The following is a 56296-nucleotide window of genomic DNA, read 5'->3' on the forward strand; positions in this document are numbered from 1 at the left end:
CATAGTTGAGGAAACAGAAGCTGATGAACAAGTTATTATTAGTCCAAACTTAAATACACCTGAAAACTATTATAGGACCGTTTTACATGAAGGGGATTACCGACATAGTGAAGCAAGGGGATTAGTACCGCATGCGATTAATAACCGTATCGATATTAATCAGTTAGAAATTGGGTTGATGGAGCTAGCTCAAACAAGATTTCCGCAAGACCAGTATTTTTTTCAAGAGGGACAGTATTTAGAAGGGGCCTTAATCAATCGTTGGTTGCGTAGGTATGACCCAGACAGTGAAAGTCATCGTGAGGGATTAAACCCACCTTTAGGTGAGGGAGACACGGCAAGAGAGAAACATGAGAACCAACCATCCTACTTGTCTCATATCATGGAGCATAACTATTTACGAGAAGTCGATGCGGGGACCATTGAATTAGGGGGCTTAGTTCTAGGGATATCCTTGAATTCAGTTTATTACTATCAAACAGAAGCCTACGGAACTGTCTTTGACTATGCTTTAGATGAAGAAGAGATTTTTGAAGAGGGAAAACGGATTGCTATTGAGGTCTTAAATCGTGTTCGTGAGCGCGATAATTTAGCCAACGTCCCTATTATGATTGCTCTCTACAAGGAGGAACGAAGACAGTCAATTGTCCCAGGGACCTTTATGGCACTTACAGTAATTGAACCAGGGAAACGGATTGAGAAATGGGAAACAGTGAGTGATGCCCATTATTTCTTTCCTTCGAGACAAGCTACGACTGATTTCCGAGAGGAAGCGACTCGATTTGATAACTTTAAGCAAGATATTGATGGCTTTTTCGACAATTATGTAGGGATTGTTGGAAGAGGAAGATATAAGAACAATCAGATCCAAGAGTTAACAATTGATATAAATCTGCAAACGAATGGTAAAGCAGAAATTATCGCAATGACTCAATATGTTACAGACCGAATGAAAAAGCATTTTCCATCAACCTTAACTATTCAAATTTATCTAACCTCTTTGGAAGGCCCCGAAAGCATCATTGTCCGTCATGCTGATGAGGAGCCATTCGTTCATATTTTTAGGTAGAGCAATAAGCATATCGATTTCGGTATGCTTTTTTCATGTGTAAAAAATTGAAATTTCTGTAAACTAACGAAACTTTTGCAGAACTAATTCGTATATATGTTATGTAGCGCACTTTCACGATCTCGAAAATCAATATAAGAGAGGATGATTGGATGCAAGAACGGTGGGTAAATAAGCTCCTTGATGAAAAGTACTATGCTGGTTTTGGGACGCGAATGATTGGGATGTTTTATGACCTAATCACATTGTCTGTTGCCATAATCGTGGTCGGAACAATCACTACAAGGTGGATGTTTGGCCAAACCAATGCTCCGGATGTAAATAATATAGAATTGGTTCGTCAGTATATGTGGGAGCATGAGATGCATTTGTTTGTCATTAACTGGCTTGTATTAGCAACAGTTGCGATACTGATTCAATATGTCCTTCCGACCTTTTCAAGACAAACAGTTGGAATGAAGATGCTGGGCCTTTATTTACGTGATGAGCATGCCAAAGAAATTAGCAAAAAGCAATATCTAAAACGTGAGTTGATGAAGTTATACTTGTTTCCGACAATTCTATTTTCCATAGGGAACCGGAAACGACCATTATATGATGAAAAATCAAAAACGTATTTATTAAAATAGAGAGGGGGAAAGCAATGTCTATCATCAAAAAAAGTGTTCTATATGGCGTCGCATTTCTCTTTTCACTATTCTTATATTTCATGTTTGTTTTTCCACACGTTCTCTCGGGATTCCTTGAAAATCACCAGGTCATTCAAGGGTTAATTTTTTTGCTTATATTACTGTTCCCAATGTTTATTGCTTGGCTATTTGTAACAAGGGGCAAAGTCGCTTTCTTCATTTCACTCCCTTTTTATTTACTTGGGTTATTTCTCTTATATCGAGGCTTCTATCTAACGGGGCAATTCTCAATGATAGATTACCTTTTTCAAAGAATACAAAGTGTGGGTGGAAATGAAACTTCAAGTAGTGTATCGGGATCATTTATAGGTTTGGAAAGTTTTCTCCTCTATATTTTTGTCAGCGAGTTTGGGATTTTGTTAGGATATTTTTTATGTAAACCAATCAAAAGACACGGGTAAATTTTCATGGAAGCAATCTAATTTAGATATGCTTCTTTTTTTCGCCTATTTAGACAAGATTGCGTCTATTATTTTTTAAGAAGTAATATATATAATGTGGAGCTGTTTTCCAATAGTCAATGATTTTTTCTGCTTTTTTTAAAAAAATTCAAACTTATTTAAATTTATCTGTCTGAATATATATTCCTATATAACTATGAAAACGCTTTAATAAGCGTAAAATTTGTATAAAAATACGTTTAAATTTTTCTGGAATAATATTTAGAATGTTCTTTCTTTTATTTTATGTTATATTTTCAACTATCCTCTTATAAGGATTAGTTATCAGTAAAAAAAGAATTTTCGATCAAATGTATAAAGGTGAATAAAAAAATATGTCGAATATTAGACATAGGAGAAAATGGAGGTGAAAAAGATGGAGCATGCATTAACAGCCGCAACCTGGTTTTGGTTGTTTATCCCAATGCCACTATTGATTGTCTTATCGATTGTCACTTATTTCACTGAAGGGAGAGAGTAGAATTGGAAACTGCAACTTTAGTAACATTTATAGTTTATCTTGTCGGGATGTTAGCCATTGGTATTGTCGCATATCGAATGACTAGTAATTTATCAGACTACGTATTAGGAGGAAGAAGATTAGGTGGCGGTGTGGCTGCTCTTAGTGCTGGTGCTTCAGACATGAGTAGTTGGCTTTTATTAGGTTTACCGGGCTACGCTTACGTAGCTGGGATGGAAGCAATTTGGATTTCAGTAGGTTTAGCGGTAGGGGCCTATTTAAACTGGCAGTTTATTGCATCGCGTTTACGTAAGTACACAGAAATTGCTGGTGATTCAATTACTGTTCCTGACTTTCTAGAAAATCGTTTTCGAGATAATTCAAAAATACTTCGTGTTATTTCTGCTTTTGTTATTTTAATTTTCTTTGCTTTCTACACTTCGTCAGGACTTGTTGGTGGAGCACTATTATTTGAAGCATCATTTGGTCTAACCTACACTCAAGCATTATGGATTGGTGCGATTGTAATTATTTCATATACTTTCTTAGGTGGCTTTTTAGCAGTAAGCTGGACGGACTTCTTCCAAGGAATTTTAATGTTCTTGGCGTTAATCATTGTACCAATTGTGGCGATCTCAGAAATGGGTGGTTGGAGTGAAACAGTATCTGCAGTTGGTAATGTTAATCCAGAATATCTAGATGTATTTGCAGGTGTGTCAACTATGGGGATCATTTCTCTAGCAGCCTGGGGCCTAGGTTATTTTGGTCAACCTCACATCATTACACGTTTTATGGCGGTTAAATCATCGAAGGAAATTCCAAAAGCAAGATTAGTAGGGATGACATGGATGGTTCTTGCTTTAATGGGAGCAATCTTCACTGGGTTTGTCGGGATTGCTTATTTCTCAGCGAATGGCCCTGCAGATGCGTTAGCAGATGGTGCTCATGAAACTGTGTTCATCTTATTTACGCAATTGCTATTTAACCCGTGGGTTTCAGGGTTCTTACTTGCAGCTATCTTAGCAGCAATCATGAGCACAATTGATTCTCAATTACTTGTATCTTCAAGTGCGATTACAGAAGATTTCTATAAGGCTATTTTTAGAAAGAATGCCAGTCAAACAGAATTAGTTTGGATCGGTCGATCTGGAGTTATCCTAATTGCACTTATCGCAATTATTTTAGCCTACAACCCAGAAAGCTCAGTGCTTGATCTTGTTTCATATGCCTGGGGTGGATTTGGAGCAGCGTTTGGTCCTGTAATTATCCTAGCCTTGTTCTGGAGACGTATGACTCGTAATGGTGCCTTAGCTGGTATGCTCGTTGGTGCGCTTACAGTCTTTATCTGGAGTGAGTTAAGCGGTGGTTTATTTGACCTTTATGAAATTGTACCAGGATTTATCTTTGCTTGGATTGCAATTATGGTCGTGAGTTACATTGATAAAGAGCCAGCACAAGAAATTCTTGAAGAATTTGATAGTGTAAAAACAAGTAAAATCTAATAGGTACCTTAATCAAGTTATAACAACCTATATGCAGTTACGTAGTTTTTACGCAACTGCATATAGACTTTATTAGCAATAATAATAAATTAAATTTGATGAATTTCATAATCCATTTTTCTCACACTAGGTAATTTGGTGCGACTATTTAATAAAATTTATTGGATTAAGAAAAAAATCAGTGGTTTTCGTCGCCAGTGATTTTTTTTTGAAACTATTTAAGTTAAAATACGTAAGTAATAGATGAATAAGACATAATTAACTTATATTAGTAAAAATAGGAGGGATTTCCTTGTTTGAATTTTTTAAACGAATTAAAACAGTTGTAAGCTCTGAGCTTTATACCATGATTGAAAAAGCAGAAGATCCAGAGAAAATGTTAGATCAGTATGTTAGGGAAATGGCTAGTGAAATTCGGGAGGTAGAAACGGCGACAGCAAAGATGATTGCCGAAGAAAAGTTATTTAATAAAAAGGTAAATGATGCTAGAGAATTGGTAGAAAAACGTGAACAACAAGCGTTAGCTGCTTTAGGAGCAGGAAATGAGGATTTAGCGAGACGTGCTCTTGAGGATAAAGCGAGAGTGGCATCAGAGCTAGCACAGCTAGAGCAATTGCATCGTGATACGGCCCTTCAAGCAGAGGACCTTAAAGAGAAGTTAAAACGAATGAAATCTGAATTCAGAGAAATGGAATTAAAGCGTGATACCTTAAAAAGCAAGGCCGGTGCAGCAAAAGCAAAAGCTCAAATGAACCGCTCGTTGTCTTCCTTAAATCAAGGAGGGTCAAAACAAGGCTTCGAACGAATGGAAAAGAAAGTTATGCAGTATGAGGCGGAAGCTGAAGCAAGTGAAGACTTAAGAGTCGCAAATCAAAGCTTAGATAAAGAGCTTGAAGGTCTTGAAAAACAAAGTGGTATTGACCTAGAGTTGGCAAGGTTAAAAGAAAAACTTAAAAGTGAATGAGGGTAAACCATGGAGCTTTTCGGCTATTCCTTAGAAACAATCTATTTGTTCAGTCTTATTTTAGGTGGAAGCTTAACATTACTCTATATTTTATTCGGTGATTTATTGGAAGGGATCTTCGAGTCAATATCTGAAGGTCCCGTAAATCCAACAGTCGTTCTGGCGTTTATAACCATTTTTAGTGCGATGGCTTATTTGATGGAGAAGTTAACTTCCGTTCATAGTTTCATAGTCTTTTTAGCATCTCTTGTCACTGCACTCATTTTAGTGACGTTGTTAAATGTGTTCATTTTAATTCCACTTTCTCAAGCCGAGGCGACGATGGCCTATTCTGATGAAGACTTAAAAGGTCGGATTGGTAAGGTGATTACCTCAGTACCTGTCGATGGTTTTGGAGAAGTAATGATTCAAGGGTACGGTGGCAACATCGCCAAGTCTGCGGTTAGCTTCGAAAATGAAGCGATTCCTTATGATACAGATGTATTAGTAATTGAAGTGAAAAACGGGGTATTACATGTGGTGCCTCATGAAAAATTCGATTAATTGGAGGTTATTATGGATTTAATTTATATTGTTGTAGGTATTGTAGCATTTTAATTTTAGCTCTTATTGGTGTATTTGTAACAAAATATCGTACAGTTGGCCCAGATGAGGCTCTAATTGTAACTGGTAGTTATTTAGGTGGAAAAAATGTTAACATTGACGAATCTGGCAATAAAATAAAAATTGTTCGTGGTGGCGGTACATTTGTTTTTCCAGTATTCCATCAATCAGCATCTTTAAGTCTATTATCTAGTAAAATTGATGTTTCTACTCCAGAGGTTTACACAGAACAAGGTGTACCTGTTATGGCTGACGGAACAGCGATCATTAAAATTGGTGGCTCAATTGGTGAAATAGCCACTGCTGCCGAGCAATTTCTAGGGAAAACAAAAGCAGATCGTGAAAATGAAGCAAAAGAAGTGTTAGAAGGTCATTTACGTTCAATCTTAGGTTCGTTAACGGTTGAAGAAATTTATAAAAATCGGGAGAAGTTCTCGCAAGAAGTACAACGAGTTGCATCACAAGATTTAGCGAAAATGGGTCTTGTCATTGTTTCATTTACAATTAAAGATGTTCGTGACAAAAACGGTTACTTAGAATCACTTGGGAAGGCACGGATTTCTCAAGTAAAGCGTGATGCTGACATCGCAACAGCGGAAGCAGATAAAGAAACAAGAATTAAGCGTGCTGAAGCTGACAAAGAAGCGAAACGTGCTGAATTAGAAAGAGCAACGGAAATTGCTGAAGCTGAAAAGGTTAATAAATTAAAAGTTGCTGAGTTCCGTAGAGAACAAGATGTAGCAAAGGCACGAGCTGACCAAGCGTACCATTTAGAAGAAGCTCGTTCGAAACAAGAAGTAATGGAACAGCAAATGCAAATTCAAATTATCGAGCGTCAAAAGCAAATTGAATTAGAAGAAAAAGAGATTCTTAGACGTGAAAAGCAATATGACTCAGAAGTGAAGAAAAAGGCTGATGCTGATCGTTATGCAGTTGAGCAAGCAGCTGAAGCTGATAAAACAAAACAATTTACTGAAGCGGATGCTCACAAATACCGTATTGAAGCAATGGCGAAAGCCGAAGCTGAAAAAATTCGTCTTGACGGTACTGCGAAAGCTGCAGCTGAAAGAGCGAAGGGTGAAACAGAAGCGGAAGTTATTCGCTTGAAAGGTCTTGCTGAAGCAGAGGCTAAAGAAAAAATTGCTGAAGCTTATGAGAAGTACGGTCAAGCAGCAATGCTAGATATGATTTTAGAAATGCTTCCTACTTATGCGAGAGAAGTTGCAAGTCCGTTATCAAATATTGATAAGATTACAATTGTTGATACAGGTTCAAGTGGTGAAAACGGTGGTGCTAATAAAGTAACTGGTTATGCAACAAACCTTATGTCAACGTTGCAAGAATCTTTAAAGGCATCTTCAGGAATTGATGTAAAAGAATTAATTGAGAACTTCTCTGGCAAAGCGAATGTGAGAGCGAGTATTGATCAACTTTCGAATGAATTAGCTGCTTCTAAAAGTGCTCCAGTTGAAAAAATACAGAAGAGTAAGTGTCAAAGCCAGAACCTTTTCCGGGTTCTGGTTTTTTATGTGTTTGTTTTATAAATTTGAAACATTTACCAATATGAATACGTCAAATATAATAAAGGGGGTGATAATCATGACTATTAGAATGATAGTACTGGCCATACTTGCTTCGTTTCTTCTCGTGGGCTGTGGCAAAATTGAGGGTAATAACATTGATTTGAAGACAGAAAGATCTATGAACGAAGGCTTTCCACCAACCATCACAGGCTTTGTTGAAGCAAATGGTACCCAATATGAAATGGAGCAAGGCGGTTTTAAATGGGAAACCAAAGAACAAACAGTGATGACCGATGCAGCTTCTCCAAATCAAATTGCAGAAAGATATGAAGCAATTCTTTTAGCTCCAAAAACAGAACTGACCTTTCAGATAGACGGTGAACCATATGTACTCGTTTATTTATGGGAGAGTGACGAGAGAGGTAAGGAAGTTGCTTTAAGTAATAATCAATTTATCCTACCAGAAAAGAAAGGCAGATACGTTTATGAATTAGTCGCGAATTGGTCTAGCTATGGTAGTGAAAAGGCTCGTGGCGAAGTTTCTTATACGTTTGTGGTTGAAGTGGAGTGAGGAATAGAAAGGTAGATGAGTAACGTATGAAAATTCATATCATTTTTTTAGCGTTAGCATTTATTCTGTTCGGTTGTTCAACAGGTGGGGTGACGGGAAGTTCACCTCCTAAAGTTTTTCTTGAGATTGATAACCAAAACTATGAAACCACTCTTGGTACGTATTGCTGGAATAATGGCTGTGTTGATACAATTGGTCCGGTGGAACTATTGGAAGGGAAAGAGCCGATTGTGGTCATGCCAGGGGAGACAATTCGCATCGGGATGAACTATAACCCGAAACCTAGCGTAGTAAGTTTACAGCAGTTCAAAGATATCCAACAAACTGACATTGAAATTAAGAATAATCAAATCACAGCACCGCTTGAAAAAGGGGTTTATTATTATTCTTACGGAGTCTGGTGGCTCGATCAGAAGACGAATGTGTCACATGGTGATGCGTTCTATGCATTCGCAATTGAAATCAAGTAGGGATGTGAACGATGAAAAAGCATGTGGAAGAAACGTTTAATAAGCTTGCGGTGATCTATGAACATCATGTCGATGAGACGAGCCTATATAATAGTGAATATGAACGACCGGCAATGCTTCAAGAACTTCCTCAGGATTTACGAACAAAGACAGTGCTTGATGCAGGTTGCGCAGCTGGTTGGTATACAGAGCAACTAGTGAACAGAGGTGCAAAGGTAATTGCTACTGATCTGAGTCCGCAAATGGTAGCAGCAGCTAAGAGACGCGTCGGGTCAAAGGCTGAGGTGATCTGTCTGGATTTGGAAGCCGATCTACCATTTGAAGATCAATCGTTTGATGTGATTGTCAGTTCATTAACGTTACATTATATAAAAAACTGGCGCTCAACCTTTCGAGAGTTCCGTAGAATTTTAAAACCAACGGGTGTGCTATTGTTTTCCATTCATCATCCTTTTATGGATCTAAAACTTTCGGAGAATGGCGATTATTTTTCAATAGAGTTACTTCTTGATAAATGGAAGAAGCAAGGGGAAATATTCACAGTTCCTTTTTATCGTCGGCCGCTTCACTATGTCATTAACGAAACAGCAGCCTTATTTCAAATCGAAAAAATAGTTGAACCACAACCGACGAGCAAGTACAAAGTTAAATCTCCAGAAAGTTATGAAAAGCTAATGAAAAATCCACATTTTATGATTGTAAGGGCACGTAAGGGGGAGATAAGATGAGGTTGAAGCTATTGTTTTTTGTCCTATTATTTCTATTAGTCGGGTGTAGCGTTGAAGAAGAAACAATCATTGATAGTGAAGATAAAGTAACTGAAAGCGTTCTGAAATCTCCACCTAAGTTGTTTGTTACAAGTGGAGAAAATTCAATAAGAGCGCGTCATGGAGTTTACAGTTGGAGCTATGCACTCAAGGATGGAACCCATACAGGCATCGAGGCGAGTGCGGATGCACCACCGGGGATCGTTCAAAAGGTCCCGTTAAATGTCGATCGGAATGATGAGCTTAGCTTAGATTTTGAGATCGAACCTTATAGATATCTCATCCGAACCTGGGATGAAGACAATACTATTACTGGTGAGTTCAAAAGCATAGACCTGACCGAGCATGAAGGAACAGTGATTTTTGAGGTGCTTGCCTACTTTGAACAAGGTACCGTTAGCTATGCGTTTTTGGTCAATGTTGAATAGGGTGTAATCAGAAGTTTAGGGTAAAATAAATTCTAAAAGACGCATCCTCTAATATAGGAAGGCGTCTTTTCTATCAGAGTTAGGTATTTATAGCAAGGAAGGGAAGTATAAAAAACATGATTATACTAGAAACTGAAAGGTTAGTCTTGCGGAAGTTTAGGGCAGATGATGTACCGTTTCTATATGAGATCTTTTCTGATCAAGAGACAATGGCCTATTACCCAGCCCCGTTTAGCCAAGAGAAAACGGAGAATTGGGTGAAAAGAAGTCAAGAACGATACCGGGCTGATGGCTATGGTCTCTGGGCTGTTTGCAGAAAGGATACTTTAGCGTGCATCGGCGATTGCGGTTTGGTCAAACAAGAAGTAGACGGCAAGGCAGAAGTTGAAATTGGTTACCACATCAATAAACGGTATTGGTCGAAGGGATATGCAACAGAGGCAGCATTGGCTTGTAAGGAATATGGCTTTGATAAATTAAACTTGGATAAGGTAATCAGCATCATCGACCCAAATAATAAGCCATCCATCCGGGTGGCCGAAAAGATTGGCTTCACCAAGGAAAAGGAATCTTTTATCTTTGGGAAAAATCATGAGATCTATTCGGGGGTAAAGTAAGCCTAATTATTATAGTTTATTAATAATGAAAGGCTGTTTTCAAAAAGTTTGTTGCTTTCGTAAAAATCCCAAAAGCCGGATTTTTACACAAAATACTAAGAATTCGCCACTAATTTAGTAAGTACTGCTCTTTTCATACTTAATTTATTGGGTGATATCTTCATCTAAGGTATTTTTCCAATTAATTTAGAGTGAAAAAGCAACAAGTTTTTTTGTGCGACGAGTATCCGCAGGAGCAATGTTTACGAAAAGAGCCTAATGAAAAAAGGGTGCCTGATGAGAGTTCTGCAAAAAACGAGATCTTTAAGTATAAGCTTTTTTTTCACCATTTTTTACATTTGCAGACTCTCCTTATGGGACCCTTCATAATTTAATTTATCCCTAGAGCTGCTTTAGTTACCTTAAAGTCGTTTAAGTACTGCTTTTCCGAAAATTCGTCTTGCTGCTCAATTAACAAAGCAAAAGTCTTCGTAAGTTTAATCGTATCGACAAAGACACTCTCGATTTCTCTAATTCTTTCAAATTCATTAGCGGTAAGAGTTCTGTCACCTTCTTTAAAGGCTCTTCTTTTAATACTGTTAATCTCACCCATCCATTTCTTTTCATATAACATAATTGCTACTTTCTCATCATGAGTTAAATTTCTCTCAGTCTTTTTCGCTTTCTCAATAGTTTTAAAAACTTCGAATGACTCATTAAATAGTTCTTTGTCAATTTTAAGTGGATTGTCCTTATTTATATAGATAAATAGAGCGATACAAGCAAAAAGAGTTGCGAAAAGTCCGATAAGATTTTTATTTTTAATAGTAACCACCTCCTTGTACTAAAATTTTATGTACAAGGCTACGGCGTTATGATACAGGCCAACAAATACTAAACGTTCTTTTTAAAGGCTGTTTTCGTAAACTTTGTTGCTTTTAAAACCAAGCATTCGCTTGGTTACGACCTAAAAGCTGATAGCAACAATCTTTAAGAAAAGCGTTTTTAATGCTCTTTCGTATAGTTCAAATCATTTGTAATAATTGTAAAAATAGATACCTTGTATGCATAAGTATTAGCAAAGGGGTGTTTATCCATGAGAGGGTTTAGGTCTAACAAAAGGGGAACGTTTCGATTTCCAATAAAAAAACGAAGAGGGCCAATGTCCTTTCGAACGATACTTTTAGTATCTGCTTTCATCTTTATTTTTCTGACAATCCAAGCCCTGATCATTGTTGAAAAAGGAATTCGTCCCACTCTGGTTACAATTGCAAGTACTGAAACCCAAAAGATTGGGACACTAGCAATTAACCAAGCTGTAAGTAAGAAGACCTTAGAAGATAGCTTTAATCGAGAGATGATCGAATATATTAGCACTGAAAACGGGAAGTTCTTAGGGGTAGAGTTTAATGCGGCAGTCGCTCATCGATTTTTACATGATGTAACTCATAGTGTTCAAGTATATCTAAATGATCTAGAGCGTGGTCGAATTAGAGAACTTTCAATCCCAGAAGACGTTGACCTAGACCGAGATGGAATTTCGATTTCTGAGCGTGGAATTATCTACATGATGCCGCTAGGACAAATAACGAATAATGCGTTACTAGCTCATTTAGGGCCGAAAGTTCCCGTCCGTTTTTCAGTGATTGGAAATGTGAAATCTAATTTTAGTCATAAAGCTGAGGAACTGGGAATTAACAACACATTACTGACCATAAGCGTTGATATCGAGGTCGATGTAAAAGTAATCATCCCATTTGCAACTGAAACAAATGTAGTACGTACTTCATTTCCACTAGCGTGGGTGTATTTACATGGGGATGTTCCTGAGTTTTATAGTACAGGTGGGGAAAGAGGGAGTGTTCCGGCTGTTATAGACCGTACAAAAAGTTCCGGAGAATAATATAAATCGGATGAAAAAAAAGCCACTTGTGGCTTTTTTTAACGCTTAAAAATTTAATGAAACCTCAGTGATTTTGTGTTTCATCTCATTAATATTTTTTTCTAATTCGCTAGTCTCAGATTGTACTCTACTAACACTCCTTGCGATCTCGTTTAGTTTTTCGTAGGTGTCGGTTGTGGCAACTGCCTGTTTTTCAATGATTGAAGATATGTCGATCATATCGTCATTCATTGAGGTGATTTGATCTAAAAGGTTCGTTAATGTAACAGTTGCTTCATCTGCAGATAAGACGGTTTTCTCAATCTGACCAGTTGTTTCAAGAGACTTTAGTTGAAAGTTCTCAATCTCAGATTCGATAAGATGAAGTGCTTCGTTAATGTCACCTACGGAAGTCGCTGTCTGTTCTGCTAGTTTACGAACTTCATTAGCAACCACACTAAAACCACGCCCTGCATCACCAGCCCTTGCTGCTTCGATGGATGCATTCAAAGCTAGTAAGTTTGTTTGCGTAGCGATTGATTTGATTAATTCAACTATTTGCTTCATATTTTTCATTTGTTCGAGTAAATTTTTAACCCTTGAATTTGTCGCAACTGCTTCTTTGGAAACATCTAAAAAGTTTTGAATGATTTGCTCAATCTTTATTTTTCCATCTTGTGTTGCTTTTGTCATTGTCTCGGCTTTGGTAGCGACATTTGAGACATTTAAGGATATAGATTGAATGGACTGCGCCATTTCATTACTAACGACTTTAATATCCTCACTTGTTTGAAGCGCGGACTCGGTTGCATCTAGAACTTCATTAATTTGTTGTTCTTGCGATACAGCTGAAACAATAGATGAGATTGTTTCCTTCATTTCTGTATCAGCTTTTTCGTGAAAACCATCCAAAGCGCATTGAGCATCAATAGAGAATATCTTTTGTAGTGCTAAAATCATCCTTGCTAGCTTTTGGGGTTTGGCACGATATTTATCAATAAGTACCGGAGTAACATACTCTGTCACTCGAATTTCACTACCTGTACACCAATCGGGTGTTGCATTAATTGACTTAAAAAAACGGCCTCGATCTTTACGGATTTCTAAGTAGTTAGAATGAAAGGGTACCTCTTTAAAACTGCGAATATATGACCGGAAATGATCAACAAGATTGTGCTGAGACAAAAAAAGATCGACACCTGGAAACGTTAATAGAACTGCTTCGTATTTGTTAACAATCTCATCTTCATATTGAAGAAACCACTCACTAGCTTCTACAATTAGTTGAACATCTTCTTCAGTTAATTGATAAAATTTAAGCCTACCATTTAAAGCTTCATTGTCACTTATGTAATTGTCTGTGTTGATTTGCGTAAATGATGAAAAGTCAATTTTTCTATTAAACATCTCATCTCTCCTTCTTATCATCCTATATTCAAGTCTACTTTATCACATCTAATTAGTAGCGAATACCTTAATATGCCAATATTCGACGAAATCTTCAAGAATCGTTATTACAGTGTAAAGTCTAACGCTTGCAAGAGTGTATCAATTTCACTTGGAAAGGTGAAAAAATAGGAGTTATTTTCGTCGTTAAAGATAAGGAGATAAGGTTTTCTTCCTTCTGGAATAATAATAATCGTTTCATCGATAAGTGCGCTCATCCATTTGTTTTCTACTTGGATAGAAGGTTCTAAAGGAATTCGAAACATGAAACCGTCTTTTGGGAGCGGATCAAACTTTTTATATACACCATCAATCTCCTTAATGTATTTCTCAACTTCTGTCTGTATTGTATCGTTTGGTTGAACGATTTTTATGACTTGTGCTTTTTTAACATCAAAAATTTCAACTGCTTTGTTACTTTGCGAGCTAACTGACGTTGAACCTAAAAGTAGTATGAAAAAAAACAGCATGGTCATTTTATAAGCCATATTAAGAATCACCTCGGTCCTAGGATTTCCTTTGGTTTGTAATATTATTTTTTGGGGCCTATATTTGTAGGTTCCTTTCTAGAGTGAATACAATTACCTTTTGTTGGAATATTAAAAGTGGTAGATAGGAGGTTTCACCATGCATGACCCAAACAAAAATGAAGATCTATATAAACAAGTTAGTGAAATAACTTATGATAAATTTGAAGTATGGATGGATAGTGTCGTATTCGGTTGGCAATGGTGGATTGGAGTAGGACTTTCAATACTACCATGGCTCTTATGGTTGAAATATCGTAAAAAAGAAAGTACGTTACGCTTGCTGACAGTTGGTTTTTTCGTAATGTTCCTTTCAACATTTTTAGATTCGATTGGTGCTCAATTAGGTTTTTGGTATTATCTACATGCTCCGCTACCACTAATTCCAGCATTCTTTCCATGGGATACAACGTTAATGCCGGTTGTTATAATGGGCTTAATACAATTCAAGCCACATGTGAATTCGTATCTTAAGGGACTAATATTTGCAGGTTTAACTACATATGTAGGGGAACCCTTTTTTATTTGGATCGATTTATATAAACCGACTACTTGGAAACATATCTATTCGTTACCCATTTATTTTGCAATCTATGTAATCGCGAACAAAATTTATCAGGGAAATTCTTATCATAGATAATGTAAAACTGTTGACAAAACATTAATTTCGGTTTACTATTATCTTTAGTTCAAGATAATTAATTTTAAGGTATATTTTATAGTGATGTCTTGAATTGAAGATAAAAAGGAGGAATAAAGATGGTTGATGTAGGCTTGTTAGTGATTCGAGTAATAGTTGGGGTGTTATTTATTGGTCATGGAGCGCAAAAGCTGTTTGGTTGGTTTGGAGGATATGGTTTAAAGGGTACTGGTGATTGGATGGCATCGCTTGGATTAAAACCAGGTGTCACAATGGCGCTTATCGCAGGCTTAGCAGAATTTGTTGGGGGAATTCTTTTTGCGCTAGGACTATTCACACCAGTAGCAGCTATTTTACTAGCAGGAACGATGGCGATGGCAATTGTGAAGGTCCACGGTGCAAATGGTTTATGGGCTACGCAAAATGGGTATGAATATAACCTAACTATCATCGCTGTTGCTATTGGGGTAGGATTAATCGGACCTGGTCAGTTTGCGCTTGATGCTTTTATTTTGTAGGATATCTTGAATTCAAGATATGGTAAACGTTAAAAGGGAAAGGATCTGATATAGATGAAGAAAGAGTCACTTGGTATTCACCACATTACGGCAATCGTTGGTCACCCACAGGATAATATAGATTTTTATGCAGGAGTCTTGGGGCTGCGTTTAGTCAAACAAACTGTCAACTTTGACGATCCTGGTACCTACCATCTTTATTTCGGGAATGAAGGTGGGGAGCCAGGAACCATCATTACCTTTTTCCCATGGGCAGGCGCTCATAAAGGGAAAATTGGTGATGGGCAAGTCGGTGTTACTTCATATGTTGTTCCGAAAGGTTCCATCGATTTCTGGAAAAAGCGTTTAGAAAAGTTTCAAGTCGAATACAACGAAGCAGTTCGTTTTGGAGAAACATATCTAGAATTCGAGGATCCTGATGGCCTTCATTTGGAGATTGTCGAAAGAGAAGCGGGAGACCTGAATACATGGCAGTTTGGTGAGGTAACAGCGAACGTTGCCATCAAAGGCTTTGGTGGTGCAACGTTATTTTCCAAGCAACCAGAAGAAACTGCTGAGTTGTTAGAGCAGGGGATGGGGTTAAAAAAGGTCGGTCAAGAAGGCAATTATCTGCGCTTTCAAGCAGCGAGTCATATTGGCAATATCATCGACGTAAAATTAACACGAACAGGAAATGGACAAATGGGGGTAGGGACCGTTCACCATATTGCTTGGCGGGCAACTGATGATAAAGATCAGTTGGCTTGGAAAAAGCATGTTGAGAGTCATGGCTTTGGGGTAACCTCTGTTCAAGATAGAAACTATTTTAATGCGATCTATTTTAAAGAGCGTGGCGATATCTTATTTGAAATTGCTACAGATCCCCCGGGCTTTGCTCATGACGAATCCCATGCAACAATGGGCAAAAACTTAATGCTACCTGCACAATATGAACCACATCGGGAAAAAATTGAACAAGTACTGATACCATTTGAAGTAAGACAATTAGATTAATCAAAGGACTGATCATTTTTGTTGAAAATTGACCCTTTAAATAGCACTGAAAGAGACAACTATAAACTTTTGATAGGTACGATTGTTCCACGACCGATTGCGTTTATTACGACGCTTTCCGAGGAAGATGTTTTAAATGCTGCACCGTTTAGTTATTTTAACATTGTTGCGGCTAATCCTCCGTTGATTTCCGTCTCAATTCAGCGTTCTAGTGGGAGACAAAAGGATACAGCTAGAAATATCCTTGCGAAAAAAGAGTTTGTTGTACACGTTGTTGATCAAGAGAATGTTGAACAGGTAAACCAAACATCAGCTAATCTTCCGCCTGATGAGAGTGAAACTGAGCTAGCGAATTTGACCCCAGTAGCAAGTACGAAATACTAGTTCCGGGAGTAAAGAAGCTAAGGTCAGGTTGGAGTGCCGCTTAGAGCAAGTCCTTGAATTAGGAGAAAGTAACGATGTTAGCTGTGATTTTATCATTGGTCGAGTTGTGCAATTTCACATTAACGAGGAGATTTACCAGAACGGGATGATTGATACGAACAGCTTAGGTGCAGTTAGTCGCTTAGCTGGTAATGATTATGCAAAAAATGGTGAGATTTTTAGCCTGAAAAGACCTGGAGGGAGCTAAATAAATGAAACATATTTTTCAAAAAGGTACAGATGAAACAAAACCAACCTTACTCTTACTTCACGGGACAGGGGGGAATGAGCAAGATTTGTTGCCACTAGCACCGATGATCGACAAAGAATGTTCGGTCTTAAGTGTTCGAGGGCAACGTGCTTGAAAATGGGATGCCTCGATTTTTTCGTCGTTTGGCAGAAGGTGTCTTCGATGAGGAGGATTTGATCTTCCGTACGAAGGAATTACATGAGTTTCTTGATGAAGCAGCTGGAAAATATGGATTTGACCGCAATAATATACTTGCGATTGGTTATTCAAATGGTGCAAATATTGCTGCGAGCTTATTATTCCATTTTCAGCACTCGCTGAAAGCGGCGATCCTGCACCATCCGATGGTTCCACGTAGAGGGATAAATCTACCTGATCTATCAGGAAAGTCAATTTTATTGGTGCTGGGACAAATGATCCGATTTGTACCCCAGAGGAATCGGTGGAATTACAGTCATTACTTGAAAAAGCAAACGCAAATGTCGAACTACATTGGGAAAATCGCGGACATCAACTGACGAGAGAAGAAGTCGATGCGGCTGCCCAGTGGTATCGCAGAATTTAACTATAATGGAGGAACATATGAAAAACGATATTGGAGCACTTATTTTACGAGTAACATTAGGAATTATTTTTTTAAGCCATGGGTTAGTGAAGTTTCAAGGTGGGATTGAGAATATCGCTGGTTGGTTTGAGAGCATTGGCTTACCTGGCTTTATGGCCTACGGTGTTGGGCTTCTTGAAGTCATTGGCGGAATAGCTTTAATTGTTGGACTTGGGACGAGGGTGATTTCAGGACTATTTGCACTATTATTACTAGGAGCGATTATTAAAGTGAAATTTGCCGCGGGCTTCCTTGACGGCTATGCCTATGACGTTGTATTACTAGCGATTGCTATTCACCTATCACTAAATGGAGCGAGGTTTTTCTCTTTATATCAATCGTTCTTTGCGAAAAATAATGATATCAATATTAATAGCTAAACCTGAGGCTGACGCTTCCTGTCAGCCTTATTCCCATTTTACATGGAACTGATCACTGTCTTCTAATATGAAATCAATTTTTTGACCAAAGATCTTGATTAAACCTTTCTCAATTTGTTTTCTCGTTTGTTCATTTGGGTCAGCTACGTAAAAAATAATTGTATTATTTTTGTCTCTACCAATTCCTTCAATGCCATACATAATTAACTGCTCATATTCAAAAAACAATCGGTTTTTTTTTATATCCTCTTCTTTTTCCTTTTCATAGAAGCTGTGTTCACAACCGCAAAGTAAAAGGATAGGGAGTAAAAAAATAATTAGAGTCCGCATCATGATTCACCATCCAATTGTAGTATGCTTAGAAAATAGGGTATTATGAATTTACCAAAATTATGGTTGGGTGGAAACTATGAAAAGCATTGTTGGTAGACGAATTATTAAAACAGGGATTTCAGTTTTTATAACGGCGGTCATTTGTAACAAGTTAGAGTTACCAGTTGAGTTTGCTGTTATTGCAGCAATAGTAACAATTGAACCAACAGCTTCTGACTCAATTCGAAAGGGGCTAATCCGTTTTCCAGCCTCAGCGATTGGCGCAGGTTTAGCGGTAATTTTTGTTTACTTATGGGGACCGACTGCATTAACGTTCACATTAGCAGCACTTTTAACCATTTTTTTATGCCAAAAATTGAAGCTGCATGACGGGATCCTAGTAGCCACACTCACAGCAGTTGCTATGGTACCGGATATCCATGACCACCATTTCCTGACGTTTGCCTCAAGATTGGGTACGACGTTTATTGGTTTAACTGTTTCGTCGTTAATTAACTTTTTTATCCTACCACCTAAATTTACACCTTTAATTAGGGAGAAGCTCGGACCAAATTTCACACTGGCAAGTAAGGTTTTAGCTGAAACAATTGAATTCATTTTTTCTATCCAACAGCGGCAAGCGATTACTCCATCAAGTAATTACTTGAAGTTACGGCAATCAACAGAGAAAATAAGCGAGCTATTAACGTTTCAAGAGCGTGAATGGAAATACCATAAAATTAAATTAAGTGAATTTCGCCAATTTAATAAATTGAAAAAAACGAACATTATCATGCAAAAAATCCTGCTTCACTTAGGTAATTTACATTATGTCAATGAGCCTGCGAACTTTACAACCGAGGAAAGAAAGCTAGTTAGTGACGTGGTAAACTCATTTCGAGAGATCTTAGTGAATTCTTCTCATGTAAGTGGAGATAATTATTCTGTTCTAGTTCATGAGCTAGATACTTATTTAAAGGATGAAGCTAATAAACTAACGATTTCTAGTCATTTTGTACATCACTTTACGCCTAAACGGATTGTCTATTTTGAACTGTTGTCAATCAATGACTGTTTAGAGGAACTACAGGGATTATACAAAATGAATCGATATAAAGTTAATCAAACGTTTGATTAACTTTATAGATTAGGGGCTTTATTGAATTAAAGCCTCTTGTTTGGTATTATCTATATATTGTGAAAAATGGTAGGATAGTGACTAAATTTTGGAGGTGGAAGGATGGCTCGAATTACAAAAGATCAGGTAAAACATGTGGCTCACTTAGCGCGCCTCTCGGTATCAGAGGAGGAAGTAGAACTTTTTACAGAGCAACTAGATGCAATTATTGGGTTTGCAGAGCAGCTCAATGAATTAGATACAACAGGTGTTGAACCAACAACACATGTCTTAGACGTGAAAAACGTACTTAGAGACGATGTTGTCAAAGAATCGTTAAAAAGAGAAGATGCTTTAAAAAATGCACCAGATCAACTTGATGGACAAGTGAAGGTTCCATCGATTTTAGAGTAAAGGAGGTTTTTTCGTTGTCATTAATTGAACAAAGTGTCCAAGCTATACATAAACAGCTTCGTGAAAAGGAAATTACAGTTTCTGAGTTAGTCGATGCATCGTACAAACGAATTGCCCAGGTCGATGACAAGGTAAAAGCATTTCTAAGCCTAGATGAAGAAAATGCTCGCAGCTACGCCCAGCAACTTGATGAAGCATTGGTCGGAAAAGTAGAAAAAGGTCTTTTATATGGGCTTCCAATCGGGATTAAAGATAATATTGTGACCAAAGGGTTACGTACGACTTGTGCAAGTAAACTACTAGAAAACTTCGAGCCTGTCCATGATGCAACAGTGATGGGGAAAATTCGTTCCTCAGAAGCAGTCATGATCGGTAAGTTAAATATGGACGAGTTTGCGATGGGTTCTTCCACGGAGAATTCGGGTTATTTCCGTACGAGAAACCCTTGGAACCTTGACCATGTTCCTGGTGGCTCGAGCGGTGGTTCAGCTGCATCGGTAGCAGCTGGAGAAGTCTTATTTTCACTTGGATCGGATACAGGGGGATCAATCCGCCAGCCTGCTTCATATTGTGGAGTTGTTGGCCTAAAACCGACCTATGGACGAGTTTCACGATTTGGCTTAGTAGCATTTGCTTCATCTCTTGATCAAATTGGCCCAATTACAAGGTCTGTTCAGGATAATGCCTATTTAATGCAAGTCATCTCGGGCTACGACAAAATGGATTCCACAAGTGCGAACGTTGATGTTCCTGACTATTTATCGAGTCTAACGGGTGATATCCAAGGCTTGAAAATAGCGGTACCAAAGGAGTACTTAGCTGAAGGTGTCAATGAAGATGTAAAAACGAAAGTTTTAGAGGCATTAAAAGTCTTAGAAGGTTTAGGAGCAACGTGGGAGGAAGTGTCGCTGCCGCATTCAAAGTACGCTGTTGCAACTTATTATTTACTTTCTTCTTCAGAGGCGTCTGCGAACCTCTCTCGTTTTGACGGTGTACGTTATGGTGTCCGTTCTGATAATGGTACTAATTTAATTGAAATGTATAAAGAGACGCGTAGCGCAGGTTTTGGTGATGAAGTGAAGCGTCGGATTATGCTTGGAACGTTCGCCTTAAGCTCTGGCTACTATGATGCATATTATAAAAAAGCGCAGCAAGTGCGGACCTTAATCAAAAAGGACTTTGACGACGTCTTAGAAAAATATGATGTCATCATTGGTCCAACAGCACCAACGACAGCTTTTAAAATTGGCGAGAAGACTAAAGATCCGCTTACAATGTATGCAAATGATATTTTAACAATCCCTGTAAACCTAGCAGGTGTTCCAGCTATATCAGTTCCTTGTGGACTTTCAAATGGCTTACCTGTTGGCTTACAGATTATCGGAAAACACTTTGATGAGTCTACGGTGTACCGTGTTGCCCACGCATTTGAGCAGGCGACAGAGCACCATCAGGCGAAACCAGAATTGTAAGGGGGGACCAGGATGAACTTTGAAACGGTTATTGGATTAGAAGTCCACGTTGAACTTAAGACGAATACGAAAATCTTTTGCGGTTGTTCGACAGAGTTTGGCGCGCCGCCAAACAGTCAAACATGCCCTATTTGTTTAGGTCACCCAGGTGTGTTACCGGTGTTAAACAAACAAGCAGTAGAATTTGGAATGAAGGCTTCCATGGCCCTAAACTGTGAGATTGCCTCAATCACGAAATTCGATCGGAAAAATTACTTTTATCCAGATAGCCCAAAGGCATATCAAATCTCTCAATTTGATAAACCGATCGGCGAGCATGGCTGGATCGATATTGAAGTGAACGGGGAGAAAAAACGAATTGGGATTACCCGCATTCATTTAGAGGAAGATGCAGGGAAATTGACACATTCAGAGAATGGTGATTATTCGTTAGTAGACTATAATCGTGTCGGAACGCCATTGATTGAAATTGTATCTGAACCAGATATTCGGACACCTGAAGAGGCTTATGCTTATTTAGAGAAACTCAAGGCAATTTTGCAGTATACTGAGGTTTCTGACTGCCGTATGGAGGAAGGCTCACTTCGTTGTGACGCCAACGTATCCATCCGTCCAGTAGGGCAAGAAGAGTTCGGGACAAAAGCGGAAATTAAAAACTTAAACTCCTTTGCTCATGTTAGAAGTGGCTTAGCGTATGAAGAAATTCGTCAAGCAGAGGTCATTACTGCTGGTGGAGAAATACAGCAAGAAACACGCCGCTGGGATGATAGTAAAAAAGAAACGATTCTGATGAGGGTAAAAGAAGGTTCAGAAGATTATCGGTACTTCCCAGACCCTGACTTAGTAGACTACCACATTGATAATGAGTGGAAGGAACGAGTGAGAGCAACGATTCCAGAGCTTCCTGATGCTCGTCAAGCTCGTTATATGAGTGAATTAGGGTTATCAAGCTATGATGCAGGGGTATTGACGCAATCTAAAGCGATGGCTGATTTTTTTGAAAGTGGCTTAACTTTTAACGCTCCTCCTAAGCTGCTCGCGAACTGGTTAATGGGTGAAGTTAATGCCTATTTAAAAACAGCTGACAAAGAAATTGGTGATGTACCATTAACACCTGAAGCGTTAGCAAAAATGATTGCTCTAATTGAAAAAGGAACGATTTCTAATAAAATTGCAAAAGACGTATTTAAGGAGCTAATCGAAAAAGGCGGCGATCCTGAAACAATTGTGAAGGAAAAAGGCTTAGTTCAAATTTCTGATGAAGGCGAAATTCGTAAGATGATCATCGGTATTCTTGATCAAAATCAACCTTCCATTGATGATTTCAAAGCTGGAAAAGATAAAGCAATTGGCTTCTTAGTCGGACAAGTTATGAAAGCCTCAAAAGGCAAAGCAAACCCGCAGCTCGTCAATCGAATTCTATTAGAAGAAATTAAAACAAGATAAGAAAGAAAAGTGAAAGAAGGGGTCTGACCCCCAGCGCTTTAAAGCTTTACTGCGCCGGGGGTCAGACCCCTTTTTACACTGTCCCCTTTTCATCTGAATTTAAATCGGTTAAAATAGGGATGTACATGTTAAATGTTGGAATTCACTTTACGAAACTAAAGGGGACGTTTTTATGAAACGGGCACGTTTAATTTATAATCCTTCATCTGGTAGGGAGCAAGTTAAGCGACAATTACCATACATACTAGAACGACTAGAAACTGTAGGATACGAAACTTCCACGCATGCAACCACAGGTAAAGACTGTGCAAAACGGGCAGCCAGGTTAGCGGCAGAACGTGGTTTTGATCTTGTTATCGCGGCTGGTGGGGACGGTACGATAAATGAAGTTGTTAACGGATTGGGCGAATTACCATATAGACCGAAATTAGGGATTATTCCTGCTGGAACAACTAATGATTTTGCTCGGGCCATTGAAGTCCCGCGGACCATTGAGGCAGCTTGCGATGTCATTTGCAATGGCTTTGAAATGCCAATTGACATTGGTAAGGTTGGTGACCAATATTTTATCAATATTGCCGGTGGTGGTACTTTGACGGAGCTTACCTATGAAGTACCTAGCAAACTAAAGACAATGATTGGACAGCTTGCCTACTATGCCAAGGGGATTGAGAAGCTTCCAAAAATTCATCCGGTTAATGTTAGAATTGAATACGATGGCAGGCTTTTTGAAGGTGAAATTATGCTTTTCCTCGTTTCCAATACAAACTCAGTTGGAGGTTTTGAAAAGCTAGCACCTAAAGCATTATTAAACGACGGTATGTTTGATTTAATTATTCTAAAGAAGATAAACTTAGCAGACTTCGTCAGAGTTGCTAGTCATGCAGTTCGGGGTGAACATATGAATGACCCTTCGATTATCTACGCTCAAGCAACCAGGATCAAAGTGTATGTAGACGAAGTTGTCCATTTAAATTTAGATGGAGAATATGGCGGCATGCTTCCAGGCGAGTTTGTTAATTTAAGACATCATTTACAGATGCTTGTTCCCCAAAAACAAATGATGAAATACCTAGATATCTAACTTTCAGTGGGGTCTGACCCCCAGCACGGTAAAGCTTTACTGCGCTGGGGGTCAGACCCTCTTTAATACTCTTTAATATTTGAGACCCTTTAACAATACATCCAATTGCAATTACGCTATAATTACAAATGGTAGTTGTGATACGTAGCGAAGTTGCGTCAAAACTCATATTTTCTAAATTGATAGAAGAAGTAGAGAGAATAAAAACCAATAAAGGAGTTTGATTTTGTGCCATTAATGATCATTGTTTTTCTTTTAATATATATCCTTCTTTGTTTTTATGTGGCTTTCAATGGATGGGTTTGGCTTAAAAAGTCTTATGGTTTTAAGTATAAAAAAACATATTTCATTTTTATGTTTTTCATTTCAATTTCTTTTTTCTTAAGTCACTTGTATCATATACAAATCGTTACGTGGATAGGGTTTATCTGGCTTATAGTATTTGGGTATAGTTTGGTTCTACTCCCTATAATAAATTTGGTTTATTACTTAAGTAAAAAAAGAGGCGTGAAATGGTTTGGTTATTCGGTCATTATCTTTTTCTTAATTTTCCTAGTCTATGGCTCTTATAATATGTGGTATCCAGTCGTCGTTAGTTACGATGTTGAAATCCAAAAAGAGACTGAAATGGATGAGTTGAAAATTCTGCTGGTATCAGATATTCATATAAGTGAAACGATCAAAAATAGTTTTATCGATCGCCTGATTAAACTTTCGAGAGAGGTTGAGCCTGATATTATTTTCATAGCGGGCGATGTATTAGACAATAGTATTGATCCTTATTTAAAGCATAACATTGGAGAAATTTTATCTGGCTTAACAGCTCCTATGGGTGTCTATGCTGTTCTAGGTAATCATGAATATTATGGTCGAGACATTCCGTTATTTATCGAGGAAATGAATGAGATTAATGTACAAGTCCTAGTAGATGACGTTATTAATTTAGACGATCTCTTTTATATCATAGGGAGAAAAGATTATTCAGATCGAGAGAGGGAAAGCATTGATATACTCACAGCTTCCTTAAATAAAGATAAGCCAATATTCTTAATCGATCATCAGCCAAGAGAGTTTGATGAAATAAGTGCTGCTGGAGTTGACCTAATGGTCTCCGGCCACACACATAAAGGTCAGGTGTTTCCTGGGAATTTAATTACACAAGCCATTTATGAAAATCATTATGGTCACTATCAAAAAGAAAATCTTCATACCGTAGTCTCATCAGGCTTCGGAATCTGGGGACCTCCATTTCGAGTCGGCAGTAGATCAGAAGTGGTTGAGATAAACGTGAAATTCGTTAATTAAAAAAGGAAAAAAGAGGTCTTAAAAAAGGGGTCTGACCCCCAGCGCTGTAAAGCTTTAACGCGCCGGGGGTCAGACCCCTTCTTTTTCCTTCTTTTTTTTCTTCTTTTTTCTATTTAGGTAACCCGGGTGGATAGTAATATGGGGGTACTTTTATCCAGCCTCGTTTTCGAAGTAGTGTTTTTGTAGTAGCTCCAAAGGTTAACATTTCGGTATAAAATTCTAACCACATTAGTCCTACATCAGTTCTTATTGATTGTGAATTAGCCATTGCGCACTCCACAGCAGCCATTGCAATTTTCAAAGATACTCCATTTGCAATTTCATTATCGGTTAATTTAGCACCGAGTGGGATTTCGTCTGGTTCTGATAAAGGTTTTTTATCAGGGACGGGTGGTAACGGAACTCCCTCTTTTATCATGAAATCAGATTCATGAAATCAGATAATCTTTGCGACTGACTTTCACATATTTTTTTGGCATCTATCAGTAATTCTTTAACTTCATTGTCAGTAGTTGTGTTAAGGCCCACTTCTTCATATCTTATCGCCTCATCGATCATTGCAAGGTAAGTCCAAATACTCATCACTTCTCCAACATGTAAGGGAGATTTAGGTTCTTTATCAACTAATGTTTTTAAAGTATTCCATACAGCTTCAAAAGGATTAGACATTTTCTTTCACCTCCTACCTCTCTTAGCATTTCAAAAGTGTGTAAAATTTAATCCTATTTAAGTAAAAAATATCCAAAAGTTAAATCATAATATTAAAAATATCAGATATTTAGTTGGTATTTTATGTTAATATATTAGAATGAAGTAGTAATTTGTTCTAATAAGATCTGGAGGTATTATGTTGCTAAGAAAATTTACTTTTATAGGTTTAAGGTTGCTTGCAGTTTATATATTTTTACAGGCGTTACTGCACTTAGCGAGAGTTATTAATTTTTACGTGCTACCTGTTTTTTACGAGAATTTAGTTACAGAGCAAGAAGCTTGGATTAATGTTCTTCTTAATATTGCCCCGTTTCTGGTCTTGCTAGTGTTTAGTATTGTTCTCTGGTTATTTGCTGATAGATTTACTAGTTTCTTTATATTAGACGAGGATCAGGATTATGATGTAAAGAAATTACAAATGGACACCAACGCATTTCAAGTAATTGCTTTTTCTGTAATTGGACTTTTTATGATTGTACATACACTCCCACAATTTTTTATGTTGATTCCGACCTGGCTACAATTAAACGAGGTCGGTGAACATATACATCCTAGTTATAAATATGAATTGTGGTTTGGAGTTACTGAGAAAGTAGTTCGGTTAATGTTAGGGGTGGGATTACTGTTAGGTAGCAGAGGGCTTGCAGGATTATTGAGAAAAATTAGGGAGATTTAGGTATTAAACCTGAATTGAAACATAGCAGGGAGGATAACATGAAGCAAGCCATTGGCATTATCGTTTGTTTATTGCTGCTCGTTGTATCTGGGTGTACGGACAAAGAGGCAGACGGGTCATCAAAAGAAGTAATTGCAAAGCCATTGACACTTGAACAAAAGATGGTGGCATCTGAACAAACTGAACTGTCTGAGATCCACAAAGATTTACTATTAAAAATTGAGGAGATTGGCATTTCTCAAATAAGCATTTATAAATCAGTTGCACATGGAATGATTGGACAAACACTGCTAAATGAAATTACTAACAGCCAGGATCACTTGAAGGTGATCGAGGCCTTGAAAACTTCAGAGCTAATACCTGGTATTTTAAATACATCAACACCTCACTATGATTTTATATTTCTGTTAAATAACAATGAGACTTATGCTTTTCATTTTTGGTTGACATCCGGAGAAAAAGTCATGTACATGGATGTTAAGGATACAAGTACTGGTTACACAATCTCCATAGAATTTGCAGAGTTTCTTCTTACATTGACTAATTAAATCTAAATATTGGAGGTGTAATAATGATCACTATTTTTTCATTGCTTCCGATAATTTTGTTTTTTGGAGCGTTGTGTTTTGTAATTTTTGTATTCGTTATGTTCACTAATTTGCTGAAACAAAGAAATCAATATTTGAAGGAAATACGCGACGAGCTAAGAAATATCAATAGTAGAGAAACGATCAAATAACATCCAAGGAGGAAAAAATGAGTTTGCCAATTTGGATTGCCATTTTTTTAGCTTTATTTTCTGTTAGTTTTAATAAAACTGTTAGAGAAACATTTACAAAGTTGGTAGGAAGAAAGAATAGGTAATTGGGGTGAAATCATGAACTGGTTACTACTGATATTAGGTGTAGTATTCTTGCTAATAGTAGTTAAAATCATAGCTGAATTGGAGAAGGTTAAACCAGCAACTATGGCAAATGAAATAAAGAAAAATACGATTATGCTTCCATTCGGAATCATACTTTTGCTTTTAATAATCTTTATCCCATATCAAGTTTGGATCTTATTCGGAAGCCCGGTCGGTTGGGAAATTCTTTATATTTTCGGTATTTCTATTTTCTTAACTTTATGTCTTTGTTTCGGGTACTACTATCGAATAAAAACACGACATCAAAGTGAATCTCATAGAATAATAAACTGAGACTAGAATTTGGGATATTCTCAGTTTTATTTAGTGTTGGAACACTAAACCAAGGAACTATCATCATCGCAACTAAGAATAACTTCCACCTACTTCAATCCACACCCCTTTTTCCACAGTCTTGGTAATCACAAAAAAAAATTAATTTACTAGTCAGGTTTTTGGATATTTACGTTAAAATTTTAATCAGTACCAGCAGGAAGGGGGATATGAATGCCTTACTTTGAACGGATATTAAAGCTATCAAAACAGCTATTTGGATTAGCAGGATTTTTATTCATACTGACGTTTGTTTCATTTATAAGGAGCAATTTTGATGAAGTCCTTATTTATAACTACACAAATGACATCTGGGGAACAATCATGACAGTTTCATTTTTTCTTTTAGCACTAGTTTCAATCGTTTTGGGTATTGCTTTGCGATATGTTGCTCAGGATGTGAGAGATTATCTTAAATATGAAAAAAATAATTAGTCTGAGCCAATATTCAGCGTATAACGAACGTCAAAGAGTGTATTTATGTAATACTCTCTTTTTGCATTTGAGTAATATCATAATTACCTTATCCGAGCTATATCAATCTAAACTTAGTTGGAAATGGTCTTAACGGAACTACATCTAAAAATAATTAAAAAAATTTTTAGATGTAAAAACTTTTTCGTAGTTACGCAGGTATATAGAGTGAATGAAGCGATTGGAAAAAAGAAAGGGGTGGAAGTCTTGAACGATCAAGAAATTATTAAACAAATTCAGAATGGCAGTAAAAGTGCCTTTCGAGAGTTATATGATCTGTATTTTGATTATGCAATGCGTTCAGCAACGGTTGTGATGAACAGAAATGCGGCTCACGCTGGGGATGCGGTTCAAGAAACGTTTATCCGTGTTTATCAAAACATCCATTTATATCAATCAGACCGTCCGTTTAAACCGTGGTTTTATAAAATACTTCTTAATGAATGTAATCGTATCTTGAAAAAGAACTCGAAGGTAATTAGTGTTGCTGAGATCATTGAACAAACACATAATGATCAACAACTTGAAGAATATGAAGATTTGTATCAAGCGATTCAGGCTCTAGAACCACATAACCGGACACCAATTGTCTTGAAATATCTAAATGGCTTTAAAGAACAAGAGATCGCCGATATTTTAGAGGAAAATCTCAACACGATTAAATCAAGACTCTTCAAGGGAAGGCAGAAACTCAAAACTTTTTTAGAGGCAAAAGAGGAGGCGAACTAGATGGAAGACAAAAATGTGGATAGAGAAATTACAGCAAGTTTGCTAAACAATACAGATGGTGTTTCTAGGGAGAAAGAAGATATTTGGAACCAAATTGAGACGAAATTAGCACTAAAAACGGTGGAAAAGGAAATGAAAGTAACACCAATGAATAGCAGAAAAACACCTAAACAAAGGAAATCAAAAGGTTGGTTAACAGGAACGATTGCTGCGGCAGTTTTATTAGGGGTTTTCGGAACAACAACAGATACAGGTCAAGCATTCGTTTCTAACCTTCGTGAATACTTTGCGCCAGAAAAGCAAGTAGTCGAAGAGATTGAAGGGATGCCAGAAGAAAAAGAAGTCGTATTAAAAGAAGGAACAGCAGGCTACATCATTTATATTGATGAAGAAAATTATCGCATGATCCAAGAGAATGGCCTCGATAAAATCGTCTTTAACCAGGAATTAGATGAACGTTATCCAGATGTATCGATGACAATCAAGCAAGTAGCAGACAAGGCACCAGAAGAAATAGCTGCGGAATATCATCGAGAACTGCAAGAAACTTTTGCGACAGTTGAAGAGATTACTAAGGTCACTGAACCAGTTGATGGGCTTTTAGTTTCAGCAATTGATGGTCATGAATGGAACAGTCTAGTCACTAAGGTTTACATTGTTTCAAATGAAAAAGAAGGTAGCTTCGTCATCCAACAAAACTATTTTCTTGAAGCTTCCGAGGGCCACGGAGCTAGATTTCAGCATATGTTAAAAGAGTTTCAAATTGTTGAAATAGACGCTGAATAACTGAAATTAACATGAGATCCATTTAGGGTCTCTTTTTTTTGTGGGTTGCAAAGGAATAAGATATTTAATAGCGAAATCTAAATTAAAGGGATAGGAGAAAATGGATGGAAACGAACCAACCAAGAAGTTAACAAGGATCAACCTTTGAAAGGTTATCTTCAAAGGCAAACAGTTCTGAGGAAAATTAATCAAATGTTTGATTAAAAGTTGACCGAAACCTTTAGGAACGTTGATATATAACATTTTTATCACCAAAAATAAATCCTAAGGAGTAATTAAAATGATTCATATCCTGTTTGGTAAATCCCCTTCGGGAGGGTTGAAATACGCGTTAGAGCATTTAGGGAGTGATGGAGAAGATACGATCATTTCTTTTGATGACATGTTCTCCATCGGACCGATCTGGAAGTTGCATGATGGAGAAGGAGAAGTACGTAGGTTTGATTGGTTAAAAAATAGCAAGACGAACGACAATTACCAAGAATATAAATCAGAATTTCAAGAGACGTCCAATCAAATAAAGCTAATTCCGGATGGAACACTGGTTACCATCTGGACAGCTGATAACGCTCATGAGCAAACGGGTCTCCGTTACGTACTTCGTCTTTTAAAAGATAAGGATGTTGAGCTTATTATAATCAATACGACAGATGCACATAACGAATTTTTTCAGAAAAAGAATAGCAAGCAGACGATACTACATACAGGTGAAGTATCCCCTGAGAAGCTGCATGTTCTATATAAACAAATGAAGCAAGCATCACCTCTTTCTCAGCAAGAACGTGAGGATCTTGAAGAAGAATGGCTGGCACTTTCAGAGTCAAAGGAAAATCTACGAATTTGGAGAAATGGTAGGATAGTAAGTGTATCTGAAAGCCATTTTGACGAATTAATCATATACAGGGCAAAAAAGTTACGTAGTAAACAAAAGGTGAATGAATATACGAATTCAGTGCGACTTATCGGCGAAGTGTTCGGACATTTAGATCAATATGTTGGTGATGCTTTCTTAGAGTATCGTCTTAGAAAATTGATCGAGGCAGGGATATTTGATGTCGAAGGTAGTCTGAAGTCAATGAGATACTATAGTGTAAAGCTGAAGCAATAGTCGGCTAGGGAGGCGATTTATTTGAAAAGTAAGTTTGTAGTTGAAATTCCAACCTATTCAGAAGGAGACTCGTCATTTCCAAAGCCAGTAACTGGTAACTACGATTATTGGGTACCGATACTTAGCTACTTTTTAGAAGAGTCGGACATGATAGAAATTCATTGTTGGAACGAGGAGGCTGAGACCATTAAAGAAGTAAAATCGCTTCATAAAGGATTGGAACTAGCTTCAAAGGGGCACCTGACTATTATAAAGGGAAGTAAAACAGATGCCATCACTGATTATTTGTTAAATAACCATTTATCTAATCGTGGAGATTTCAAATGGTTCACCGTAAATCTAATAAAGGAATATCAGCCTCTATTTCATTCAGGCCACTGGGGAACGCAATTTTTTGCAGAGGCGGTAACGGAAGAAGAGATCGCTTTTATTACAAGTGTTTTGCCAGAGGAGTCAAACCTACTCCAATACTAGATGAATTGTTTCAAAGTACAAATGCTAGGGTAAAGACCTGAACAAGCCTTTATAATAGAAACTACTATAAGGAGTTGTTACTAGTGCTTTGGACAATCTTTTGTATCCTTTTAATTATGTGGATTTTAGGTTTCGTATCAGGAAACGTATTGGGTGGCTTTTTACACCTTCTCCTAATTATTGCAGTAGCATTGGTCTTAATTAGAGTGATCCAGGGGCGGAGACCTTTTGATTAGAAAAAAATTATAAAATTTCAACGTAATAACTGTCTAGCGCAAGCAGCCCAGCCCCTCGAGGTCAAATAAGCTTGTTCATTAAATGCTACCTCTTTGGTACAGTGGACCCTCGAGGCAAAGCTGCATGTAGTAACTCTTGAAGTAACACATGTTGTGAACGAGGTCAGTACTTTTGTCGGGGCTTAAATGTGCGCTTGCGCTTTTCTTAATAGAAAAGAATTAATCAAACGTTTGATTAAAAATATCGGACATAGGTGAAAAAGGGTTGATATAGAGCGGTTTTATAAGTGTTTCTATTTATGAAAGGCTCTTTTCGTAACATTGTGGCTTTTTAACGTAAAATAATTGGAAAAATTCGTTAGATGGAGATATCACTCAATAAATTGAGTAAGAAAAGAGCACTACTTACTAAATAAGTAGTGAAATCTTAGTATTTTTACGAAAGCAACAAACTTTGCGAAAATAGCCTTATGAAAACACTTATGAAAATAGAAGCATTGAGAATTAATCAAACGTTTAATTAAATCTCGTGGTAAATGTTAAAAAACTTGATATAGAGCGCTTTTTCCAGCAATTAAATTATGAAAACTTTTATGAAAATAAGATCCTAAACATGTTTATTTAAATTTAGTTGATACCTTTTCCATAGAAGGTACGTCTAAATAAGTGGGGGCGATACCGTGAAAAAACTATGGATGATAATTTTAGTAACGATGACATTAGCTGCTTGTAACTCAGGAGAAGCCATTGAAGGGGTTTCTTATGAAGATAAGATTGTAATTGAAATTACATTGCATCAAAATTGGCAATCTAACCTTTTTTTTAGATTTAATAATACGAAGTTTATTTCTTATTTAAGAACGAAAAGTAGTGTTAATGATCGTGAGTCAATGACTTTAATTATTGATGTAATAAAGAAAACCGAAGACACAACTTCCTTTGAATTTGTTCTTATCAATTCTGATTATGATGTTGTTCTAGCATTTGATGATGAGACAACAAAGAAGTACGCTTTGACTTTAAACAGTGAAGGTGAAGAAGGCGTGCTTGTTGTACACGGTGGTTCTGCTTTTCGGATACCCGTGGAGGAAACAAATGTCCTGAGGGAGCTTATCGGTAGCATTGATGATTAGGGTTATGTTCAACTTAAAAGCTAAGCTTTTTTAGCCAATCAGCCTATTCCTATGAATAGGTCTTTTTTTCTTCCTAAAAAATATTTTTCTCGCAAAATGAACTTTTTTCCTACCATAATACTCTTATAGGGGAGAGAGGTGAGGTTATGGATGTTGGTCAAATAGTGAAAAAAGCAAAAAAGGGTAACAAGGAAGCGTTACTGCAATTAGTAATGAATCAAAAAGATGAGTATTATCGACTTGCATACACCTATATGGAAAATCAGCATGACGCCATGGATGCGATGGAAGAGATGATCCTGCGATTATATGAAAACATTGGCCAGCTTAAGAAAGAGGATGCCTTTTATAGCTGGAGCAAAACAATCCTCGTGAATAGCTGTAAATCGTTGTTGAGAAAGCGAAAAAAGCTAGTGCTCGTTGAGGATTTCAACCAGTATATCGAGGCGGATATTCCTGATCCGTATCTTCATAGCGAGCAACAAATTGATATTCAACAGCTATTAATGAAGGTAAATCCACATCAAGCTGAAACGATTAAACTAAAGTACTTTCATGACCTCGATTACGAAACGATTGCACAAATAACCAATGTCTCAGTCGGAACAGTCAAATCACGGATTTTTGAAGGGTTGAAAAAGCTTAGACGTTTTTCCGGAGGTGGTAAAGATGAATAACATAGAAAAGCAGTTAGAAAGAGAAAAACAACGGATTGATGCAATGTCAGCTCCACCAGAATTAGAGGGGCGCTTACGCAACACACTGAACACAAAGTCACAAAAACCAAGACGTTTCACTTCTCTATGGAAAATGGTAGCGGCGGCGCTCGTCCTTTTCACAATTGTCGGTTATCATTACAATGGTTTTGCTTATTATGGAAAAAAATTATTTGGCTTCGATGAGTTAGTGAACGGAACTCTACAGCAACTAAACGAGGCCGGAATGGGCCAGGTTATTGACAAAACAATCTCTCTTGAGAACGGGACGGAACTCACGATCGATGGGATTATGACAGATGCAAATCGAACCATTCTTTACTACACACTGACAAATCCTAATGGGGTTGAATACGGTGACGATTTTAGCCCTTCTGAAATCACTGGTTTTTTGACGAAAGCTTATGTGTCAAGTGGGACCGGACTTCTAAATGAAGAAGGAACTGAGCTAAAAGGAATGATGGATTTTGACGCCGTAAGTCCATTTGCTAAAAAACTAACGCTTCACTTCCGGCACCAATTAGAGAACGGACAGATGCTTCAAAAAGATCTTACCTTTCCATATAATCCAAACAAGGCATTACAAGCTGAGATCAAACAAACGATTAACAAGAAAATTCAATTCGATAAAGGAACGGCTACATTCAAAACACTTTCAGCTACGCCAACGATGACAGTCATTAAAGGGACCTTGAATGTCGAAAATTTTGATCGGTTACCACTTGGATTACATGGGATTGACCTGATTGCCAATGGCAAACCCGTTGAAATTCTCGGCAGTAGCAGTAGTTCTTCGCTACGTGGAACTAAGTTCGAGATCAGATATGACGCACTGCCAGAACAATTAAATTCTCTAGAACTGCACATCAAGGAGTTTATCGGTTATGCCACTCTGCAAGAAACATATTCCATACAGCAATCGATAGCATTGATGGGGGAATATGAACTCTTGATTAAAGATGTCAAAGTCACTCCAGAGCGGGTTGAATTGACAATTGCGACAGATGAATTTGTGCTACTCGATGGCGTCTCAATCGGAACTGACACTACTAAAACGCCATTACTAACAACGATTGGGCAAATAGATACGAAACAAGCAGATGGACGGATGTTAAAGGAACGAACTCTTTTATTTGAAACGACGACAATGCCAGACACACTCTTTATTGAGGGGATCCATTATTTAAAACAATACGATGAGCGAATTGCCATTCCAATTAACTAGCAGCATTCGCAACAGCGGGTTGGTTGTGATAAAATCAACACTAGTAAAATTGATCGAAAAGGAAGTAGAACGAATGGCTAAAGGAAGTACACCAGTTACAAAAAATGAAATTGTTGAAGTGATGATTGAGGATTTAACCCATGAAGGAGCAGGGGTAGCGAAAATAGATGGTTATGCCTTGTTTATACCAAAAGCGTTGCCAGGTGAGAAGGCATTGGTGAAGGTAATTAAAGTGAATAAAGGCTACGGTTTTGCAAGACTCTTAGAAGTCACAAAGAAAAGCGAGGACCGTGTTGACGATCCTGCTTGCCCAATTTTTGATCAATGCGGAGGGTGCCAGCTACAGCATTTAAGTTATGAAGGTCAGCTTAAGCAAAAACAAAAGCAGGTAAAGGATGTCCTAGAGCGAATTGGCAAAATTAAGGACATTGTCATTCATCCAACCTTAGGAATGAACGACCCGTGGCGCTACCGTAATAAAGCCCAAGTTCCATTTGCTGATCGTGAAGGTGGGTTAATTGCGGGCTTTTATAAAGAAAGAAGTCATGAAATTATTGATATGAATAGTTGTTTAATACAGCATGAAGAAAACGATAAAATTGTTCAGGCTGTCCGAGAAGTGGCTACAAGATTAGGCATCAAAGGCTACAACGAAGAAAAACATCAAGGAACATTGCGTCATGTTGTCGCTCGCTATGGGGTTAACACAGGTCAGCTCATGGTTGTCTTGGTGACCAGATCTCGTGAACTTCCTCATAAAAAAGAGCTAATTGAAGCTATTCAGGCGAAAATCCCGCATGTGACATCGATAGTACAAAACATCAATTCCAAGAAAACGAATGTAATTTTTGGAGAGGAAACGGTTGTTTTGGCAGGTGAAGAGTACATTTACGACACGATTGGTGACGTAAAATTTGCGATCTCAGCGCGGTCATTCTACCAAGTAAACCCTGAGCAGACCAAGGTACTCTATGACCAAGCACTTAAATATGCCCAACTAACAGGGGCAGAAACAGTAATTGACGCCTATTGTGGGATAGGAACGATCTCATTATTTTTAGCGCAGCGTGCAAAGCATGTGTACGGTGTTGAAATAGTTCCAGAAGCTATTGATGATGCAAAACGAAACGCAAAGCTAAACCATATGGAAAACGTAGACTTTGCAGTCGGTGAAGCAGAAAAAGTCATTCCATGGTGGTACGCTCAGGGCATTCGTGCTGATGTCATCGTCGTTGATCCGCCAAGAAAAGGCTGTGACGAAGCGTTGCTCGATACCATTGTAAAAATGAAACCAAAGCGAGTCGTTTACGTTTCATGTAATCCGGCGACCTTAGCTAGGGACCTACGAGTTTTAGAGGATGGTGGATTTAAGACAGTCGAAGTCCAACCAGTCGATATGTTCCCTCATACAAATCATGTAGAGGTCGTTACCTATCTTGATTTAGTGTAACGGTTAACAATGGAGAGGAGGCTAACTTTGTGTTAGTCTCTTTTTTACTATTTTCGTATACTTTTTTTCATACTCCTCAGGTAACAAGTTAGAAAAGAAGCTCGCCGGACTTAGTGTTATGCCTAATGCAGCATAGTTGAATAGCAACAATCTATGCAAAAACAGCTTTATACAAAGAAGATTTTTGGTCCTTTATGTTAAAATTTAAATAAAGCCTTGTAGCTTTTTAGGAAAAGGGGAATTTGAATGGTTGAAAAAGAAAATCAAAATAGAAAAGCAGTGATTGCATTAACTCTAGGTATTCTATCAATATTCGTACCAGGATTCGGAATTGTAATTGGCGTAATTGGTATTATCATCTCAATAGCTGCCAAAAGAGAAATTGAAAGGACAAACGAAGAAGGTATCAGTTATGCAAATGCAGGTTTGATTTGCAGTGTGATTGGAATTGTAGCCCAACTTTTCTTGGTCCTAATTGGAATTATTTCTTTTCTTAATGTGCCTGCAGCTTAGCGATCGTATTTATCTTAGTGAGTCATCATAAAATTGAGGTGATAGTCATGTTTGATCAAATTAGTATCATTAACGCGTTGTATCAAGTAGTTATTTTTGCAGCGTTATTTGGAATTATCTATTTCGCTATTTCGTTGGTACGAGGCCTTAGTGACAATAAAAAAAGGTTAAAAAGACTAGAGGAACAGACTGAATACTTAATGAATAAAATTGAAGAAAAATAAGTAAAGTCAAAGGAGAAAGTCATAAAACTGCCTAGGTGCTGGTCGTGTGAATATTCGTTTAAATGCCGTGAACTATATTATGGTCTAGGTCCAAAAAATGTCCTAACTGTGGTTCAGACCAATATGTTACGGCTCAAAAAAGACGCCAAGGAGCATGGGGAGGGCCAATAACTGCATTGTTTATGTTCTTCCTTTTACAAGTATTCAATCTATCTTTTACGGTCAGTCTAATCCTTGGTATTACCTTAATAATCATTGTTCTGTTACTAAACCCATTTTTGTTAGAATTTACGTATAAAGACGAAGGGATTTTTTGATTTATTGCTGCGTAAGGGAATGTAGTTCCAAGTATATGTTTATGAATGGTAAGGAAAATAAGCGGTGATGCTAAAGCTATCTAGTCAAGAGGTTGGTGAACGAATATTAAACCTTGGATAAGAGTTCTTTTAATTGTAAGTGTTATTACATGCAGTATAGCGGTTGTCCAAAGACTCGGCGTATTTACTTTATTGCTTCAAGGAGATCTGGATGCGATCCAGTTGCTCTTGAATGAAAATTTAGCAACCGTACTTTTTATTATGTTAGTTATGATGGTTATTCAGAATTCGTTTACAATCATTCCACTTATAGTTTTGATTACCGTTAATATTATGTTATTTGGTTTTTTCTACGGTGTAATTTGGAGTTGGATTACAAGTATTATTGCTGCGGCTATCATCTTTATCGGTGTACGGTACTATTTTCAAGATTTTTTACTAAAAAGAATTAACACTGGTTTTAAAGAGAAAATAGAAGAAAACGGATTGCTATTTGTGTTTGTAGGCAGAGTTTTTCCGTTCATACCTACCAGTATGGTTAATATAGCAGCGGGCGTAAGTTCTATCCATTTTAAAGACTTTCTGATAGCAACTAGTGCAGGTAATCTGTTGTTTTTCTTTGTTTTAGGACTAATTCCCTTGGGAATCGTTACATTAGAAGTCGATTATTACATTTTAGGGATATTCTCGGTTATCATCCTGGTTGTTTATTTTAGTTATAAATTTATCTCCAAAAGAAGAACAGCTAGTTGATGATTTTTCAATCAACTTAGGTGGAAGGATTTGGGTTTAGGTTCGTAGAATTTAACTTAAATATCTAGTTGTGCGAATGGTTTCAACGCGTTTAAAATCTAGTGCGAAAAAAATGAATGCTGAAATTCATTAAAGCGAGTAAAATTGTGAGATGGAGGAATTTAAGTGGGGATTTGGATGGATTGATGGGTAATGCTTCTGAAGTTAATATTCAAGATGTAAGAAAAGAATTTGCTAAAGTATTAACGAAGGATGAGACGGTAGACAAAGCTTATAAACTAATAAGAGATCTTTTCATATTTACCAATAAACGATTGTTGCTAGTAGATAAGCAAGGGTTAACAGGGAGAAAAGTGGAACTACATTCGATTCCATATAAAAGTATCACTCACTTTAGTATTGAAACCGCTGGCAACTTTGACTTAGATGCTGAACTTAAAATTTGGATTTCGGGAAGTGCAGCACCTATTCAAAAGCAATTTAATAAAAGCTTAAATATTTATGAACTTCAAAGCGTTTTAGCAGAATACGTATTATAGTAGAAAAAACTGGCGATCATTGATCGTCAGTTTTTTTTAGTGCTGCTTTGGAACTAAATAGGTAGAGGTGAGTGTTATTTTCTGGCAAGTTCTCTGCCGTTAAATAAAATGATAATTTCATTTTGTGTTTCTTTCGGAATTTTCTCCTCCGTTTTTATGCGAAGTTTTTCGTAGAAAAAGAAAATAGAAAAATTATAGATAAGAGCAACTCCAACGAACAGCAAACGTAATTGTAACAATCTTAAGGGCGATAGAAAAAAACCGAAAATAAGAGTAAGTAAAATGAGACCGATAAATAGAATAGCTCCATATAAATAAAGTTTTCTTTCAGTGGCCGTTAACTGGTCTTTCTGTTCATGTTCTACCATAAGCGTCACTCCTTGTGTCTACCCTGTTAATAGATTTCAATCTGAAACTTTCATAGGTGGTCCTAGAAGAGAGAGACCTATTATTCCTAATATATGTAGATTTATTTTGGGACAGAACGTAGAAAGTGATCATTGAGTACTTAACTATTTATTAACCATATTTGTCGGAGGGGTTCTACAAAAAATATAATGAAACTTGTCCCCCTTTTTCAAACTTTTTTGTATTTATAGAGTAGAAGGAAAAAAAGTATGGGAAGGGGAAACGTTATGTTTGAAACAAATGTAAAATATGCACTGAATGTAGCACCTAGCATTATTGAAGAGGGGTTAACTCGTAAGGAAAGTGAATGGCTCTTAGATGGCCATTTTCTCTTTGAGGACCAAGAGGGAAATGACTTGTTTGTCGTCGTCAAAGAAAACGTCGACCATCGTGATGTTGGTGAACTATTTCGATATGAAGCACTATCAAATAATCCGAAAACAAGATATATGCTAATAGGCAAAACAATCTCAGACCTAATAAAAGAAGGATTAATCAAATGGGATTTTGAGTACAGAGAATTAGCAAGTTCAAAAACTAAAGTAATGCTGCAGCTATTGGTTTCAGAAATGATCGAAGAGGTTGTGCAATTGCAGAACTTTCAATATCAAATGGAGCAGTGCATCGACTTACTTACGATCGAATTAGATATGCTGCATTGTAGGGGTCTGACCCCCGCCGCGTTAAAGCTTTAACGCAGTGGGGGTCAGACCCCATTTTTTCCTTTTTATTAGTACTATTTTCTATATTGTCGAATTTTTACCTACTTAATTGGGATACTAACTTCTAAATCATCTAAATGTTAGAAAGGGTAGGGGCATCATGAATTTTAAACCATATGAAGACGATTCTTTGTTGTTTTCAAAGAAGTCTGCTCGCAATGTGTTTATTGTGTTAGTGTTGGTCTTTTTTTCTATCTATATTGGGTCTGAGCAGCTCGGGTATGTAGATATGGCGCTTTATGGCTATTTATGGGCGACAATCGTTTGCTTTGTTTTGTTGACGATTAGAATTACGTCTTGGACGCTTCGTCCTCCAACGAGAAGGTTATGGAAACAAGGAATAAAAATGATGGCGAGTCCTAAAGGACTGAAGTTTGCTTTTAAAACCTTATACTCCAATTTTGGAGAACAGAAGTTTATTAGAAACCGTTCGTTTTTTCGTTGGGTTCAGCATATGTTCATTTCTTGGGGAGTTTTAATTTCTTTTGCTATTACATTCGCGCTTGTATTGAATTGGATGCATTTTGAGTTAATTGAACCAAAAACATATGTCGTGGTCTTTTTCGGTCTACCGATGTTTCAGATGGAGGCTGATTCATTTTTGGCTTTCATGCTTTATCATGGCTTAAATTGGACCGGCATTGCGGTCATTATTGGATGTGGCATGGCCTTATACAGAAGGGTAACGGATCAAAAGAAGATTGTTGAGCAATCGAAGGAGTATGACTTTTTTCCACTCGTTCTTTTAATAGCTATCTCAATCACTGGTTCTCTTTTAACTGTCTCTGCAATTTGGATGGAGGGCTTCTCGTATTTAGGAATTGCTTTAGCTCATCAAGTTACAGTTATTGTTTTTCTACTGTATTTTCCATTTAGTAAGTTTTGGCATTTACCACTTCGTTTTTTGGCAATTGTAGTTCCTATGTATCATGCGATGGCAGAACAAAAGCCGTGTGCGAAATGTGGACGAGAGTATGCAACTGCTACTCAAATTAAAGATGTTCAGATTGGGTTAGAAAAAAGGCAGTTGTCTGTTCCGATAGACAAAACGTCTCTTCATTTTTCGGATCTGTGTTCAGAGTGCCGAAGAGTAAGCCATCGCTTGGGTGGATATGGTGCGAAAGTCCACTTAGGGCAGGCAAATATAGTACTAGAAAGTAATGGCCGAAACGGTCTTCAAGCAGCGAAAGGAGAGGAATGATACATGGGTCATTCTCAAAATAGGGAATATGTCCAACGTGAATATGATGCGATCGAAAGAGATGGGGAGGAATTAATCTCAACTCATTGCTGCTTTTGCGGTATGCAGTGTGGAATGAACATCCGTGTGAAAACGGACTCAAAGGAAGTTCTCGGAGTTGAACCTCGCTATGATTTTCCAATGAATGGTGGAAGACTTTGTCCAAAAGGTGTTGCGGCTTACCGACAGGCAGAGCATGGTGAAAGACTTCTACATCCACTGATCCGGAAAAATGGGAAGTTAGTGGAGTCTACTTGGGACGAAGCGATGGAGCTTATCGTTTCAAAGATTAAGGGAATCCAAGCGGAGTACGGTAAGGACGCGATTGGGATCTATAGTGGTTCATCGATGACAAATGAAAAATGTTATCTAATGGGCAAATTTGCACGGATTGGCCTTGGTACAAAAAATATCGATTACAACGGAAGATATTGTATGTCCTCTGCTTCATTTGGGTTTAATCAAAGTGTCGGAATAGATCGCGGTTCAACCAATCCGTGGTCTGACATTAAATCTGCAGATGTATTGCTATTAGCGGGTTCAAACACTGCTGAGTGTCATCCGTTATCAATGCCGTATATATGGGGAGCGCGAGATAATGGCGCCAAAATCATTGTTGTTGATCCAAGGCAAACGAAGACAGCGTTAGTTGCGGATATTCATTTGGATATTCGTCCAGGAACTGATGTGGCGTTAGCGAATGGACTACTACATGTCATGATAGAAGATGATTTAGTAGACCATGACTTTATTGAAAATCATACAACAGGCTTTGAAAAATTGAAGGAATTGGTGAAAAAATATACACCAGCGCATGTGTCAGAGATTACAGGTGTTGCACCAGAAAAAATTGTGAGCGCAGGAAGAATGTTCGGACAAGCAAAGAATGGCATGGCGATGTTTGCTCGTGGTGTTGAACAGCATGCTACTGGAACAGATGCAGTTTCAACTTATGTAAATCTTTGCTTAGTCACTGGGAAAATTGGTCGAAAAGGATCAGGATTCGCTACCTTTACTGGACAAGGAAATGGACAAGGTGGGAGGGAACATGGTCAAAAAACAGATCAATTACCAGGGTTTCGAAAGATCACCGATCCTAAAGCGCGTGAGTATATTGCCAGCGTTTGGGGTGTAGATGAATCCGAAATCCCAGGGCCTGGTTTATCAGCTTATGAATTACTACAAGCGTTAGGGAAAGAGATTAAGTGTTTAATCTTGGCCTGCAGTAATCCAATCGTCTCTTCTCCATCCATTGCTCATGTTGGTGAATATCTTAAAAGCTTAGACTTCTTTGTGGCAATCGATATGTTTTTATCAGAATCTGCAGAGTTAGCTGATGTTGTTTTACCGTCAACCGTTTGGGTGGAGGATGATGGAACAACGACGAATGTCGAAGGTCGTGTTCTTAGACTCAAAGGGATTGATCGAACTCCTGGGGAGTCAAGACGTGATTGGGAGATAATTTGTGACTTAGCAGAGCGCCTAGGTAGAGGAAAGTATTTTAAGTACGATAGTCCGGAAGAGATTTTTAACGAGCTTCGAGTAGCGAGTAAAGGTGGCATCGCTGACTACTACGGAATTACTTATGAAAAGCTAGATAAGATGCAAGGGGTATTTTGGCCTTGCCCGACAGAAGAGTCGGAGGGCATGCCGAGGCTATTTGAGGATCTGAAATTTAATTTTCCAGATGGAAAAGCAAGGATATTAGCGTTTGAACATAAAGGGCCAAATGAAAATATTAGTAAAGAGTACCCAATTATCCTATCAACTGGTCGTGTCGTCTATCACTATTTAAGTGGCAATCAAACACGACGAATTGAATCACTGCTAAATTTTTGTCCGGATCCCTACGTCGAAATTCACCCGAAATTAGCAGTAAAGCATAACATCGGGGATGGAGAATTGGTTAAAATTTCGAGCGCAAGAGGTAGCATGGAGGTTGTCGCAAAGATTACCAAGATTATCAGGGAAGACATGGTATTTGTACCGTATCATTGGGGGAAATCGTTAGCAATTAACAATTTAACGAACCCAGCCTTAGATCCCAACTCGAAAATTCCTGAGTTTAAGGTTTGTGCGGTAAAGATTGAAAAAGCCGAGAGTATGGGGGTAAAACATGGGTAAAGTCTTATATATCGATTACGAACGATGTATAGGGTGTAGGGCATGTATCGTTGGGTGCGAAGAATGTAGTGGACATGATCACATGTCAAGGATGTTTGTCGACGAGTTAAATCCCGGGGAAACAGTTGCGACTTCACCTACACCATGTATGCACTGTGTGACACCAGCATGTGCGGAAAGCTGTCCAGTACAAGCGATTTCTATTACAGCTGATGGGTTTGTCCTCTCAGCTTCAATGGAGAAGTGCATTGGTTGTAAAAACTGTACCTATGCGTGTCCGTTCGGAATCCCTAGAGTAGATGACGTCAAAAAAATGATGTACAAATGTGATATGTGTTATGACCGTACATCCAAAGGTACACCGCCAATGTGTGCGAGTGTTTGTCCGACGGATACAATTCAATTCCTTGATGAGCAGGAGTTGAAAAATCATTCACCAAAAGAAGTTCAATACCAGTGGGACTTTGGTGGTACAACCATTGAGACAAAAACCGTAATTGGTTTACCAGATACGAGAAGCAATAACTTTGGTTATTATGATGGTGAAGGGGTGCAATCATGAAGAAAATTGAAGAATTTCTTCGTTCACTTACTTTTAACGTTAGAAGAGACCGAGAACTAGATTTAAACAGAAGAGGCTTCGTTGCCTCAACTCTAGCACTAATGGGTGTCATGTTTCTAAGCTCGACTCCCTTAGTGGTTTTATCAAAAAGGAAAGAAGCCACTGATTTAGAAATGTTTATTGCCAATCAAGGCGATTTAGAGGTTGGTGATAGTGTCACCTTTGGATATCCCAAAGAAAGTGACCCAGCTTTACTAATCCGCATTTCTGAAGAGGAGTACCGTGCCTATCACATTAAGTGCACTCATTTAATGTGTCCTGTCTACTGGGATAAAGATGATGGGAGACTGATTTGCCCTTGTCATCATGGCTTCTTCAATGTTGAGGACGGGTCAGTTATTGCTGGGCCTCCACCACGTGGTCTACCTTCAATTACCTTGTCATTTAAAAACAACGGCATATATGCAGTTGGGGTTACCCAAGCACAACACTAGGAGGTGTATCAAATGAGAATGGCGTGGTGGATATTTATTAGTTTAATCACGATACAGATCATTTTAGTTCAATATATGGTTGAAGAATACTTAGCAGGGCACTATGATACACTATTTTACTATTTTCTTGCACTAGGATTTATGTTTGTATTCACGATCATTACGTACATTTTCTTTAGAAAAGTAGACCGAGTAATGGATCAATAACTAAGGGGTGGAATACTTTGGGAAAAAATAACGATTATCAGGCTTTATCCAAAGAGTTTTTTAGTAAAGTTCAAGGAGATCCAAAATTACAGGAGCTGCTTCAGAACTACGCACAAGAACGAATCCAGCACCATCCAGAAACTTTTCATTCTCATGCATTCGGTGAAGGGAATTATTCAAGTGAACAAATTAAGGAAGCGCACAAAAATGTCACAATAGATGACCACCATTTTGAATCAATGGTTGATCATTTCGTACAAGCACTAAATGTTCATGGATATAGTGATGAGGACAAGAAGAAAGCACTGGAAATGTTAAAAGGGTATAAGGATATGGTGTTAAGCGAGCAACTGTAATGATTTTATTACAAATAAATACGTGTAGACGTTATAACGAAAGGCTGTTTTCGAAAACTTTGTTGCTATTAGAAAAGAGCGTAATGAAAAGAGGTTGGAAATCGGTCCAACCTCTTTTCGTTGCCTATAAAATTATTCCTTCTCTGGGCTACTCGTTAATTTTACAACCTTCTGCGCAAGCTCCATATACATATCAAATAGAATTCCTTCACGGTAAATAGATGGTTCAAAATCGCCTTCCTTAGGTGCTATGATTGGTAATTTCGCGAGCACCTCTGTACCTAAAGAAGAAGCAAGTTGTTCGGATCCACCTTTGCCAAAAATATAGTATTTTTCCTCGGAATCTGGTGGCTGAAAAAATGACATATTCTCAACGATCCCAATGAGTTCATGATTGTTGTTAGCTGCCATTTTACCAGCTCTTTCTGCAACATGAGAAGCAGTTGGGTGAGGGGTTGTCACTAGGATTTGGTGTGAAGAAGGGATCAGTCGATTGACATCCAAAGCAACATCTCCAGTCCCAGGAGGCATGTCAATGACGACATAATCTAACTTGCCCCAAAGAACATCATTAATAAACTGTTCGATCACTTTGCCTAGCATTGGTCCGCGCCAAACAACGGGGTCATTGTTTTTGACGATAAATCCCATCGACATGATGGACACCCCATGTGACTCGACGGGAACAATTTTATTATTCATTGATTTAGGTCCAAAGCCTATATTCATCATTTTTGGAATGCTACTACCATAAATATCAAAATCGATTAGCGCTACAGCTTTTCCTTGCTTTGCTAATGACACGGCAAGATTGGCAGAGACAGTAGACTTTCCAACTCCACCCTTACCAGAAATAACAGAAATAATTTCACCAGATAACATGTAAACCTCCCAATTTTCTCTCAGGTTTTAAACTTAAAAGTATGAAGCATTATCTTTACAATTTTTCATAGAACTATAGATATAACTAACCCACTTATCCCAATTCTTTGTAATATAAACAGATTCTCCGTCTGGCAAATAGCCTAAAAAACTATTTGAATCGTCGACTTTCCCATTCAATGAATGTTGAAGCTCTACAATGATATCATGAATGAGTAGATATTCAGGTAGCGTTAATTCTCCAGAATACTGAAGATTAATTTGACCTTCAGAAATAAACAAATCCCCAAGCGCTTTATTAACTGTCGATGGATGAATTTGATAGTGAGTAGTACTAATTCTATTTATGTTGTTCATGTGAAGAATTGTTTCATCTAGATCACCTTGAAATGTAATAGTTGTCGATAACAGTGTGCAAACCTCCCTACATCTTTACATTAAGTATGGACAACAGCTACCATATAATAAACGTCTATTAATTTATTTGAATTATATTAATTATTGGGGGTCAATTATTGGGGGTCTGACCCCCGGTGCTTTAAAGCTTTACAGTGGTGGGGGTCAGACCCCAGATGCACAGAAAGGATAATGAAAAACATGAAACCGGTAAACTATGATTTGAATGATACGTTATATGCGATAAAGGCTGTGATGACTGAAGATAAGCCGGAGATTACAATAGGAAAGCTTGGTACGTTCTCTTTTCAAAAGGGTTTTTATGTCTATGTTGGTAGTGCTAAGCGAAATATTCAGCATAGAATTAATCGTCACATTAGAATAGAGAAAAAGCAGCGCTGGCATTTCGATTATTTACGTCCTTTCGTTGAAGTACTGGAAGTTGAAACGTTTCCAGGAAATGAGGGAGAATGTCTGCTTTTCCAAAGATTAATGAAAGAAAGCAGAGGAAGTACACCCGTGAAAGGATTCGGTTCGTCCGACTGTAGATGTACCTCTCATTTGTTTTATACTGCTGTCCAACTTTGATTTGCAATTTGATAGGGCTGATTTAAGTAGAATTCTACATATCAAACAAATAAGAGGTGCACGTTTGCACCTCATTACAATATTTTTTGCAGCTTGTTTACATACTGTTTCGTCAAAGTAAGTCACACGTTCTATAATAATGTTTCATCTTATTTCTTTACTAAGGCTCTTTTCATAGAAAGAATATGGCGTAGCTATGTCAAAACAGCTAATAATAACAATCTATTAGATAAGATCCTTAGGTTAAAACACAATGTTACTTTTTAATAAACATGGCTTTCAAAATTGTTTTTAATGCAGAGTCTGTCTCGATATGTGTGCTGACTTTATCTAAAAAGGGAAAATCGGTTGGAGTTACCGAGAGTTTCGCAACTGGCGCCACATCATGTTCACATACCCACTCGTCCGAAATTCCACCTCGTTTAAAAGAGTTCTTCGGCAAGATATATATGGTACCATTTGTCCAAGTGTCATGAGCATCTTCATTATTAATAGAAAAATAATAATAACGCTTTATTCCTTTCTTTGTTGGAACAGTAATGCAAAGATTTCTAAGTGAACCTATATATCCTTCTCGTTTTTTAACGGCAAAAAATAATGACCATACGCCATCGCTCGCAGCAAAAACAGCTTTAATTGGTCTACCATTAAAGAGGGAGCTTTCTTTTGGCTCGAAACTACTAATCAAGGAGTTATTAGAGCCATGTACTAATACGTTTTTATTTTCAATAATATAATTTAGAAACTGGTATTTTGGGTAGCTGCTTTTATAAGTAATAGAATTACCTTCAGCAGTTAGTACATTATGATAAATGTCCTCAAATTCATTGATTGCATGGTCAGGCAAGTCTAACTCTTCTACTCTAAGTAAATGAAGTTTATCTAAAATATATTGTTTTAAGCGGTTTTGTATTTTTGTCGTTCTCATAAATCCTCCTAATATACCATAAAGAATAACTTCTTTACTTCCAGCATACTTAATAATATTCTTTAGCCGAAGTTCACATTCCTTTTATTAATACTAAAGGTCTTTTTGGGGTCTGACCCCCGGCGCTTTAAAGCTGTACAGCGCCGGGGGTCAGACCCCAAAAAGGAAACGAACTAATTCTTTAGTCAAAGTGTTAGATGAATAATTGCTGTTCTAACCTTAACTTATAACATTCTCTAGTCGGGACACCCTAAGATAAAACGATTGGAGGCTATGAAAATGAAAGTCTTATCGATGATACAACCTTGGGCAAGTCTGTTTGTTCTAAGAGAAGCTCAATATGAAACAAGGACGTGGAAAACGAATTATCGTGGCCCGCTAGCAATACATACTAGCAAAAAAATTAATAAGGCTGTTTGTAGCCATGTAGCAATTCAATCGTTGCTAGGAAAGCATGGCTACACAACTGAGACACTGCCAACGGGAGAGATCATAGCGGTCTGTAATCTTGAGCATTGTTTAAAGGTAATAGAAAAAGATGATACGTGGGCAATTCTTGAAGATGGACGAAAGGTATCTGGCAATGACTTTTTCTTAGGTGATTATGATGTTGGTAACTATGCTTGGGTAATATCCGACATGAAAGTTCTAGAGACTTTTATCCCGGCAAAAGGCCAGCTAGGGCTTTGGGAATTTGATTTATAAAGAATGAGATAGTGCTAAAAAAATTAGTCATTAGAACCTAAAAGGTTTTTACTTCTAACATAACGAATAGTTAATCTTAAAAACAAATCTATATAACATATTAAATTACACGCATGCCGAGATTTTGACATGTGTATTTTATACTGTGGCAGGTTATTGCTATTTTACAGGTGAAACTAACAAAAATTTTTTAGTGGTGGAACTGAGGGTGATTGAGTGGATTTAGAAATAAGTAGTTTTGGGACGTTAGTGGGACTCTTTTTAACAGTTGCTTTAATCCTAAGGAAGGTAAACCCAGCGTATGCAATGATGCTTGGGGCGTTAACAGGAGGACTTGTTGGTGGTTTAGCGATAGGAGAGACTGTTCAAGTTATGGTACGTGGGGCAGAAGGGATGACAGGAGTTGTGCTCCGCGTTTTAGCTGCTGGCGTACTTGCAGGAGTCTTAATTGAATCGGGGGCAGCAAAGAAAATTGCGGAAACAATCTTACATAAGCTTGGTGAAACAAAAGCGTTACTAGCGATAACTGGTGCAACGATGATTTTGACAGGTGTAGGAGTTTTTATCGGAGTAGCCATTTTAACTGTAGCCCCGATAGCATTATCGATTGCAAAACGTGCAAACATCTCCAAGTTTGCTATTTTACTAGCGATATCTGGAGGTGGGAAAGCTGGTAATATTATCTCACCGAATCCAAATACAATTGCAGCAGCTGAAGCCTTCCAGGTGCCACTTACTTCGGTGATGTTTGCTGGACTCTTACCAGCTATAGGTGGAGTTTTGATTACTTACCTTTTTTCGAAGCGTCTAGTTAATCGAGGGAGTCTTGTAAAAGATATTGATCTTCAAGAACAGCATAATGAAAAGCTACCATCATTGTTAAGTGCTTTAAGTGGTCCGTTGGTCGCTATTATGTTATTACTTTTGCAACCTTTATTCAATATAAAAATTGACCCACTAATTGCACTTCCATTTGGTGGTGTTGTTGGGGCTCTTATTATGAAAAAGGGTACACAACTAAATTCATTTTTGACATCAGGGATTTCCAAAATGACAGGTATTGCAATTTTGCTCCTTGGGACAGGGACATTAGCAGGCATTATTACTCATTCAGCTATAATTCCCTTAACTTTAGACGTTATAGAGTACCTAGGAATTGCCCCATACTGGATTGCTCCAATTGCAGGTGTCACTATGTCAGCGGCAACTGGTTCTACTGCAGCGGCGACTGCTGTTGCAGGTACTGTCTTTGCCCCAACGATCATGCAGTTGGGCGTGCAAGCATTAGCGGGAGCAGCGATGGTTCATGCCGGGGCAACCGTCCTAGACCACCTACCGCATGGTACATATTTTCATATCACTCGTGGTAGTGTAAACATGGACTTAAAGGAACGCTTCAAACTCTTACCATATGAAACGTTGATTGGCCTAGGAATCGTTATGTTGTCGACGCTGATATATGGTGTAATTGGTTCTACTTTATAAAAGTTCGGAAGTTCACTTTCACCAACACGAAGCAAATTGTAGTAGAGAATTTTTTAAAAAAAGAATAGAGAGTGAACTTTCCTGTGAGAGGCTATTTTTTGGGTAAAGCCCCGGACCTAATTTTCACTAATTTGTAGGTTTTTTACTTCTTCTTTAAGTACTTCAAGTATAGTGCCATGCTTAAGTAGGTAGAAAGTAAAAGGACAATAAATAGTGGTGTAGACATCTGGTATCATTCCCTTATTTTAAGTCATGAAGAGCAGGGTGAAAGAACATTAGTAGGACCGCGATGGTTGGAATCGATATCGTCAGTGCTAAAAGTGGTTTTTTGTAATGTATCCTTATTAAAATGAATGTAATAACGTTAAATAAAGTTGACCAACCAAGGTGCCAGCCATTATCAAATAAGAATAATCCCTTTTTAACAAACAAATATTCAAGGAATGAAAAATACGCTACCCATGCTGCAAGATAAACAATTTGCTTTTTTCCCTTTGGGTAGTACTGTAGAAAAATCATTAATACAACTGGGACAATAAAGAACGTAAATGTTAGTTCAATAAGTGTGTGATTTAACCAATCAAATGTAACTGCATGGTATGCCCATAATGTGTGGTTGTAAAATAAAAAGTTGTATAGTAGATTGCAAACAATGTAATAGAGGATGGTTGGATAATATTCCTGCCATCTTTTCCAATCAATAAAGATCTTTGCTAAAACAATATATACCACGACTACTAGTATTAAGTACATTCAGCTCTTGCTCCTAAGAATTATTTTTTAAATAGTATGCCCATTTTAATAGAAGAGTAGACAAAACAAGGTTTCCGAAAAAATATGACACCAAACTAGCAACAGCCTCGTCTAACTTATAGAAAGACAATTAAATACATATTATTAGGAGGACAACATGAAAAAGTTTAGTAGTTTAGTAGTTTTTGTACTAGTTTTATTGGTAGCGGTAGGGTGTGCGAGTGGTGAAGTAGACAACAAGAGTGAAATTTCATTTGAGGAAATTGTAACTGACATTAAAGCACAAATGTCAGAGGATTTAAAGGAGCAAACCAACGGTGATGTTACGGATGTTTCACAGGTTTATTTGAAATGGATTTGATGGATGAAAGTGGCGCCTTCTTTATGGAGAACCAAAATATCAGTAAAGAACAGCTTGCAAATGGTGTTGTAATAGCAGCAATGATGAATATAAACTCTGATCTAATCATTCTCTTTGAAGCTGCTGACGAAAAAAGCGCGGAGTCGTTAAAAGAAGTGTTAGAAAGAGAAAAGGAAGCTCAGGTTCAAACTTGGTCGCAATATTTACCAGACCAATACGAAAAGGTAAAAAATAATGTGATAACTACTGATGGAAACTTCTTATTGTATGTCACGTATAGTGACCCAGAAAAAATCGTCGATGTCTTTAATAGCAGCAATAAATAATAATGAAAAAGGCACTTTTTGTGCCTTTTTTTCAACATTGCATAATAACGTTGGTTTTCAAGATCTCAGGTCATCTTTTCTAAACTTATATCAGTGTTACATGATATAAGTTTAGAAAAGATCCTTTATTTATGATACTGTACTGGAAGTGGGAACATGGTATTTAGTAGCTTAACCTTCTTGTTTTTCTTTTTACCGCTCGCTCTTCTTATCTATTACATGAGTCCTGGCAAAGGAAAAAATCTCGTATTACTGCTCGTGAGTCTCATCTTTTATGCTTGGGGAGAGCCTGTATATATAGTTTTAATGATCTTTTCAGCATGCTCTGATTATCTTCATGGGCTGTTGATTGTTAGATATCGTCTGAATGAACGTGTGAAAGCGAAAATGATTTTGCTCTCCTCGATACTCATCAACGTAGGAGTCCTTAGCTTCTTTAAATATGCAGACTTCTTAATTGAGAATATTAATTCAGTTTTAGGAACAGATATAGCGCTTTTGCAATTACCACTCCCTATCGGCATCTCCTTTTATACGTTTCAAACGATGTCCTACACGATAGATGTATATCGTGGTCAGGTCCAGCCGCAAAAAAATCCGATTGCCTTAGCAATGTATGTGTCATTATTTCCACAGCTGATTGCAGGACCAATCGTCCGCTATAAGTCAATTGTTGATGACCTCCACAATCGTAAATGGGATACGGCACAATTTGCGGATGGTGTTAGGCTCTTTATCATAGGGCTAGGTAAAAAGGTGTTGCTAGCAAATAATATTGGCATGCTCTGGAGTGATATTTCTAGTCAGACTCCAAGTGAAATATCGATGATGACAGCGTGGATTGGGGTTATTGCATTTGGATTTCAAATTTATTTTGATTTTAGTGGCTACTCCGATATGGCTATCGGGTTAGGGAAGATGTTTGGATTTAACTTCCCAAGAAACTTTCATTATCCGTTTATCGCTAAAAGCGTAACCGAGTTTTGGCGAAGATGGCATATCTCACTTGGAGCTTGGTTTCGCGATTACGTCTTTATTCCGCTTGGTGGAAGTAAACATGGGAAATTTGCTACATTTAGAAATCTCATACTGGTTTGGGGGCTAACTGGCTTATGGCATGGTGCGAGCTGGAATTATGCTTTGTGGGGGTTATATTTTGGACTGATTATTGTGGTTGAAAAAGCAGGGTTACTACGAATGCTCAGTAAGCAACACCCATTTTTTCAGCATCTGTATTTGCTCTTTATCATCAGCTTTAGTTGGGTTTTATTTGTGTTTGAGGAATTGGCCACAGCAACTGTCTATGCAAAATCAATGTTCTGGTTATCAGGAAACACTTTATACGATACACAGTTCTTGTATTATTTTTACACAAATATCATTCTACTGCTTATTTTGATCATTGCAGCGACACCTGCTCTTAGCTATGTTTCCAGTAAGACTAATCAGAAAAGGGTAAGATTAATCACAATAATTCCTGCTGTTTATTACACTAGTATCCTATTAGTAGCAACTGCCTATTTAGTTGATGAATCCTACAATCCGTTTCTCTATTTTCGGTTTTAGGAGGGGGGATGGTTGACATGAATAAACTAGTAATCGGGATATTTCTTGGGTTTATAGGATTAATTGGACTATTTAATGTAGTAGAAGCGGATCGTAATTTTTCCGAGCAGGAAAATCGGGTTCTCTCACAAATGCCAGTGTTTTCTTGGAAAAGCTTTCTATCCGGAGATTTTACAAATGATTTTGAGGTGTACATGAGTGATCAATTCGTCTGGAAAGAGTTTTGGACAGGGTTAAAGGCAGATGCAAACCAAGCGCTATTAAAACAAGAAAATAATGGGGTGTTATTTGGTCGTGAAGGCTATTTGTTTGAGCGTTTTGTGGAACCAGGAGAACAGCTCCAACGTAATCTCGAAAGCCTTCGCTCTTTTTCAAAAACAGAGTGGGAACCACTGTTTACTTTTTACTCGCACCAACATCGATTGCGATATATGAAGATATGTTGCCAATGTATGCTGAAACGTACAGTCAGAAAGAAACGCTGGAGAATATTGAAAAAGAGTTGGCGGATACGCTTGTCTATCTTGATGTCTACGAAAGCCTCAACAGAAAAAAGGACGATTCGATTTATTTTCGAACCGATCACCATTGGACAATGAGAGGCGCTTTTTATGCTTATGAAACAGCTGCAAAGGCGTTGGCGGTTACACCATTTCGTAGCGAAGATTTTCACCATACGATTGTTTCAGATAATTTTTACGGTACGTATCATTCTAAGGCAAAACCACGCCGGATTACACCAGATACGATCGAAGTATTTGAACCCAAATTTGAAATTAGCTATCGTGTGGAATACGAAGGTGGTCAATCAATTACCGACACCCTATTTGAATGGAACTTTTTAAACCGAAAGGACCAATATGCATTGTTTTTAAATGGAAACCATAGTCACGTAAAAATAACTTCTAGCATTCAAAATGGTCGCAAACTTGCAGTAATGAAAGATTCATATGCCCATGCATTTCTCCCATTCTTAGCGAACCACTTTGAAGAACTACATGTGATTGATCTCCGCTATTACCGGTTAAGTATTGATACTTATCTGAGTGAACATGATATATCTGAAGTGTTGTTTCTGTATAACATAGCTAATTTTACAAATGATTCGAATCTGATTTGGTTGCAGAGGTAGGGGTTAACCAATGTCATTTCATTATTAATTAAACGTTTGATTAATTTTGGATCCTCGAAAAATTGACTCAAACAAAGCTGTTTCAAGTTTTAATCAAACGTTTGATTAAGAAATCAAAATGATTATGAAAGTCTTCTGTTTCAAGGGATTGGACTTGATTAACAAAGTTAATTAAACGTTTGATTAATTTAACTCTAGATAAAAATGGATGGGTTAATTAGAGAGAACCAACGAAGTAAAACACTCGTTTCTTAAAAAGTGAGGAAGATGCATGGGAAAAGTATTTGCGAGGTATTATGATGCGTTCATGAAACCAGTGGAAGATAAATTTATAACGTCGTGGCGTAAAGAGTTACTTACCCACGCACGTGGAAAAGTGTTAGAAATTGGCGCTGGTACGGGGATTAATTTTCGTCACTATCAACATTGTGATAAAGTAATTGCACTTGAACCTAATACCTATATGATTGAGAAGGCTGAGGAAAAAGGCAAACAAGCAAGTGTGCCGATAACGATCATCGAAGGTCGAGCTGAGAAGCTACCATTTGCTAATGAACAATTTGATACGGTTGTTGTCACACTGGTTCTTTGTTCAGTTGACAATCCAACACAAGCGGTAGCGGAAATGAAGCGAGTGCTGAAACCGTCTGGAAGGATATTGATAATTGAACATGTAAAAATGCAGCAACCGTTATTTGCTATTTTACAAAACATGATAACGCCCCTTTGGAAACGATTGTGCGACGGTTGTCACCTTAATCGAAACACAGAGCAAACCGTTAAAGATGCTGGTTTTGAAATCATTTCAATGATATCACATTTGTCTAGTTTCGCAGTAACAATAATTGCGAAAAAAAGCTAGGGCAATCGAAACAAGCTCCGGAACTTCGTATTACTACTAAGTTTTGGGGTTTATTAAGTTCCAATATTTGTATACTCAACCTGCTAAAACATTTAAATGAGATCACAACTAGAGGAGGCAGCGGATGGCAAAGGCAACGAAGATATTTGTTGGTAATTAGACGACGAGTATTTATCAGATTGCACTACATTTAGTAGAGAGGGAAAAAAGTACTTCTCATTGATTTTATGATGCTATCAAACGAAATATCCAAGCTCGTATGAGAGGCGAGTTTTTTATGAAAAAAACGGTGAAAATTAGAAAAAACCTGTCGTTAGTTTGCGAATTACATGGTTTTTAAGACCTTTTGGAATTGAGGGTAGATGAGATAGCCCAGCAAAACACCAAGAACATTTAGAATGAGATCGTCAATATCTAAGCTCCCTCTTCTAGTCAGAAATTGTAGAATCTCAATCAAGCAAACTGAGAAGATGGCAATAACCAGTAGTTGTTTCAATCTCGATCTGCCTTTGATGTATCCGTAATACAATCCAAAAGGAATAAATAGGCCGATATTTGCGCTTAAATTGTATAGTGCAATTAAATAATCCACTTGTCCTGATAAATAAAAAACAATTGTTTCAAAGGGAATAAGATTGATTGTTCCGTAGTTTTGATTTTGGGGTCTAAAAAACAATAGCACAAAAAGTCCAAACGCATATAGCAAGGTAATAATATGAAGGACTATTGGTGGAATGGTTACGGTCTCTTTTTTGATCCAGCAGACAATAAAGAAAACAAACGTTGTAATACAAAACCATATAACACCGATTACTAGTGTATGTAAGTACTTTGTTATTTCAAGCCATACGGGTAAGAACAGGAAAAAGACAATTTGAGAATAGACGAAACTTAGTGTTACTGTATTTTTCATTTTTCTGCGCCACTCCGTTCAACGATAATGGATAACCTTTAGGTTATTATAACAGAGAAACACCTCACGTAAATGAACTGCAATCCTAAACAATAATGGGGTGCAGTTCATTCTGAAGTGAGGTGTTTCTCTAAAAAACCTGGAGTTTCTTTAATTGCTTATTGTACCAATAACAAAGTCCACCAGCTATGAGATATGAAACAAATGTCCAATAAATGTTCCAACCGTTTTGATATCGAACTCGTTTGAGTTTTACTGAGACTAGTTCAAATAAAGTAAGTATGAAACTAAAAATGGCAATGACTAGTACACTATTTAGGTTCCTCTTACGTAAAAAATAGGTCAGGTACCCTGCTGAGATAGGGTAAACGCCTAAATGTACAGGAATTGATGAGACTAATTTTGTTTTATAAATCGGTTTGGTCCTCCAGAACTTTGCTTGACCAATGACATCAAAAGTAAAAGCAACAACAGAAGCGAATGGACCTATGAGTAAGAGCGATTTTTTATCTTTGTCGTATAACTTCAATCCAAAGATCCAAGGAATTATAAACCCAAAGAGAATATTTAAGAACATTAAGCATCAACCTCCATTCCTATTATTTGGTATATAAAAGTATTTATACGAGTGATTTCATAACTACATGAATAGCTAAAATGAAAAAAATATGAAATTGGTGCAAAACAAAAAGGCACAGATTTTCTGTACCTTCTAACAGATTTTATACCCCATGGGGATGCTCGTTTTGTTTTGTTATTTAAGATATGAGCTTCAAACTGATCGCTGCCCCTAGCACCATACCGATAAATACGATTCGTTTCCAGTCCTTAGGCTCATTGTATAAAATCATTCCTAAGATCGCTCCCCCTGACGCACCAATTCCCGTCCAGATCGCATAGGCGGTACCCATTGGTAATGTTTTCATAGCATGAGCAAGAAATAGAAAGCTTGCTCCAAAACCTATCAGTAAGAGAAGGAAAGACTGCCAATTTTTGTCTCTATGTAGCTTGTTGATCATTAATACACCAAACATCTCAAATATTCCTGCAATAATCAAAGAACCCCAAGCCATTATGCATCAGCTCCTTC

Annotated in this window: 70 protein-coding genes and 2 pseudogenes (2 of these 72 running past the window's edge); 57 read left to right on the forward strand and 15 right to left on the reverse strand. The window is 37.6% G+C overall.

Features of this window, described 5'->3' with window-relative positions:
* The 11 genes from H1D32_RS02165 to H1D32_RS02215 form a co-directional block, all read left to right on the forward strand.
* Positions 1-1069, forward strand: the 3' portion of a protein-coding gene (locus H1D32_RS02165) for a CamS family sex pheromone protein (protein WP_261176515.1). 86 nt of this gene lie to the left of the window's left edge; the window shows 1069 of its 1155 coding nt (coding positions 87-1155); its start codon lies off the left edge, out of view; its stop codon occupies positions 1067-1069.
* Between the two features lie 152 nt (positions 1070-1221).
* Positions 1222-1698, forward strand: coding sequence for an RDD family protein (locus H1D32_RS02170; RefSeq protein WP_261176516.1), 477 nt, complete (start codon positions 1222-1224; stop codon positions 1696-1698).
* A 983-nt stretch (positions 1699-2681) separates the two neighbouring features.
* Positions 2682-4160, forward strand: coding sequence for a sodium/proline symporter PutP (gene putP, locus H1D32_RS02175; RefSeq protein ID WP_261176517.1), 1479 nt, complete (start codon positions 2682-2684; stop codon positions 4158-4160).
* Positions 4161-4452: 292 nt separating this feature from the next.
* Positions 4453-5124 carry a PspA/IM30 family protein gene (locus H1D32_RS02180; protein ID WP_261176518.1) on the forward strand — a complete coding sequence of 224 codons (672 nt, stop codon included), beginning with the start codon at positions 4453-4455 and terminating at the stop codon, positions 5122-5124.
* A 9-nt stretch (positions 5125-5133) separates the two neighbouring features.
* A complete protein-coding gene (locus H1D32_RS02185) occupies positions 5134-5667 on the forward strand; it encodes an NfeD family protein (RefSeq protein WP_261176519.1) in 534 nt (177 codons plus the stop codon).
* A gap of 47 nt (positions 5668-5714) precedes the next feature.
* On the forward strand, positions 5715-7271 hold the full coding sequence (locus H1D32_RS02190) for a flotillin lipid rafts scaffold protein FloT (protein ID WP_396126137.1): 1557 nt from the start codon (positions 5715-5717) through the stop codon (positions 7269-7271).
* 55 nt (positions 7272-7326) lie between these two features.
* A complete protein-coding gene (locus H1D32_RS02195; protein WP_261176520.1) occupies positions 7327-7821 on the forward strand; it encodes a hypothetical protein in 495 nt (164 codons plus the stop codon).
* Between the two features lie 26 nt (positions 7822-7847).
* Positions 7848-8291, forward strand: a complete 444-nt coding sequence (locus tag H1D32_RS02200; RefSeq protein ID WP_261176521.1) for a hypothetical protein — start codon at positions 7848-7850, stop codon at positions 8289-8291.
* An 11-nt stretch (positions 8292-8302) separates the two neighbouring features.
* Positions 8303-9019 (forward strand): class I SAM-dependent methyltransferase, encoded by a 717-nt coding sequence (locus H1D32_RS02205; RefSeq protein ID WP_261176522.1) that lies wholly within the window; start codon positions 8303-8305, stop codon positions 9017-9019.
* Complete coding sequence (locus H1D32_RS02210; RefSeq protein ID WP_261176523.1) at positions 9016-9486, forward strand: hypothetical protein; 471 nt, start codon at positions 9016-9018, stop codon at positions 9484-9486. The genes H1D32_RS02205 and H1D32_RS02210 overlap by 4 nt, the downstream gene beginning before the upstream one ends.
* Positions 9487-9602: 116 nt before the next feature.
* Positions 9603-10103: a GNAT family N-acetyltransferase gene (locus tag H1D32_RS02215; protein ID WP_261176524.1), complete on the forward strand. Its 501-nt coding sequence runs from the start codon at positions 9603-9605 to the stop codon at positions 10101-10103.
* Positions 10104-10473: 370 nt separating this feature from the next.
* Here H1D32_RS02215 and H1D32_RS02220 read toward each other — a convergent pair whose 3' ends face one another.
* Positions 10474-10917 carry a hypothetical protein gene (locus tag H1D32_RS02220; protein ID WP_261176525.1) on the reverse strand — a complete coding sequence of 148 codons (444 nt, stop codon included), beginning with the start codon at positions 10915-10917 and terminating at the stop codon, positions 10474-10476.
* A gap of 261 nt (positions 10918-11178) precedes the next feature.
* Between H1D32_RS02220 and yunB the strand changes: the two genes are divergently transcribed.
* On the forward strand, positions 11179-11985 hold the full coding sequence (gene yunB, locus H1D32_RS02225) for a sporulation protein YunB (protein ID WP_261176526.1): 807 nt from the start codon (positions 11179-11181) through the stop codon (positions 11983-11985).
* 45 nt (positions 11986-12030) lie between these two features.
* On the opposite strand, the gene H1D32_RS02230 is transcribed toward yunB, so the two are convergent.
* Positions 12031-13371: a globin-coupled sensor protein gene (locus tag H1D32_RS02230; protein ID WP_261176527.1), complete on the reverse strand. Its 1341-nt coding sequence runs from the start codon at positions 13369-13371 to the stop codon at positions 12031-12033.
* A 107-nt stretch (positions 13372-13478) separates the two neighbouring features.
* Positions 13479-13898 carry a hypothetical protein gene (locus H1D32_RS02235; protein ID WP_261176528.1) on the reverse strand — a complete coding sequence of 140 codons (420 nt, stop codon included), beginning with the start codon at positions 13896-13898 and terminating at the stop codon, positions 13479-13481.
* Positions 13899-14037: 139 nt separating this feature from the next.
* Between H1D32_RS02235 and H1D32_RS02240 the strand changes: the two genes are divergently transcribed.
* The 6 genes and pseudogenes from H1D32_RS02240 to H1D32_RS02265 all read left to right on the forward strand — a co-directional run bounded on the left by H1D32_RS02240 (position 14038) and on the right by H1D32_RS02265 (position 17745).
* Positions 14038-14577, forward strand: a complete 540-nt coding sequence (locus tag H1D32_RS02240) for a CBO0543 family protein (protein WP_261176529.1) — start codon at positions 14038-14040, stop codon at positions 14575-14577.
* Positions 14578-14696: 119 nt separating this feature from the next.
* Positions 14697-15095 carry a DoxX family protein gene (locus tag H1D32_RS02245; RefSeq protein ID WP_261176530.1) on the forward strand — a complete coding sequence of 133 codons (399 nt, stop codon included), beginning with the start codon at positions 14697-14699 and terminating at the stop codon, positions 15093-15095.
* Between the two features lie 54 nt (positions 15096-15149).
* Positions 15150-16088, forward strand: coding sequence for a ring-cleaving dioxygenase (locus H1D32_RS02250; RefSeq protein WP_261176531.1), 939 nt, complete (start codon positions 15150-15152; stop codon positions 16086-16088).
* A gap of 18 nt (positions 16089-16106) precedes the next feature.
* A pseudogene (locus H1D32_RS02255) lies at positions 16107-16719 on the forward strand (flavin reductase family protein).
* Between the two features lie 4 nt (positions 16720-16723).
* Positions 16724-17326: pseudogene (locus H1D32_RS02260) on the forward strand (alpha/beta hydrolase).
* 17 nt (positions 17327-17343) lie between these two features.
* On the forward strand, positions 17344-17745 hold the full coding sequence (locus H1D32_RS02265; protein ID WP_261176532.1) for a DoxX family protein: 402 nt from the start codon (positions 17344-17346) through the stop codon (positions 17743-17745).
* A gap of 27 nt (positions 17746-17772) precedes the next feature.
* On the opposite strand, the gene H1D32_RS02270 is transcribed toward H1D32_RS02265, so the two are convergent.
* Positions 17773-18078: a hypothetical protein gene (locus H1D32_RS02270; RefSeq protein ID WP_261176533.1), complete on the reverse strand. Its 306-nt coding sequence runs from the start codon at positions 18076-18078 to the stop codon at positions 17773-17775.
* 76 nt (positions 18079-18154) lie between these two features.
* Between H1D32_RS02270 and H1D32_RS02275 the strand changes: the two genes are divergently transcribed.
* From H1D32_RS02275 to H1D32_RS02300, 6 genes are all read left to right on the forward strand, one after another.
* Positions 18155-19195 (forward strand): FUSC family protein, encoded by a 1041-nt coding sequence (locus H1D32_RS02275; RefSeq protein WP_261176534.1) that lies wholly within the window; start codon positions 18155-18157, stop codon positions 19193-19195.
* A gap of 102 nt (positions 19196-19297) precedes the next feature.
* Entirely contained in the window at positions 19298-19588 is a 291-nt protein-coding gene (gatC, locus tag H1D32_RS02280) for an Asp-tRNA(Asn)/Glu-tRNA(Gln) amidotransferase subunit GatC (RefSeq protein WP_261176535.1), read from the forward strand.
* A 14-nt stretch (positions 19589-19602) separates the two neighbouring features.
* On the forward strand, positions 19603-21060 hold the full coding sequence (gatA, locus tag H1D32_RS02285; RefSeq protein WP_261176536.1) for an Asp-tRNA(Asn)/Glu-tRNA(Gln) amidotransferase subunit GatA: 1458 nt from the start codon (positions 19603-19605) through the stop codon (positions 21058-21060).
* Between the two features lie 12 nt (positions 21061-21072).
* On the forward strand, positions 21073-22506 hold the full coding sequence (gene gatB / locus H1D32_RS02290; protein WP_261176537.1) for an Asp-tRNA(Asn)/Glu-tRNA(Gln) amidotransferase subunit GatB: 1434 nt from the start codon (positions 21073-21075) through the stop codon (positions 22504-22506).
* Positions 22507-22678: 172 nt separating this feature from the next.
* Positions 22679-23590, forward strand: a complete 912-nt coding sequence (locus H1D32_RS02295) for a diacylglycerol kinase (RefSeq protein WP_261176538.1) — start codon at positions 22679-22681, stop codon at positions 23588-23590.
* A gap of 507 nt (positions 23591-24097) precedes the next feature.
* A complete protein-coding gene (locus H1D32_RS02300) occupies positions 24098-24895 on the forward strand; it encodes a metallophosphoesterase (protein ID WP_261176539.1) in 798 nt (265 codons plus the stop codon).
* A 109-nt stretch (positions 24896-25004) separates the two neighbouring features.
* On the opposite strand, the gene H1D32_RS02305 is transcribed toward H1D32_RS02300, so the two are convergent.
* Together H1D32_RS02305 and H1D32_RS02310 are read right to left on the reverse strand one after the other, a co-directional pair.
* Positions 25005-25313: a DUF3231 family protein gene (locus H1D32_RS02305; protein WP_261176540.1), complete on the reverse strand. Its 309-nt coding sequence runs from the start codon at positions 25311-25313 to the stop codon at positions 25005-25007.
* Complete coding sequence (locus H1D32_RS02310) at positions 25310-25564, reverse strand: YvdQ family spore coat protein (protein WP_261176541.1); 255 nt, start codon at positions 25562-25564, stop codon at positions 25310-25312. The genes H1D32_RS02305 and H1D32_RS02310 overlap by 4 nt, the downstream gene beginning before the upstream one ends.
* Before the next feature lie 178 nt (positions 25565-25742).
* Between H1D32_RS02310 and H1D32_RS02315 the strand changes: the two genes are divergently transcribed.
* From H1D32_RS02315 to H1D32_RS02395, 18 genes are all read left to right on the forward strand, one after another.
* Positions 25743-26282, forward strand: coding sequence for a hypothetical protein (locus H1D32_RS02315; protein WP_261176542.1), 540 nt, complete (start codon positions 25743-25745; stop codon positions 26280-26282).
* A gap of 38 nt (positions 26283-26320) precedes the next feature.
* Positions 26321-26830, forward strand: a complete 510-nt coding sequence (locus tag H1D32_RS02320) for a YhfM domain-containing protein (RefSeq protein WP_261176543.1) — start codon at positions 26321-26323, stop codon at positions 26828-26830.
* A gap of 329 nt (positions 26831-27159) precedes the next feature.
* Complete coding sequence (locus H1D32_RS02325; RefSeq protein WP_261176544.1) at positions 27160-27480, forward strand: hypothetical protein; 321 nt, start codon at positions 27160-27162, stop codon at positions 27478-27480.
* Positions 27481-27693: 213 nt separating this feature from the next.
* Complete coding sequence (locus tag H1D32_RS02330) at positions 27694-27954, forward strand: hypothetical protein (RefSeq protein WP_261176545.1); 261 nt, start codon at positions 27694-27696, stop codon at positions 27952-27954.
* A gap of 237 nt (positions 27955-28191) precedes the next feature.
* A complete protein-coding gene (locus tag H1D32_RS02335) occupies positions 28192-28722 on the forward strand; it encodes an RNA polymerase sigma factor (RefSeq protein WP_396126138.1) in 531 nt (176 codons plus the stop codon).
* Positions 28723-29508, forward strand: a complete 786-nt coding sequence (locus H1D32_RS02340) for a hypothetical protein (RefSeq protein WP_261176547.1) — start codon at positions 28723-28725, stop codon at positions 29506-29508.
* A gap of 280 nt (positions 29509-29788) precedes the next feature.
* Positions 29789-30616, forward strand: coding sequence for a DUF1835 domain-containing protein (locus H1D32_RS02345; protein WP_261176548.1), 828 nt, complete (start codon positions 29789-29791; stop codon positions 30614-30616).
* A 21-nt stretch (positions 30617-30637) separates the two neighbouring features.
* Entirely contained in the window at positions 30638-31090 is a 453-nt protein-coding gene (locus H1D32_RS02350; protein WP_261176549.1) for a hypothetical protein, read from the forward strand.
* Between the two features lie 83 nt (positions 31091-31173).
* Complete coding sequence (locus H1D32_RS02355) at positions 31174-31326, forward strand: lmo0937 family membrane protein (RefSeq protein WP_261176550.1); 153 nt, start codon at positions 31174-31176, stop codon at positions 31324-31326.
* Positions 31327-32006: 680 nt separating this feature from the next.
* The gene (locus tag H1D32_RS02360) at positions 32007-32459 is read left to right on the forward strand and encodes a YhfM domain-containing protein (protein ID WP_261176551.1); all 453 of its coding nucleotides are present in this window, start codon (positions 32007-32009) and stop codon (positions 32457-32459) included.
* Between the two features lie 146 nt (positions 32460-32605).
* A complete protein-coding gene (locus H1D32_RS02365) occupies positions 32606-33136 on the forward strand; it encodes an RNA polymerase sigma factor (RefSeq protein ID WP_261176552.1) in 531 nt (176 codons plus the stop codon).
* The gene (locus H1D32_RS02370; RefSeq protein ID WP_261176553.1) at positions 33129-34400 is read left to right on the forward strand and encodes a DUF4179 domain-containing protein; all 1272 of its coding nucleotides are present in this window, start codon (positions 33129-33131) and stop codon (positions 34398-34400) included. The genes H1D32_RS02365 and H1D32_RS02370 overlap by 8 nt, the downstream gene beginning before the upstream one ends.
* A gap of 73 nt (positions 34401-34473) precedes the next feature.
* Positions 34474-35850: a 23S rRNA (uracil(1939)-C(5))-methyltransferase RlmD gene (gene rlmD / locus H1D32_RS02375; protein WP_261176912.1), complete on the forward strand. Its 1377-nt coding sequence runs from the start codon at positions 34474-34476 to the stop codon at positions 35848-35850.
* Between the two features lie 246 nt (positions 35851-36096).
* Positions 36097-36363, forward strand: a complete 267-nt coding sequence (locus H1D32_RS02380) for a DUF4190 domain-containing protein (protein ID WP_261176554.1) — start codon at positions 36097-36099, stop codon at positions 36361-36363.
* A gap of 47 nt (positions 36364-36410) precedes the next feature.
* Complete coding sequence (locus tag H1D32_RS02385) at positions 36411-36587, forward strand: hypothetical protein (protein ID WP_261176555.1); 177 nt, start codon at positions 36411-36413, stop codon at positions 36585-36587.
* A gap of 74 nt (positions 36588-36661) precedes the next feature.
* Complete coding sequence (locus H1D32_RS25235; RefSeq protein ID WP_396126139.1) at positions 36662-36904, forward strand: TIGR04104 family putative zinc finger protein; 243 nt, start codon at positions 36662-36664, stop codon at positions 36902-36904.
* A 222-nt stretch (positions 36905-37126) separates the two neighbouring features.
* On the forward strand, positions 37127-37657 hold the full coding sequence (locus H1D32_RS02390; protein WP_261176556.1) for a TVP38/TMEM64 family protein: 531 nt from the start codon (positions 37127-37129) through the stop codon (positions 37655-37657).
* A gap of 185 nt (positions 37658-37842) precedes the next feature.
* On the forward strand, positions 37843-38196 hold the full coding sequence (locus tag H1D32_RS02395; RefSeq protein WP_261176913.1) for a PH domain-containing protein: 354 nt from the start codon (positions 37843-37845) through the stop codon (positions 38194-38196).
* A gap of 74 nt (positions 38197-38270) precedes the next feature.
* Here the strand turns inward: H1D32_RS02395 and H1D32_RS02400 are convergent, their stop codons facing one another.
* Positions 38271-38564 (reverse strand): hypothetical protein, encoded by a 294-nt coding sequence (locus H1D32_RS02400; RefSeq protein ID WP_261176557.1) that lies wholly within the window; start codon positions 38562-38564, stop codon positions 38271-38273.
* A 267-nt stretch (positions 38565-38831) separates the two neighbouring features.
* Here H1D32_RS02400 and H1D32_RS02405 point away from each other — a divergent pair, with 267 nt between their 5' ends.
* From H1D32_RS02405 to H1D32_RS02435, 7 genes are all read left to right on the forward strand, one after another.
* The gene (locus H1D32_RS02405) at positions 38832-39299 is read left to right on the forward strand and encodes a PDDEXK family nuclease (RefSeq protein WP_261176558.1); all 468 of its coding nucleotides are present in this window, start codon (positions 38832-38834) and stop codon (positions 39297-39299) included.
* A 127-nt stretch (positions 39300-39426) separates the two neighbouring features.
* Positions 39427-40527: an MFS transporter gene (locus H1D32_RS02410; RefSeq protein ID WP_261176559.1), complete on the forward strand. Its 1101-nt coding sequence runs from the start codon at positions 39427-39429 to the stop codon at positions 40525-40527.
* Between the two features lie 3 nt (positions 40528-40530).
* Positions 40531-42690, forward strand: a complete 2160-nt coding sequence (fdhF, locus tag H1D32_RS02415) for a formate dehydrogenase subunit alpha (protein WP_261176560.1) — start codon at positions 40531-40533, stop codon at positions 42688-42690.
* Positions 42683-43252, forward strand: a complete 570-nt coding sequence (locus tag H1D32_RS02420; RefSeq protein ID WP_261176561.1) for a 4Fe-4S dicluster domain-containing protein — start codon at positions 42683-42685, stop codon at positions 43250-43252. The genes fdhF and H1D32_RS02420 overlap by 8 nt, the downstream gene beginning before the upstream one ends.
* Positions 43249-43746, forward strand: a complete 498-nt coding sequence (locus tag H1D32_RS02425) for a QcrA and Rieske domain-containing protein (RefSeq protein ID WP_261176562.1) — start codon at positions 43249-43251, stop codon at positions 43744-43746. The genes H1D32_RS02420 and H1D32_RS02425 overlap by 4 nt, the downstream gene beginning before the upstream one ends.
* A gap of 12 nt (positions 43747-43758) precedes the next feature.
* Positions 43759-43953, forward strand: coding sequence for a hypothetical protein (locus tag H1D32_RS02430; protein ID WP_261176563.1), 195 nt, complete (start codon positions 43759-43761; stop codon positions 43951-43953).
* A gap of 17 nt (positions 43954-43970) precedes the next feature.
* The gene (locus H1D32_RS02435) at positions 43971-44309 is read left to right on the forward strand and encodes a globin domain-containing protein (RefSeq protein WP_261176564.1); all 339 of its coding nucleotides are present in this window, start codon (positions 43971-43973) and stop codon (positions 44307-44309) included.
* A 132-nt stretch (positions 44310-44441) separates the two neighbouring features.
* On the opposite strand, the gene H1D32_RS02440 is transcribed toward H1D32_RS02435, so the two are convergent.
* Together H1D32_RS02440 and H1D32_RS02445 are read right to left on the reverse strand one after the other, a co-directional pair.
* Complete coding sequence (locus H1D32_RS02440; protein WP_261176565.1) at positions 44442-45191, reverse strand: Mrp/NBP35 family ATP-binding protein; 750 nt, start codon at positions 45189-45191, stop codon at positions 44442-44444.
* A gap of 33 nt (positions 45192-45224) precedes the next feature.
* The gene (locus H1D32_RS02445; protein WP_261176566.1) at positions 45225-45548 is read right to left on the reverse strand and encodes a hypothetical protein; all 324 of its coding nucleotides are present in this window, start codon (positions 45546-45548) and stop codon (positions 45225-45227) included.
* Positions 45549-45788: 240 nt separating this feature from the next.
* Here H1D32_RS02445 and H1D32_RS02450 point away from each other — a divergent pair, with 240 nt between their 5' ends.
* Positions 45789-46175: a GIY-YIG nuclease family protein gene (locus H1D32_RS02450; RefSeq protein ID WP_261176567.1), complete on the forward strand. Its 387-nt coding sequence runs from the start codon at positions 45789-45791 to the stop codon at positions 46173-46175.
* 256 nt (positions 46176-46431) lie between these two features.
* On the opposite strand, the gene H1D32_RS02455 is transcribed toward H1D32_RS02450, so the two are convergent.
* Positions 46432-47103, reverse strand: a complete 672-nt coding sequence (locus H1D32_RS02455) for a hypothetical protein (RefSeq protein ID WP_261176568.1) — start codon at positions 47101-47103, stop codon at positions 46432-46434.
* A 279-nt stretch (positions 47104-47382) separates the two neighbouring features.
* On the opposite strand from H1D32_RS02455, the gene H1D32_RS02460 reads away from it, so the two are divergent.
* A complete protein-coding gene (locus H1D32_RS02460; protein WP_261176569.1) occupies positions 47383-47808 on the forward strand; it encodes an ASCH domain-containing protein in 426 nt (141 codons plus the stop codon).
* A gap of 216 nt (positions 47809-48024) precedes the next feature.
* Positions 48025-49293, forward strand: coding sequence for a GntP family permease (locus H1D32_RS02465; RefSeq protein WP_261176570.1), 1269 nt, complete (start codon positions 48025-48027; stop codon positions 49291-49293).
* A gap of 240 nt (positions 49294-49533) precedes the next feature.
* Here H1D32_RS02465 and H1D32_RS02470 read toward each other — a convergent pair whose 3' ends face one another.
* The gene (locus H1D32_RS02470; RefSeq protein WP_261176572.1) at positions 49534-50046 is read right to left on the reverse strand and encodes a CBO0543 family protein; all 513 of its coding nucleotides are present in this window, start codon (positions 50044-50046) and stop codon (positions 49534-49536) included.
* A gap of 157 nt (positions 50047-50203) precedes the next feature.
* On the opposite strand from H1D32_RS02470, the gene H1D32_RS02475 reads away from it, so the two are divergent.
* From H1D32_RS02475 to H1D32_RS02495, 5 genes are all read left to right on the forward strand, one after another.
* Positions 50204-50407 carry a hypothetical protein gene (locus H1D32_RS02475; protein ID WP_261176574.1) on the forward strand — a complete coding sequence of 68 codons (204 nt, stop codon included), beginning with the start codon at positions 50204-50206 and terminating at the stop codon, positions 50405-50407.
* On the forward strand, positions 50398-50733 hold the full coding sequence (locus H1D32_RS02480; RefSeq protein ID WP_261176575.1) for a DUF4358 domain-containing protein: 336 nt from the start codon (positions 50398-50400) through the stop codon (positions 50731-50733). Before H1D32_RS02475 ends, H1D32_RS02480 begins: the two co-directional genes overlap by 10 nt.
* 156 nt (positions 50734-50889) lie before the next feature.
* Positions 50890-52299 carry an MBOAT family O-acyltransferase gene (locus tag H1D32_RS02485; RefSeq protein ID WP_261176576.1) on the forward strand — a complete coding sequence of 470 codons (1410 nt, stop codon included), beginning with the start codon at positions 50890-50892 and terminating at the stop codon, positions 52297-52299.
* 439 nt (positions 52300-52738) lie between these two features.
* Positions 52739-53431: a DHHW family protein gene (locus tag H1D32_RS02490; protein ID WP_261176577.1), complete on the forward strand. Its 693-nt coding sequence runs from the start codon at positions 52739-52741 to the stop codon at positions 53429-53431.
* A 271-nt stretch (positions 53432-53702) separates the two neighbouring features.
* Positions 53703-54293, forward strand: a complete 591-nt coding sequence (locus H1D32_RS02495) for a class I SAM-dependent methyltransferase (RefSeq protein WP_261176578.1) — start codon at positions 53703-53705, stop codon at positions 54291-54293.
* Positions 54294-54618: 325 nt separating this feature from the next.
* Here the strand turns inward: H1D32_RS02495 and H1D32_RS02500 are convergent, their stop codons facing one another.
* The 4 genes from H1D32_RS02500 to H1D32_RS02515 form a co-directional block, all read right to left on the reverse strand.
* On the reverse strand, positions 54619-55206 hold the full coding sequence (locus H1D32_RS02500; protein WP_261176580.1) for a VanZ family protein: 588 nt from the start codon (positions 55204-55206) through the stop codon (positions 54619-54621).
* 130 nt (positions 55207-55336) lie between these two features.
* Positions 55337-55783, reverse strand: coding sequence for a CBO0543 family protein (locus tag H1D32_RS02505; protein ID WP_261176581.1), 447 nt, complete (start codon positions 55781-55783; stop codon positions 55337-55339).
* Positions 55784-55964: 181 nt separating this feature from the next.
* The gene (locus H1D32_RS02510) at positions 55965-56279 is read right to left on the reverse strand and encodes a DMT family transporter (RefSeq protein WP_261176583.1); all 315 of its coding nucleotides are present in this window, start codon (positions 56277-56279) and stop codon (positions 55965-55967) included.
* Positions 56279-56296, reverse strand: the 3' end of a protein-coding gene (locus H1D32_RS02515) for a DMT family transporter (RefSeq protein WP_261176584.1). 324 nt of this gene lie beyond the right edge of the window; only the last 18 of its 342 coding nucleotides appear in the window; its start codon lies beyond the right edge, outside the window — the gene reads right to left on this strand; its stop codon occupies positions 56279-56281. The genes H1D32_RS02510 and H1D32_RS02515 overlap by 1 nt, the downstream gene beginning before the upstream one ends.

The sequence above is a fragment of the Anaerobacillus sp. CMMVII genome, assembly GCF_025377685.1.
GTDB lineage: Bacteria > Bacillota > Bacilli > Bacillales > Anaerobacillaceae > Anaerobacillus.

Bases quoted from the DNA above. Each gene is read 5' to 3' on its own strand.
- H1D32_RS02170 (WP_261176516.1), top strand. From the start codon at position 1,222: ATGCAAGAACGGTGGGTAAATAAGCTCCTTGATGAAAAGTACTATGCT.
- H1D32_RS02185 (WP_261176519.1), top strand. From the start codon at position 5,134: ATGGAGCTTTTCGGCTATTCCTTAGAAACAATCTATTTGTTCAGTCTT.
- H1D32_RS02195 (WP_261176520.1), top strand. From the start codon at position 7,327: ATGACTATTAGAATGATAGTACTGGCCATACTTGCTTCGTTTCTTCTC.
- H1D32_RS02200 (WP_261176521.1), top strand. From the start codon at position 7,848: ATGAAAATTCATATCATTTTTTTAGCGTTAGCATTTATTCTGTTCGGT.
- H1D32_RS02205 (WP_261176522.1), top strand. From the start codon at position 8,303: ATGAAAAAGCATGTGGAAGAAACGTTTAATAAGCTTGCGGTGATCTAT.
- H1D32_RS02210 (WP_261176523.1), top strand. From the start codon at position 9,016: ATGAGGTTGAAGCTATTGTTTTTTGTCCTATTATTTCTATTAGTCGGG.
- H1D32_RS02215 (WP_261176524.1), top strand. From the start codon at position 9,603: ATGATTATACTAGAAACTGAAAGGTTAGTCTTGCGGAAGTTTAGGGCA.
- yunB (WP_261176526.1), top strand. From the start codon at position 11,179: ATGAGAGGGTTTAGGTCTAACAAAAGGGGAACGTTTCGATTTCCAATA.
- H1D32_RS02230 (WP_261176527.1), bottom strand. From the start codon at position 13,371: ATGTTTAATAGAAAAATTGACTTTTCATCATTTACGCAAATCAACACA.
- H1D32_RS02235 (WP_261176528.1), bottom strand. From the start codon at position 13,898: ATGGCTTATAAAATGACCATGCTGTTTTTTTTCATACTACTTTTAGGT.
- H1D32_RS02240 (WP_261176529.1), top strand. From the start codon at position 14,038: ATGCATGACCCAAACAAAAATGAAGATCTATATAAACAAGTTAGTGAA.
- H1D32_RS02245 (WP_261176530.1), top strand. From the start codon at position 14,697: ATGGTTGATGTAGGCTTGTTAGTGATTCGAGTAATAGTTGGGGTGTTA.
- H1D32_RS02250 (WP_261176531.1), top strand. From the start codon at position 15,150: ATGAAGAAAGAGTCACTTGGTATTCACCACATTACGGCAATCGTTGGT.
- H1D32_RS02265 (WP_261176532.1), top strand. From the start codon at position 17,344: ATGAAAAACGATATTGGAGCACTTATTTTACGAGTAACATTAGGAATT.
- H1D32_RS02270 (WP_261176533.1), bottom strand. From the start codon at position 18,078: ATGATGCGGACTCTAATTATTTTTTTACTCCCTATCCTTTTACTTTGC.
- H1D32_RS02275 (WP_261176534.1), top strand. From the start codon at position 18,155: ATGAAAAGCATTGTTGGTAGACGAATTATTAAAACAGGGATTTCAGTT.
- gatC (WP_261176535.1), top strand. From the start codon at position 19,298: ATGGCTCGAATTACAAAAGATCAGGTAAAACATGTGGCTCACTTAGCG.
- gatB (WP_261176537.1), top strand. From the start codon at position 21,073: ATGAACTTTGAAACGGTTATTGGATTAGAAGTCCACGTTGAACTTAAG.
- H1D32_RS02295 (WP_261176538.1), top strand. From the start codon at position 22,679: ATGAAACGGGCACGTTTAATTTATAATCCTTCATCTGGTAGGGAGCAA.
- H1D32_RS02305 (WP_261176540.1), bottom strand. From the start codon at position 25,313: ATGATAAAAGAGGGAGTTCCGTTACCACCCGTCCCTGATAAAAAACCT.
- H1D32_RS02310 (WP_261176541.1), bottom strand. From the start codon at position 25,564: ATGTCTAATCCTTTTGAAGCTGTATGGAATACTTTAAAAACATTAGTT.
- H1D32_RS02315 (WP_261176542.1), top strand. From the start codon at position 25,743: ATGTTGCTAAGAAAATTTACTTTTATAGGTTTAAGGTTGCTTGCAGTT.
- H1D32_RS02320 (WP_261176543.1), top strand. From the start codon at position 26,321: ATGAAGCAAGCCATTGGCATTATCGTTTGTTTATTGCTGCTCGTTGTA.
- H1D32_RS02325 (WP_261176544.1), top strand. From the start codon at position 27,160: ATGAACTGGTTACTACTGATATTAGGTGTAGTATTCTTGCTAATAGTA.
- H1D32_RS02330 (WP_261176545.1), top strand. From the start codon at position 27,694: ATGCCTTACTTTGAACGGATATTAAAGCTATCAAAACAGCTATTTGGA.
- H1D32_RS02340 (WP_261176547.1), top strand. From the start codon at position 28,723: ATGGAAGACAAAAATGTGGATAGAGAAATTACAGCAAGTTTGCTAAAC.
- H1D32_RS02345 (WP_261176548.1), top strand. From the start codon at position 29,789: ATGATTCATATCCTGTTTGGTAAATCCCCTTCGGGAGGGTTGAAATAC.
- H1D32_RS02365 (WP_261176552.1), top strand. From the start codon at position 32,606: ATGGATGTTGGTCAAATAGTGAAAAAAGCAAAAAAGGGTAACAAGGAA.
- H1D32_RS02370 (WP_261176553.1), top strand. From the start codon at position 33,129: ATGAATAACATAGAAAAGCAGTTAGAAAGAGAAAAACAACGGATTGAT.
- rlmD (WP_261176912.1), top strand. From the start codon at position 34,474: ATGGCTAAAGGAAGTACACCAGTTACAAAAAATGAAATTGTTGAAGTG.
- H1D32_RS02380 (WP_261176554.1), top strand. From the start codon at position 36,097: ATGGTTGAAAAAGAAAATCAAAATAGAAAAGCAGTGATTGCATTAACT.
- H1D32_RS02385 (WP_261176555.1), top strand. From the start codon at position 36,411: ATGTTTGATCAAATTAGTATCATTAACGCGTTGTATCAAGTAGTTATT.
- H1D32_RS02395 (WP_261176913.1), top strand. From the start codon at position 37,843: ATGGGTAATGCTTCTGAAGTTAATATTCAAGATGTAAGAAAAGAATTT.
- H1D32_RS02400 (WP_261176557.1), bottom strand. From the start codon at position 38,564: ATGGTAGAACATGAACAGAAAGACCAGTTAACGGCCACTGAAAGAAAA.
- H1D32_RS02405 (WP_261176558.1), top strand. From the start codon at position 38,832: ATGTTTGAAACAAATGTAAAATATGCACTGAATGTAGCACCTAGCATT.
- H1D32_RS02410 (WP_261176559.1), top strand. From the start codon at position 39,427: ATGAATTTTAAACCATATGAAGACGATTCTTTGTTGTTTTCAAAGAAG.
- fdhF (WP_261176560.1), top strand. From the start codon at position 40,531: ATGGGTCATTCTCAAAATAGGGAATATGTCCAACGTGAATATGATGCG.
- H1D32_RS02420 (WP_261176561.1), top strand. From the start codon at position 42,683: ATGGGTAAAGTCTTATATATCGATTACGAACGATGTATAGGGTGTAGG.
- H1D32_RS02425 (WP_261176562.1), top strand. From the start codon at position 43,249: ATGAAGAAAATTGAAGAATTTCTTCGTTCACTTACTTTTAACGTTAGA.
- H1D32_RS02430 (WP_261176563.1), top strand. From the start codon at position 43,759: ATGAGAATGGCGTGGTGGATATTTATTAGTTTAATCACGATACAGATC.
- H1D32_RS02440 (WP_261176565.1), bottom strand. From the start codon at position 45,191: ATGTTATCTGGTGAAATTATTTCTGTTATTTCTGGTAAGGGTGGAGTT.
- H1D32_RS02445 (WP_261176566.1), bottom strand. From the start codon at position 45,548: ATGAACAACATAAATAGAATTAGTACTACTCACTATCAAATTCATCCA.
- H1D32_RS02450 (WP_261176567.1), top strand. From the start codon at position 45,789: ATGAAACCGGTAAACTATGATTTGAATGATACGTTATATGCGATAAAG.
- H1D32_RS02455 (WP_261176568.1), bottom strand. From the start codon at position 47,103: ATGAGAACGACAAAAATACAAAACCGCTTAAAACAATATATTTTAGAT.
- H1D32_RS02460 (WP_261176569.1), top strand. From the start codon at position 47,383: ATGAAAGTCTTATCGATGATACAACCTTGGGCAAGTCTGTTTGTTCTA.
- H1D32_RS02470 (WP_261176572.1), bottom strand. From the start codon at position 50,046: ATGTACTTAATACTAGTAGTCGTGGTATATATTGTTTTAGCAAAGATC.
- H1D32_RS02475 (WP_261176574.1), top strand. From the start codon at position 50,204: ATGAAAAAGTTTAGTAGTTTAGTAGTTTTTGTACTAGTTTTATTGGTA.
- H1D32_RS02480 (WP_261176575.1), top strand. From the start codon at position 50,398: ATGGATTTGATGGATGAAAGTGGCGCCTTCTTTATGGAGAACCAAAAT.
- H1D32_RS02485 (WP_261176576.1), top strand. From the start codon at position 50,890: ATGGTATTTAGTAGCTTAACCTTCTTGTTTTTCTTTTTACCGCTCGCT.
- H1D32_RS02490 (WP_261176577.1), top strand. From the start codon at position 52,739: ATGTTGCCAATGTATGCTGAAACGTACAGTCAGAAAGAAACGCTGGAG.
- H1D32_RS02495 (WP_261176578.1), top strand. From the start codon at position 53,703: ATGGGAAAAGTATTTGCGAGGTATTATGATGCGTTCATGAAACCAGTG.
- H1D32_RS02500 (WP_261176580.1), bottom strand. From the start codon at position 55,206: ATGAAAAATACAGTAACACTAAGTTTCGTCTATTCTCAAATTGTCTTT.
- H1D32_RS02505 (WP_261176581.1), bottom strand. From the start codon at position 55,783: ATGTTCTTAAATATTCTCTTTGGGTTTATAATTCCTTGGATCTTTGGA.
- H1D32_RS02510 (WP_261176583.1), bottom strand. From the start codon at position 56,279: ATGGCTTGGGGTTCTTTGATTATTGCAGGAATATTTGAGATGTTTGGT.